The organism is Brevibacterium sp. RIT 803 (assembly GCF_016892625.1).
Classification (GTDB): domain Bacteria; phylum Actinomycetota; class Actinomycetes; order Actinomycetales; family Brevibacteriaceae; genus Brevibacterium.
The window spans coordinates 399,882-455,376 of sequence record NZ_JAFEMW010000004.1 but is presented as its reverse complement, the minus strand read 5'-3'; the positions used below and the strand labels follow the sequence as shown (position 1 = coordinate 455,376).

Annotated in this window: 56 protein-coding genes and 3 tRNA genes (2 of these 59 only partly in view); 27 read left to right on the top strand and 32 right to left on the bottom strand. The window is 64.2% G+C overall.

Annotated elements, in window-relative coordinates; translation table 11 throughout:
* A protein-coding gene (locus tag JTF07_RS15215; protein WP_353843985.1) for an ABC transporter transmembrane domain-containing protein crosses the window boundary here: on the top strand, nt 1-1,196 show its 3' portion. It extends 547 nt beyond the left edge of the window; 1,196 of the gene's 1,743 nt are visible here — the last part of the coding sequence; the start codon falls outside the window, past its left edge; its stop codon occupies nt 1,194-1,196.
* Nucleotides 1,193-3,004 carry an ABC transporter ATP-binding protein gene (locus JTF07_RS15210; RefSeq protein ID WP_204235044.1) on the top strand — a complete coding sequence of 604 codons (1,812 nt, stop codon included), beginning with the start codon at nt 1,193-1,195 and terminating at the stop codon, nt 3,002-3,004. Before JTF07_RS15215 ends, JTF07_RS15210 begins: the two co-directional genes overlap by 4 nt.
* A gap of 28 nt (nt 3,005-3,032) precedes the next feature.
* Here JTF07_RS15210 and mgtE read toward each other — a convergent pair whose 3' ends face one another.
* The gene (gene mgtE, locus JTF07_RS15205; RefSeq protein ID WP_204235043.1) at nt 3,033-4,400 is read right to left on the bottom strand and encodes a magnesium transporter; all 1,368 of its coding nucleotides are present in this window, start codon (nt 4,398-4,400) and stop codon (nt 3,033-3,035) included.
* Between the two features lie 105 nt (nt 4,401-4,505).
* Here mgtE and JTF07_RS15200 point away from each other — a divergent pair, with 105 nt between their 5' ends.
* Both JTF07_RS15200 and JTF07_RS15195 read left to right on the top strand, forming a co-directional pair.
* Nucleotides 4,506-5,216, top strand: a complete 711-nt coding sequence (locus JTF07_RS15200; protein ID WP_204235042.1) for an ArsR/SmtB family transcription factor — start codon at nt 4,506-4,508, stop codon at nt 5,214-5,216.
* On the top strand, nt 5,213-6,061 hold the full coding sequence (locus tag JTF07_RS15195; protein ID WP_204235041.1) for an isocitrate lyase/PEP mutase family protein: 849 nt from the start codon (nt 5,213-5,215) through the stop codon (nt 6,059-6,061). The genes JTF07_RS15200 and JTF07_RS15195 overlap by 4 nt, the downstream gene beginning before the upstream one ends.
* On the opposite strand, the gene JTF07_RS15190 is transcribed toward JTF07_RS15195, so the two are convergent.
* The 3 genes from JTF07_RS15190 to JTF07_RS15180 all read right to left on the bottom strand — a co-directional run bounded on the left by JTF07_RS15190 (nt 6,056) and on the right by JTF07_RS15180 (nt 8,601).
* The gene (locus JTF07_RS15190) at nt 6,056-6,496 is read right to left on the bottom strand and encodes a hypothetical protein (protein ID WP_204235040.1); all 441 of its coding nucleotides are present in this window, start codon (nt 6,494-6,496) and stop codon (nt 6,056-6,058) included. The two genes, JTF07_RS15195 and JTF07_RS15190, sit on opposite strands and share 6 nt — an antisense overlap.
* Before the next feature lie 122 nt (nt 6,497-6,618).
* On the bottom strand, nt 6,619-7,602 hold the full coding sequence (locus tag JTF07_RS15185; protein ID WP_204235039.1) for a patatin-like phospholipase family protein: 984 nt from the start codon (nt 7,600-7,602) through the stop codon (nt 6,619-6,621).
* Nucleotides 7,603-7,716: 114 nt separating this feature from the next.
* Nucleotides 7,717-8,601 (bottom strand): SDR family oxidoreductase, encoded by an 885-nt coding sequence (locus tag JTF07_RS15180; protein WP_204235038.1) that lies wholly within the window; start codon nt 8,599-8,601, stop codon nt 7,717-7,719.
* 213 nt (nt 8,602-8,814) lie between these two features.
* On the opposite strand from JTF07_RS15180, the gene JTF07_RS20935 reads away from it, so the two are divergent.
* Nucleotides 8,815-9,657, top strand: coding sequence for a CPBP family intramembrane glutamic endopeptidase (locus JTF07_RS20935; protein WP_204235037.1), 843 nt, complete (start codon nt 8,815-8,817; stop codon nt 9,655-9,657).
* Between the two features lie 56 nt (nt 9,658-9,713).
* Here JTF07_RS20935 and JTF07_RS15170 read toward each other — a convergent pair.
* The 3 genes from JTF07_RS15170 to JTF07_RS15160 form a co-directional block, all read right to left on the bottom strand.
* Nucleotides 9,714-9,789 (bottom strand) — tRNA-Phe (locus tag JTF07_RS15170).
* A 68-nt stretch (nt 9,790-9,857) separates the two neighbouring features.
* Nucleotides 9,858-9,931 (bottom strand) — tRNA-Asp (locus JTF07_RS15165).
* A 48-nt stretch (nt 9,932-9,979) separates the two neighbouring features.
* A tRNA-Glu gene (locus tag JTF07_RS15160) sits at nt 9,980-10,052 on the bottom strand.
* A 173-nt stretch (nt 10,053-10,225) separates the two neighbouring features.
* Between JTF07_RS15160 and JTF07_RS15155 the strand changes: the two genes are divergently transcribed.
* Both JTF07_RS15155 and ybaK read left to right on the top strand, forming a co-directional pair.
* Nucleotides 10,226-10,573 carry a metallopeptidase family protein gene (locus JTF07_RS15155; RefSeq protein WP_204235036.1) on the top strand — a complete coding sequence of 116 codons (348 nt, stop codon included), beginning with the start codon at nt 10,226-10,228 and terminating at the stop codon, nt 10,571-10,573.
* Nucleotides 10,574-10,818: 245 nt separating this feature from the next.
* The gene (gene ybaK / locus JTF07_RS15150) at nt 10,819-11,319 is read left to right on the top strand and encodes a Cys-tRNA(Pro) deacylase (RefSeq protein WP_204235035.1); all 501 of its coding nucleotides are present in this window, start codon (nt 10,819-10,821) and stop codon (nt 11,317-11,319) included.
* A 30-nt stretch (nt 11,320-11,349) separates the two neighbouring features.
* Here ybaK and JTF07_RS15145 read toward each other — a convergent pair whose 3' ends face one another.
* Nucleotides 11,350-11,961, bottom strand: a complete 612-nt coding sequence (locus JTF07_RS15145; RefSeq protein WP_204235034.1) for a YigZ family protein — start codon at nt 11,959-11,961, stop codon at nt 11,350-11,352.
* 100 nt (nt 11,962-12,061) lie between these two features.
* Here JTF07_RS15145 and JTF07_RS15140 point away from each other — a divergent pair, with 100 nt between their 5' ends.
* Nucleotides 12,062-13,423, top strand: a complete 1,362-nt coding sequence (locus JTF07_RS15140; protein WP_204235033.1) for an aspartate aminotransferase family protein — start codon at nt 12,062-12,064, stop codon at nt 13,421-13,423.
* A gap of 60 nt (nt 13,424-13,483) precedes the next feature.
* Here the strand turns inward: JTF07_RS15140 and JTF07_RS15135 are convergent, their stop codons facing one another.
* Nucleotides 13,484-15,115 carry an amidohydrolase gene (locus JTF07_RS15135; protein ID WP_204235032.1) on the bottom strand — a complete coding sequence of 544 codons (1,632 nt, stop codon included), beginning with the start codon at nt 15,113-15,115 and terminating at the stop codon, nt 13,484-13,486.
* Nucleotides 15,116-15,347: 232 nt separating this feature from the next.
* The gene (locus JTF07_RS15130; protein ID WP_204235031.1) at nt 15,348-17,075 is read right to left on the bottom strand and encodes a thiamine pyrophosphate-dependent enzyme; all 1,728 of its coding nucleotides are present in this window, start codon (nt 17,073-17,075) and stop codon (nt 15,348-15,350) included.
* Between the two features lie 140 nt (nt 17,076-17,215).
* On the opposite strand from JTF07_RS15130, the gene JTF07_RS15125 reads away from it, so the two are divergent.
* Nucleotides 17,216-20,104 carry an aminotransferase class I/II-fold pyridoxal phosphate-dependent enzyme gene (locus JTF07_RS15125; RefSeq protein WP_204235030.1) on the top strand — a complete coding sequence of 963 codons (2,889 nt, stop codon included), beginning with the start codon at nt 17,216-17,218 and terminating at the stop codon, nt 20,102-20,104.
* A 6-nt stretch (nt 20,105-20,110) separates the two neighbouring features.
* Complete coding sequence (locus tag JTF07_RS15120; protein ID WP_204235152.1) at nt 20,111-21,109, top strand: proline racemase family protein; 999 nt, start codon at nt 20,111-20,113, stop codon at nt 21,107-21,109.
* A gap of 23 nt (nt 21,110-21,132) precedes the next feature.
* Here JTF07_RS15120 and JTF07_RS15115 read toward each other — a convergent pair whose 3' ends face one another.
* The 5 genes from JTF07_RS15115 to JTF07_RS15095 are packed head-to-tail and all read right to left on the bottom strand — an operon-like array spanning nt 21,133 to nt 26,951.
* Nucleotides 21,133-22,359 (bottom strand): acetyl-CoA C-acetyltransferase, encoded by a 1,227-nt coding sequence (locus JTF07_RS15115; protein WP_204235029.1) that lies wholly within the window; start codon nt 22,357-22,359, stop codon nt 21,133-21,135.
* Nucleotides 22,360-22,408: 49 nt separating this feature from the next.
* Complete coding sequence (locus JTF07_RS15110; protein ID WP_252199839.1) at nt 22,409-23,587, bottom strand: acyl-CoA dehydrogenase family protein; 1,179 nt, start codon at nt 23,585-23,587, stop codon at nt 22,409-22,411.
* 22 nt (nt 23,588-23,609) lie between these two features.
* Nucleotides 23,610-25,277 (bottom strand): AMP-binding protein, encoded by a 1,668-nt coding sequence (locus JTF07_RS15105; protein ID WP_204235028.1) that lies wholly within the window; start codon nt 25,275-25,277, stop codon nt 23,610-23,612.
* Complete coding sequence (locus JTF07_RS15100; protein WP_204235027.1) at nt 25,274-26,164, bottom strand: alpha/beta fold hydrolase; 891 nt, start codon at nt 26,162-26,164, stop codon at nt 25,274-25,276. Before JTF07_RS15100 ends, JTF07_RS15105 begins: the two co-directional genes overlap by 4 nt.
* A gap of 1 nt (nt 26,165) precedes the next feature.
* A complete protein-coding gene (locus tag JTF07_RS15095; protein ID WP_204235026.1) occupies nt 26,166-26,951 on the bottom strand; it encodes a hypothetical protein in 786 nt (261 codons plus the stop codon).
* 41 nt (nt 26,952-26,992) lie between these two features.
* Between JTF07_RS15095 and JTF07_RS15090 the strand changes: the two genes are divergently transcribed.
* Nucleotides 26,993-27,634, top strand: coding sequence for a TetR/AcrR family transcriptional regulator (locus JTF07_RS15090; RefSeq protein ID WP_204235025.1), 642 nt, complete (start codon nt 26,993-26,995; stop codon nt 27,632-27,634).
* A 13-nt stretch (nt 27,635-27,647) separates the two neighbouring features.
* On the opposite strand, the gene JTF07_RS15085 is transcribed toward JTF07_RS15090, so the two are convergent.
* Nucleotides 27,648-28,172, bottom strand: coding sequence for a nuclear transport factor 2 family protein (locus JTF07_RS15085; protein WP_204235024.1), 525 nt, complete (start codon nt 28,170-28,172; stop codon nt 27,648-27,650).
* Entirely contained in the window at nt 28,165-29,556 is a 1,392-nt protein-coding gene (locus tag JTF07_RS15080) for an MFS transporter (protein ID WP_204235023.1), read from the bottom strand. The genes JTF07_RS15085 and JTF07_RS15080 overlap by 8 nt, the downstream gene beginning before the upstream one ends.
* A 125-nt stretch (nt 29,557-29,681) precedes the next feature.
* Here JTF07_RS15080 and JTF07_RS15075 point away from each other — a divergent pair, with 125 nt between their 5' ends.
* A complete protein-coding gene (locus JTF07_RS15075) occupies nt 29,682-30,203 on the top strand; it encodes a MaoC/PaaZ C-terminal domain-containing protein (RefSeq protein ID WP_204235022.1) in 522 nt (173 codons plus the stop codon).
* A gap of 7 nt (nt 30,204-30,210) precedes the next feature.
* Here JTF07_RS15075 and JTF07_RS15070 read toward each other — a convergent pair whose 3' ends face one another.
* The 10 genes from JTF07_RS15070 to JTF07_RS15025 form a co-directional block, all read right to left on the bottom strand.
* On the bottom strand, nt 30,211-30,996 hold the full coding sequence (locus JTF07_RS15070) for an amino acid ABC transporter ATP-binding protein (protein ID WP_213018842.1): 786 nt from the start codon (nt 30,994-30,996) through the stop codon (nt 30,211-30,213).
* Nucleotides 30,996-31,790 (bottom strand): amino acid ABC transporter permease, encoded by a 795-nt coding sequence (locus tag JTF07_RS15065; protein ID WP_204235149.1) that lies wholly within the window; start codon nt 31,788-31,790, stop codon nt 30,996-30,998. The genes JTF07_RS15070 and JTF07_RS15065 overlap by 1 nt, the downstream gene beginning before the upstream one ends.
* A gap of 186 nt (nt 31,791-31,976) precedes the next feature.
* The gene (locus JTF07_RS15060; protein WP_252199838.1) at nt 31,977-32,774 is read right to left on the bottom strand and encodes a transporter substrate-binding domain-containing protein; all 798 of its coding nucleotides are present in this window, start codon (nt 32,772-32,774) and stop codon (nt 31,977-31,979) included.
* 326 nt (nt 32,775-33,100) lie between these two features.
* A complete protein-coding gene (locus JTF07_RS15055; protein WP_143922238.1) occupies nt 33,101-34,543 on the bottom strand; it encodes an MFS transporter in 1,443 nt (480 codons plus the stop codon).
* 223 nt (nt 34,544-34,766) lie between these two features.
* Complete coding sequence (locus tag JTF07_RS15050; RefSeq protein ID WP_204235021.1) at nt 34,767-35,969, bottom strand: MFS transporter; 1,203 nt, start codon at nt 35,967-35,969, stop codon at nt 34,767-34,769.
* Nucleotides 35,970-36,119: 150 nt separating this feature from the next.
* Nucleotides 36,120-37,421, bottom strand: coding sequence for a bifunctional 3-oxoadipate enol-lactonase/4-carboxymuconolactone decarboxylase PcaDC (gene pcaDC, locus JTF07_RS21045; protein ID WP_204235020.1), 1,302 nt, complete (start codon nt 37,419-37,421; stop codon nt 36,120-36,122).
* 6 nt (nt 37,422-37,427) lie between these two features.
* The gene (locus JTF07_RS15040; protein WP_204235019.1) at nt 37,428-38,813 is read right to left on the bottom strand and encodes a lyase family protein; all 1,386 of its coding nucleotides are present in this window, start codon (nt 38,811-38,813) and stop codon (nt 37,428-37,430) included.
* 51 nt (nt 38,814-38,864) lie between these two features.
* Entirely contained in the window at nt 38,865-39,437 is a 573-nt protein-coding gene (pcaG, locus tag JTF07_RS15035) for a protocatechuate 3,4-dioxygenase subunit alpha (protein ID WP_204235018.1), read from the bottom strand.
* Entirely contained in the window at nt 39,430-40,230 is an 801-nt protein-coding gene (gene pcaH, locus JTF07_RS15030; protein ID WP_204235017.1) for a protocatechuate 3,4-dioxygenase subunit beta, read from the bottom strand. Before pcaH ends, pcaG begins: the two co-directional genes overlap by 8 nt.
* A gap of 46 nt (nt 40,231-40,276) precedes the next feature.
* Nucleotides 40,277-41,461: a 4-hydroxybenzoate 3-monooxygenase gene (locus JTF07_RS15025; protein WP_204235016.1), complete on the bottom strand. Its 1,185-nt coding sequence runs from the start codon at nt 41,459-41,461 to the stop codon at nt 40,277-40,279.
* 281 nt (nt 41,462-41,742) lie between these two features.
* On the opposite strand from JTF07_RS15025, the gene JTF07_RS15020 reads away from it, so the two are divergent.
* From JTF07_RS15020 to JTF07_RS14995, 6 genes are all read left to right on the top strand, one after another.
* The gene (locus JTF07_RS15020) at nt 41,743-42,798 is read left to right on the top strand and encodes a YeeE/YedE family protein (RefSeq protein WP_204235015.1); all 1,056 of its coding nucleotides are present in this window, start codon (nt 41,743-41,745) and stop codon (nt 42,796-42,798) included.
* Nucleotides 42,795-43,019, top strand: a complete 225-nt coding sequence (locus JTF07_RS15015) for a sulfurtransferase TusA family protein (protein WP_101598479.1) — start codon at nt 42,795-42,797, stop codon at nt 43,017-43,019. Before JTF07_RS15020 ends, JTF07_RS15015 begins: the two co-directional genes overlap by 4 nt.
* 252 nt (nt 43,020-43,271) lie before the next feature.
* A complete protein-coding gene (locus tag JTF07_RS15010; RefSeq protein ID WP_204235014.1) occupies nt 43,272-43,877 on the top strand; it encodes a SipW-dependent-type signal peptide-containing protein in 606 nt (201 codons plus the stop codon).
* 14 nt (nt 43,878-43,891) lie between these two features.
* Nucleotides 43,892-44,611, top strand: coding sequence for a SipW-dependent-type signal peptide-containing protein (locus JTF07_RS15005; RefSeq protein ID WP_164513941.1), 720 nt, complete (start codon nt 43,892-43,894; stop codon nt 44,609-44,611).
* On the top strand, nt 44,608-46,002 hold the full coding sequence (locus tag JTF07_RS15000) for a signal peptidase I (protein WP_114384526.1): 1,395 nt from the start codon (nt 44,608-44,610) through the stop codon (nt 46,000-46,002). The genes JTF07_RS15005 and JTF07_RS15000 overlap by 4 nt, the downstream gene beginning before the upstream one ends.
* Nucleotides 45,999-46,547 carry a SipW-dependent-type signal peptide-containing protein gene (locus tag JTF07_RS14995; protein WP_204235013.1) on the top strand — a complete coding sequence of 183 codons (549 nt, stop codon included), beginning with the start codon at nt 45,999-46,001 and terminating at the stop codon, nt 46,545-46,547. The genes JTF07_RS15000 and JTF07_RS14995 overlap by 4 nt, the downstream gene beginning before the upstream one ends.
* On the opposite strand, the gene JTF07_RS14990 is transcribed toward JTF07_RS14995, so the two are convergent.
* Together JTF07_RS14990 and JTF07_RS20690 are read right to left on the bottom strand one after the other, a co-directional pair.
* On the bottom strand, nt 46,544-47,206 hold the full coding sequence (locus JTF07_RS14990; RefSeq protein WP_353843984.1) for a class II glutamine amidotransferase: 663 nt from the start codon (nt 47,204-47,206) through the stop codon (nt 46,544-46,546). The genes JTF07_RS14995 and JTF07_RS14990 overlap by 4 nt on opposite strands.
* Nucleotides 47,207-47,290: 84 nt before the next feature.
* A complete protein-coding gene (locus JTF07_RS20690; protein WP_258771912.1) occupies nt 47,291-47,422 on the bottom strand; it encodes a hypothetical protein in 132 nt (43 codons plus the stop codon).
* A gap of 150 nt (nt 47,423-47,572) precedes the next feature.
* Here JTF07_RS20690 and JTF07_RS14985 point away from each other — a divergent pair, with 150 nt between their 5' ends.
* From JTF07_RS14985 to JTF07_RS14965, 5 genes are read left to right on the top strand one after another with little or no spacing between them, the layout of a single operon-like run.
* Nucleotides 47,573-48,796, top strand: a complete 1,224-nt coding sequence (locus JTF07_RS14985) for a Fic family protein (protein ID WP_204235011.1) — start codon at nt 47,573-47,575, stop codon at nt 48,794-48,796.
* A gap of 13 nt (nt 48,797-48,809) precedes the next feature.
* On the top strand, nt 48,810-49,343 hold the full coding sequence (locus JTF07_RS14980) for an O-acetyl-ADP-ribose deacetylase (RefSeq protein WP_114384530.1): 534 nt from the start codon (nt 48,810-48,812) through the stop codon (nt 49,341-49,343).
* A 10-nt stretch (nt 49,344-49,353) separates the two neighbouring features.
* Nucleotides 49,354-49,722 (top strand): VOC family protein, encoded by a 369-nt coding sequence (locus tag JTF07_RS14975; protein WP_114384531.1) that lies wholly within the window; start codon nt 49,354-49,356, stop codon nt 49,720-49,722.
* 8 nt (nt 49,723-49,730) lie between these two features.
* Nucleotides 49,731-50,273 carry a thiamine pyrophosphate-binding protein gene (locus JTF07_RS14970; protein WP_114384532.1) on the top strand — a complete coding sequence of 181 codons (543 nt, stop codon included), beginning with the start codon at nt 49,731-49,733 and terminating at the stop codon, nt 50,271-50,273.
* Nucleotides 50,257-50,865: a thiamine pyrophosphate-dependent enzyme gene (locus JTF07_RS14965; protein ID WP_204235010.1), complete on the top strand. Its 609-nt coding sequence runs from the start codon at nt 50,257-50,259 to the stop codon at nt 50,863-50,865. The genes JTF07_RS14970 and JTF07_RS14965 overlap by 17 nt, the downstream gene beginning before the upstream one ends.
* On the opposite strand, the gene JTF07_RS14960 is transcribed toward JTF07_RS14965, so the two are convergent.
* Nucleotides 50,850-51,608 carry an SDR family NAD(P)-dependent oxidoreductase gene (locus tag JTF07_RS14960; protein WP_204235009.1) on the bottom strand — a complete coding sequence of 253 codons (759 nt, stop codon included), beginning with the start codon at nt 51,606-51,608 and terminating at the stop codon, nt 50,850-50,852. The two genes, JTF07_RS14965 and JTF07_RS14960, sit on opposite strands and share 16 nt — an antisense overlap.
* 192 nt (nt 51,609-51,800) lie before the next feature.
* Here JTF07_RS14960 and JTF07_RS14955 point away from each other — a divergent pair, with 192 nt between their 5' ends.
* A complete protein-coding gene (locus JTF07_RS14955) occupies nt 51,801-52,364 on the top strand; it encodes a dihydrofolate reductase family protein (protein WP_204235008.1) in 564 nt (187 codons plus the stop codon).
* Nucleotides 52,365-52,382: 18 nt separating this feature from the next.
* Here JTF07_RS14955 and JTF07_RS14950 read toward each other — a convergent pair whose 3' ends face one another.
* Nucleotides 52,383-53,126, bottom strand: a complete 744-nt coding sequence (locus JTF07_RS14950; protein ID WP_204235007.1) for a GTP pyrophosphokinase — start codon at nt 53,124-53,126, stop codon at nt 52,383-52,385.
* A gap of 110 nt (nt 53,127-53,236) precedes the next feature.
* Between JTF07_RS14950 and JTF07_RS14945 the strand changes: the two genes are divergently transcribed.
* Both JTF07_RS14945 and JTF07_RS14940 read left to right on the top strand, forming a co-directional pair.
* A complete protein-coding gene (locus tag JTF07_RS14945; RefSeq protein ID WP_204235006.1) occupies nt 53,237-53,500 on the top strand; it encodes a DUF2277 domain-containing protein in 264 nt (87 codons plus the stop codon).
* Complete coding sequence (locus tag JTF07_RS14940) at nt 53,497-53,883, top strand: DUF1304 domain-containing protein (RefSeq protein ID WP_204235005.1); 387 nt, start codon at nt 53,497-53,499, stop codon at nt 53,881-53,883. The genes JTF07_RS14945 and JTF07_RS14940 overlap by 4 nt, the downstream gene beginning before the upstream one ends.
* A 25-nt stretch (nt 53,884-53,908) precedes the next feature.
* Here JTF07_RS14940 and JTF07_RS14935 read toward each other — a convergent pair whose 3' ends face one another.
* Entirely contained in the window at nt 53,909-54,682 is a 774-nt protein-coding gene (locus JTF07_RS14935; RefSeq protein WP_204235004.1) for an IclR family transcriptional regulator, read from the bottom strand.
* A gap of 186 nt (nt 54,683-54,868) precedes the next feature.
* Here JTF07_RS14935 and JTF07_RS14930 point away from each other — a divergent pair, with 186 nt between their 5' ends.
* Nucleotides 54,869-55,495, top strand: the 5' end (the start) of a protein-coding gene (locus JTF07_RS14930; protein WP_204235003.1) for a benzaldehyde dehydrogenase. The gene runs 837 nt beyond the window's last position; only the first 627 of its 1,464 coding nucleotides appear in the window; the start codon lies at nt 54,869-54,871; the stop codon falls past the right edge of the window.

The following is a 55,495-nucleotide window of genomic DNA, read 5'->3' as shown; positions in this document are numbered from 1 at the left end:
TGTCCGCGAAGGCCGCAACCCAGCTCGAAGCAGTCGCCGGAGCCGGTCGTTCCGCATCCGACCTCATGCACGGACTGCGCGTGATCAAGGCCATGGGCGGTGAGCCCTGGGCCGTCCGCCGCTACGAGAAGACCTCCGACGAGGCCGCGACAGCCGGCATCGCCACCGGTGAGAGAACAGGCCGACTCGCAGGCCTGGGTGCTCTCGTGATGTCGATGGTGCTCGCGATCGTCCTCGTCGTTGCAAGCCTGCGGCTCGTCGAAGGGCAGATGAGCGTCGGCGCACTCATCGGCATCCTCGGTATGACCGCGTTCCTCACCGAACCGATGCGCGCGCTCGCCGACATCGTCGGCCTCTTCGCCCAATCGCACGGCGCGGCAGGCAGGATCGCCAGGCTCCTGACCGACATCGACTCCGCCGAGACTGTTCCCCCGGCCGCGGCACTCGCATCGACCGACGCAGACACTGAGACAGAATCCGACAACAGCGCCCCTCGCCGAGGCGGGAGGCCGATCAGGATCCACATCGGCGACACCGCGGTCGACGTCCGCGATTGGGCAGTCGGTGAGGACCGCAGCGTCGACTTCACAACCGAGTTCGGCTCACTGACGTGCATCGTCACCGAGAGCGCCGAGCCGACGACGGCACTCCTCGCGGCGTTGGCATCCCATGCCCGCGGAACGAGTCCCGACCAGATGATCGTCTCGCCTCACGCTGTCGACCTCTACGAAGGCACGATCCGCTCCAACATCACCATGGTCGTCGGCACGACCGACCACCCCGTCCCCGCCGAGGTGCTCCTCGCATCGGGGGTCGACGAACTCCTCGGACTCGTCGACGGGGGACTCGAGCACCGAATCCAGGAACTCGGCGGCAACCTCTCGGGCGGCCAACGGCAGCGCGTGGCCCTGGCCCGAGCGCTGAACGCCGATCCGAGCATCCTCGTCCTCCACGAACCCACCACGGCCGTCGATGCCGTCACCGAGGCACGCATCTCGGGCGGAGTCAGCGATCTGCGTCGAGCAAGCCGATCGGCTGCCACCGTCATCGTCACCACCTCTCCGGCATTCCTGGCAGCCGCTGACACGGTTGTCTTCGTCCCTGTGAACGGACAGGTTCTCATCGGCGGCCACACTGAACTCCTCGCCGGGGAGTCCGCGGCCGCAGAATCCTACCGTCAGGCGGTGACCCGATGACCGCATCCTCCGCGCCCGCTACTCTGTCGATCGCCTCGAGGCGACGCTCCTTCTCCCACCTGGCACCGCTGCTGCGGGCGCGAACCGGATGGCTGGTTCTACTCGCCGTCTCGGGGCTGGCCAACGCCGGTGCCGGGCTCGTCGGGCCCTGGGCGATCGGCCGCCTCGTCGACGAACTGCCCACCGGCGCCGGCTCGGACCTCGTATGGACCTGCGCGATCGCTGTTGCGGCCGCCGGCATCGTCATGGCACTAAGCACGTGGGTCAGCGCTTGGTCACTGGCCCATATCGCCATGCCCGTCGTCGCCGAGCTGCGCACTCAGGTCGTCGAGTCCGCACTCAGACTGGATTCCCAGCGCATCGAGAGGACTGGCACGGGCGACCTGGTCTCCCGCGTCGCCGACGACTCCCGCAAGATCAGCGAGGCCGCCGCCCAGGTGCTGCCTCTCGTCGTCGAATCGCTGCTCATCGTCATCGTCTCCGCCGCGGGCCTGGGCGCGATCGACTGGCGACTGGGCCTCGTGGGCCTGGTCGCACTGCCGATGTACTGGCTCACCCTGCGCTGGTATCTGCCCCGCTCTGAACCGATCTACAAGGAGGAGCGGGCGGCGTTCGGCAGGCGCGCAGGTCGGCTGCTGGGCGGGCTCACCGGAGCACAGACCCTCCGTGCCTACCGCGCCGAGGACGGCGAGCTGACCCGCATCGACTTAGCCTCCGGCGAGGCCCGCGATCTGTCGATCAATGTCTTCCGCTTCCTGACCCGCGCCTTCGGACGTAACAACCGTGCCGAGGCCGTTGTGCTCTCCCTGCTCCTCGTCGCGGGATTCGCTCTGGTCTTGACCGGTGAGACCACGGCCGGGGCAGTCACGACCGCTGCCTTGGTCTTCCACCGCTTGTTCAACCCCATCGGGGCGCTGGTCGGGCTCTTCGACCAGATCCAATCCGCCGGAGCTTCGCTCACGCGCATGGTCGGCGTCATCGATGAGGCGGCCGGTTCGCCGAGGCGGACGAGCGACGTCATCATGGATTCTCCGGCGCTCGTGCTCGAGGACCTGTGGTTCACCTACGACGAGGATCCGGAATCGAGCAACCACGTCCTCAAGGGCGTGAATCTGCGACTGGAGCCGGGCGAAGTCGTCGCCGTCGTCGGCACCACCGGGGCCGGGAAGTCCACGCTGGCACGGATCGCGGCCGGACTCTCAGCACCCACGCACGGATCGGCGCGACTCGAATCCGGCACTGTCACCTCGGCGAAAGAGCACACCGAAGATGAACAGTCGGCGGCTTTGACCGCGCTGCCCGAATTCGTGCTGCGCTCTCACATCTCGATGGTCGCCCAGGAGGTCCATACCTTCAACGGCACCCTGCGCGACAACGTCGCCCTGCCCGTCCCTGACGCATCGGACGAACAGGTCGCTGCGGCCTTGGACATGGTGGGAGCCGATTGGGTGAGCGAGCTGGCACACGGTTCCGACACCGAGGTCGGTGACGGCGGAACCCGTCTGAGCGCGGTGCAGGAGCAGACGATCGCCCTCGCACGTCTGGTGCTGGCGAATCCGGACTTCGCGATCCTCGACGAGGCCACCGCCGAGGCGGGATCTGCCGGAGCGCACACTCTCGAGCAATCGGCCAGGGCCGCACTCGCCGGGCGTGGAGCCCTCGTCGTCGCTCACCGCCTCAGCCAGGCCGAGACCGCTGATCGCGTGCTCGTCATGGAGCACGGACGGATCGTCGAAGAGGGCCCACACGAGGAACTCGTCGCCCAGGGCGGTCGCTACGCCCGGCTGTGGGAGGCGTGGTCGGCCTGAGCTCTCGGGCGCCAGCGAGGATTGCGAGTCAGCTCAGACCCAGCACCGCCGTCGCGATCGAGAAGTAGAGGATGAGGCCAGTGGCATCGCAGAACGTGGAGATGAAGGGGTTGGAGAACACCGCAGGGTCCGCGCCCACCTTCTTCGCGATGATCGGCATCAGTCCGCCCACGGTGGCCGCCATGATGCACACGGACAGCAGGGTGAGCCCGATGACCAGGCCGATCGCCCACCCGTAGACGAGGCCGGCGACGAGGAAGCCCAACAGGCCGAGCACGGCTCCCAGCAGTGCACCGACCCGCAGCTCCCTCCAGATGACCCGGCCGAGGTCGCGGACCCTCACCTCGCCGACGGCCAGCGCCCGGGTCACTGTCGTCGCGGCCTGGTTGCCGGTGTTACCGCCCGTGCCGGTCAGCAGGGGGATGAACAGGGCCAGGATGACGACCTGATCGAGCCGGTCCTCATACACTTCGAGGACCTGGACGGTGAGGATCGCGGAGACTGCGAGGACGAGCAGCCAGACGATGCGGCTCCTGACCAGGCGCACGATGGTGCTCGACAGGTAAGAACGGTCGAGGGGTTCGGAACCGCTGGACCGAGCGATGTCCTCCGCGTCCTCCTCGTCGACGATGTCGAGGACATCGTCCATCGTCAAGATGCCCACGAGCCGTTCCTCCTCGTCGACAACCGGCATCGCGATGAGCCGGTGCGAGAGGAACTGGCGGGATGCCTCCTCACGGTCGGTGAGCGCATGGGTGCTGATGGAATCGCGGACGATTTCACCGATGACCGTCGACTCGTCGGCGGCGATGAGATTGCGCAGCGACACGACACCGAGGAGCACACGGCCAGGTCCGACGACCGGCAGCAGGTAGACGGTTTCGGGTCCGTCGATGCGGGAGTGAACGACCTCCATCGCCTCGGCGGCCGTCCAATCCTCGTGGAGGCTGAGCACCTCAGGGGACATGTAGCGGCCGATCGCCGACTTCGGATACCCGAGAACGGCCGTCGTCATCTCCCGTTCCTCGGCGTCGAGTCCGCTCATGAGCCGTCGGGTGACATTGGCCGGAAGCTCACCGAAGAGTTCGGCACGGTCGTCGGGGTCCAGGCCCTCGACGATATCGGCGATCTCGGGTTCGCGGAGGTTCTGGATCAGGTCCGCCTGATAGCTCGGCGTCAGATTCTCGAACACCGCGAGGGCCCCGTCCTTGTCCAGTACTCGGAACAGGACCGCCGACTGCAGCGGGGTCGTCGTGTGGACGAGCCGGGTGAGCTCAGGGAGGGAGACCTGGTGTGCGAGATTTGCGACGGTGTCCATGGCCGACCGGTCGATTCGTCCCGACAGTGCGGATTCCAGGCGGTCTGCCGCCGAGTCGTCCACCGTCATGTCTGTCATGACTGCCCCCTCACATCCGCTGTCTCTGTCGTCGTTGTCCACCATATGCCACAGCGCGAGGTCACTTCGGCACTGCCCGAACCGTTGGAGTCCTAGCATGGAGGCATGAGCAGGGCACACCAGGAAGCGGCGCCGGACATCGCCGCACTCGCATCGGCCATCGCCGAGCCCACACGAGTGATGATCTGCACCTGCGTCCTCGACGGCAGAGCCTGGACGCTGACCGAGTTGTCCCGTGCACTCGGGCTGCCGATGTCGTCGACCTCGGAACATGTCAGCATCCTCATCGACCGCGGAGTCCTGGCGGAGCGCCGTCAGGGTCGGCACCGCTATGTCCAGCTCGCCTCGGCAGATATCGCCGATTGGCTCGAGCACACCGGAGCCCTGGCAGGCCAGCGGGTGGAATCGGCCTCGACTCTGGTTGCGAAGACTCGTGACCGTCACCTCCTCGAGGCGAGGACCTGTTACCGGCACATCGCAGGAAAGCTCGGCGTCCGATTGTTCGCAGCCCTGAGCGCATACGGGTGGATCGACGAAGCGGTGACCGTGACCGATTCCGGTCGGGAGGCAATCGCGGAGGCGTGGGGCATCGACGTGCCGACCACAGCGACATCTGCCCGTCCGGTCACACGCCGCTGCCTCGATTGGACGGAACGGCGGACCCACCTCGGCGGGTGGCTCGGAGACGAACTGTGCCGAGAATTTCTCGACCGCACGTGGATCACGCGCCGACCGAGCAGTCGAGCTCTCAAACTCACACCGGCCGGCCGGGAGAGTCTCGACTGGATCCTGATCGCAGAGGTGACACAGCTATGAGCACAGCGTCCGCACCGATCCCTACCTTCCACCGTCTGCACCGCCCGGGGGAGCCGTTCATTCTGCCCTGCGCTTGGGACGTGGCGAGTGCCCGCTTGTTCGCCGAGGCTGGTCACCCTGCCGTCGGCACGACCAGTCTCGGTGTGGCGGCCGGCATCGGTGCCGCCGATGAGGACCGCGAGACTCTGACTGCGATGGCCGCTCTCATCGCGAACATGCGGCGAGCACTGCCAGAGGGCCTGCTCACCTGCGACTTCGAAGATGGATACAGCGACGATCCGAAGGGCGTCGTCGATATTCTGCGAAGGAGGTTCCCGAGTCTGCCTGCCCCGGCGGTTGCACCGGGTGGACATCGCGCCTCACCTGAGGGTGCCCTCACCGTCGACGGCATCAACATCGAGGATTCCGCTCGGGGTCGACTCCTCCCCGCGATGGCGCTCGCTGGCAAGGTGAACGCGATCAAGGACGAATTTCCGGATCTGTTCGTCAATGCTCGGATCGACACCTATTGGACAGGGCTCGACAACCTCGGCGATACCCTTGAACGGATGCGGCGCTACGTTGATTCCGGAGCCGATGGGATCTTCGTTCCCGGCGATCTCGAACTGAACGTCATCGCCGGCATCGTCGATGCCTGCCCGCTGCCGGTCAACGTCCTCGCCAGTCCTCGCTTCTCACTTGAGCAGTTGGCCGACGTGGGCGTAGCGAGGATCAGCACGGGGTCACTGCTCTATCGCACTGCGGTGTCTATGGCTCTGCAGTCCTTGCAAGGCCTGGCTTCTGGCCGCCCGGCACAGACCGCGAACGTCCTGTCATATTTCGCGGTCTCGGACGTGGACTCATAGACCCCGTTGCTCGATCCCATCGTCGGCGAGTGCGTCGACATCGAGGTCATCACCGGAAAGTTCGGCTACCTCTGCATCGTCGTGGTCCTCGGAGACCATGTGATCGCTGCGCCGGTTCCCCTGTTCGGCCGCAGGTGAGGAATCGGTGGAGAATTCGTCCGGTATGTCGGGCGCTGCATTTCCCGATTCCATGTCTTTGGCATCCAACAGCTCGTTATCGGCGCCTTCGATGCCGGTTCCCTCCGGACCTTCGGCGCCGGGTTCGACAGGGGGAGCGGACGAAGCGTCGAGATCACTGTCGACGTCGAGGGCGTCGGCCTCAGCCGCGTTGAGCTCTGGGTCGTCCAAGTCATCAGCGGTGGGCTCGTCGAGCGTCGGGTCCTCGACCTCCAGCTGGTCCTGCCACTGCGTCGGTTCGTTGGGATTGTCGCTCATGATCTCTCCTTCGCGTGTGGTCGATCGGTATAACTCTCACGGACATTGTTGCACGCGAGCTCGGCCTTGCCGAGAGGGTCCATGGCGATACCTGTGGTGCGGCGGCTCAAAGGCCCCGCCGCTCATCGGCGCCCGTGGTGCTCTTTCCATTCAAGCCAGTCCCAGCGTTTGAGGAATGTTCGAGCCGCGTTCGCCCCCGAGTCGATGAGGTCGAGTTTGTCCCCCCGTGACAGGGCGAAATCGGTGCTGCTGTGGCGGTCGGTGTCGACGAAGATCGTCCGCTCGGTGGTCGAAGGTTCGTCGATGTGGCGTCGGTCGTGGGCATTGATCATGGTCGACAGGAGAGAAACGGCGTATTGGTAGGTGTTCGCATTCGGTCGCCATTGTGCGCCTGCCGTCGTCCTGGCTGACAGCATCACTCCCAGAGTCGGCCAGCGCGCTGGTCGCTGATCCTTTCGGTCGAAGAGGTCGACGGGGAAGTTCGACAGCAGGCCCCCGTCCGAGCCGAGCACCGATGAGCCGCCGGCGATGCGGCGATCGGCCGGCAGTGATCTGGGTCGGAAGTAGAACGGCATCGCCGCTGAGGCGCAGACAGCGTCCGCGACGGACTGCGAGTCCGGGTCGACGCCGAGCGCCGGGCGGTAGTCCCAGGGCAGACGCAGCATTCGACCACGGGAGACATCGGAGACGATGACGACCAGGCGGTACTGCCGTTCGGGAGGCAAGGCACTTTCCGGGTCATGCAGGCGGAGGTCTGCCCATGTGCGGATGCCCTGTGCGGTGAGGATGTCGTCGAGGAAGTCGTGGAGGGCAGTGCCGAGGTGCATTCCCTTGTGGAACAGCAGCCCCTGGACCTTTCCGAGCCATGGTGTGAATCGGAAGGCGGGGCTGAGGTCCTCGAAGTCGGTGAAGTCTTTGCCGAGGATCGTCTCGGTGAGGCGCTCAGGTGGAATGCCCGCGGTGGCCAACGCGCCCACGATCGCGCCGGCTGAGGTTCCCGCGATGCGGTGGATGGAGTAGTCGGCCGAGGTCAGCGCATTGACAGCGCCGACGAGCCCGGGAAGTTTTGCTCCTCCGCCTTCGAGGACCAGATCGGTGAGGGGCATAGCGTCCTCCTTCTCAGCGGCCTCAGTGCGCCTGTGAACTCCGAGTCGATGTTCCTCCTCTCATTGTCACCCAGGCTGGGTGCGGACAAGGAAAGGAGGAGCTCGTGTCCCTCGTCAGCCCCTGGCAGCGGCGGGGTCGGCAGAATTGAGCTCCGCAGCCGGCGAGGCAGTGTTGGGTTCCGCGGCCACGGGACGACGGCCGGTGAAGTGCTCCATGGTCTTGTTGACGCCGAGGAAGTCCAAGGTTCGGTCGAAGGCCCGTGTCGGCAGCAAACGCAGACTTGGCAGCAGACGGACCAGTGCGGGCATAATCAGCTGCTCACGTCCGGCTTCGATGGAGTCGATGACCTTGGTGGCGACGTAGTTCTCCTCGAGGATGGGCAGGAGGCGGGGGAACTTCGTCGTGACACCCTCGAACATGCCTGTGTTGATGTAGAAGGGACACACGACGAGAGTTCCGACGTTGCTGCCGTCGGTGCGCAGTTCGTTGCGCAGGGACTCGGTGAAGCCCAGAGCTGCGAACTTGCTGGCCGAGTAGTCGGTCTGCTTGGCCACACCGGTGAGGCCAGCGGCGCTGGCGATGGTGACCACGCTGCCGCGGTTCCGTTCGATCATTCCAGGCAGGAAGGCACGTGTCGTCCAATACAGGGCGAAGACATTGACGTCGTAGACGCGTCGAACTGCGTCCTCATCGGCTTCCAGCAGCTTCTTGCCGGTGACGATTCCCGCGCAGTTGATGAGGACGTCGATCGGTCCGGTTTCCTCTGCGGCCGCTGTGACCTGGCTGGAGTCGCCCACATTGACTGCAAACGAGCGGGCTTTCGCTCCGGTTGCCACGAGTTCATCGCGAACGGCCTGACCGGTCTCGGCAGAGAGGTCCCAGATGAGAATCTCTGCGGCTCCACGTGCCGCAGCGTCCAGAGCCATCAGGCGTCCGATGCCGCTGCCTGCACCGGTGATCAGTACTCGTGCACCTCTGATTTGGGTACCGCGGGTCATATGTCTGCTCCTTTGCATCGTGAGTCTGAGCGCATGGTTCGATTGGGAACCCAGTTGCAGACATCACATTACATGCCATGGTTACCGATACGTAACCAGTTGGTCGCATCCGTTTTCACTCGCAGGAGTGATGTCGGCCCGGACAGGTACCCTCTACCGTCGTGGATGGCCGAGGCAGACGCTTCCGGTCATCCTGCGAATGGAGTCAGAATCGTGCGTCTCATCAAACAGCTCATCGCCGTCGTGGCAGTCACCGTCCTCGGAAGCGTCGCCACAGATTTCGTCGGAGGGAATGGGGTGCTGGCCCTGGTGGCCGGGCTCATCACTGCGACCCTGACGCTCGTTGTCTATCGCGCAGTCGTTTCGCGCACGGAGAATCGCACTGTCACCGAGGTGTCCCACGCAGGCGCAGCCCGGTCGCTCGGCCTCGGAGCGCTCATCGGCATCGGCCTGTTCTCTCTCGTCATCGTGATCATTGCGCTCCTCGGCGGATACACCGTTGACGGCCTCGGATCCCCGGGGGCACTGCTGGGAATGCTCGGGTTCATGGCAGCAGTCGCGGTCACTGAGGAAGTGATCTTTCGAGGCGTCCTGTTCCGGGTCATCGAAGAGCGGACAGGCTCATGGATCGCCATGGCGGTCACCGGTCTGGTGTTCGGCCTCATGCACCTGCTCAACCCCAACGCCTCCTTCTTCGGTGCGATCGCCATCGCAGTCGAGGCCGGCTTCATGCTCACTGCCGCATACATGGCGACGAGACGACTGTGGGTGCCTATCGGTCTGCATTTCGGGTGGAACATGGCTGCCGGTGGAATCTTCAGCACTGAGGTATCCGGAGCCAACACGCCGCAGGGACTGTTGGATGCAACGATGTCTGGACCGGTGCTGATCACCGGGGGAGACTTCGGTCCCGAAGGCAGCGTGTTCTCCATTGCCCTCTGTACGCTTGCGGGTGCCATCTTCATCGTCACGGCTCATCGTCGCCGCAGAATACTTCCTCCGCGCCATCGGCAGCAGCTGCCCGGGGCCTCCCGGCCGGTGCTCGCAGAAGGCTGAGTCCGGAATAACAGAGAACCCCCGGATTTCTGAGGAAATCCGGGGGTTCTCTTGTGTGGTGGCTCCGACCGGCGTCGATCCGGTGACCTTTCGATTTTCAGTCGAACGCTCTACCAACTGAGCTACAGAGCCAGGCCGCAAACATACCGAAGTATGTTGAGAGAAACAAAGGCCCTTCCGAAGAAGAGCCTTGTGCTCCGCGACCCTGACCGGACTCGAACCGGCGACCTCCGCCGTGACAGGGCGGCGCGCTAACCAACTGCGCTACAGGGCCTTACTATGTTGCATCTGATCCGATGTCGGACTTTACAATCCTACACCGTACCCCCAACGGGATTCGAACCCGTGTCGCCGCCGTGAAAGGGCGGTGTCCTAGGCCTCTAGACGATGGGGGCCCAGGTTGACCTCGGATTCCCCGGGGCAACGACGTTAAGCTTATCCCAACCATTTCGCAGAGTGCAAACCGGCAACCCGTGTCCTCGGTCACACTGCTTCAGGGCTCCGCGAGAGGGCGATCGGCAGGGCGGTCCACAGTCCCTCCGGAGGTCGTCCCGTTAGGCTGGTGGGCATGGAAGACCTCAGTGAAGAAGAGTTCGAATCGATCCTTGGCGAGGCGCTCGACCAGCTTCCCGCTGGCGTGACGGACGAACTCGACAATGTCGCTCTCTTCGTCGAGGACCGGCCTGAGGATGGCAATACGCATCTGCTGGGGCTCTACGACGGAACGCCGGTGGGGGAGCGCGGCATCTCCGGACTCGAACTGCCGGACAATATCTTCCTCTACCGCGACAACCTCATCGCCTTTGCCGAGGACCGAGACCACCTGCGGAGCGAGATCGTCATCACCATCGTCCACGAGATCGCACACTTCTACGGAATAGATGACGATCGGCTCCACGAGATCGGCTGGGGCTGAGCTCTACAACCTCCGCAGTCGACCGCCAACACCGGCGTCACCCCAGGTCGTTGGTGGTATCTGACACTTCATCAACCGTCATTGATTGGCGCTTGAGCCGGGACTTCGCTTATTGTGGGCGGGTACCCATCAGCATTCGATACAACATTCCGTCCGTATCGACGCGGGAACACAGGGGCGAATGCCCTGGGCAGAATTGCTCCGCGTGTCCTCGCAGATTTACGGGCAGGAGGCACGACCCCTTTATGACAGTGGCATCCAAACCGACAAGCGCGGCTACCCCGGCCGTCCGTGTGCTCAACCTGGCAGGCATCGATTACACCCTGCACAGTTTTGATCACGATCCGAGCACACGCCGTTACGGAACCGAAGCAGCCGACAAGCTCGGCGTGGGCTCCGACCAGGTATTCAAGACCCTCATGATCCAGGTCGACGGCGAACCCGTCACCGCCCTGGTTCCCGTCTCCGGGCAGCTCGACCTCAAGGGCCTCGCCTCCGCACGCGGAGCGAAGAAAGCTCAGCTGGCAGGCGTGGCCGAGACTGAACGTCGCACCGGCTACCCGGTCGGCGGGGTCTCCCCGTTCGGGCAGCGCCATGCTGTGCCGGTCGTCATCGACCGCACCGCACTCGAGCACTCCTCGGTCTTCGTCTCCGCAGGTCGTCGCGGTCTCGAGATAGAGATCCGTCCCGAGGACCTCGTCATGCTGACCAATGCACAGGTCGGAAAGATCGCAGCCCTGGACTGATCAGTCCAGCACTGATCAGTCCAGCACTGATCACGCCCATTCGACGTCACCGACGGCGGGCTCTGCCTGCCCTGCGGTGAGGTCTGCGTACATTGCCAGGGCCGCGTCCACCTCGGCGACGGGGACCATCATGTCGATGTCCACGGCGGCACCGTAGCGCGACCGCGTCGCCCATCCTCTGTTCCCGGCCGCCCGATCCAGGGCGTTGGCCTGGGCATAGTCGACCTCGGCGCGCACAGGTACCAGCTCATGCTTCGTCACCACGCGTGCCGTCTCCAATGCCGCCGAGATGGCCTGGCCGTAGGCGCGTACGAGTCCTCCCGCACCCAGCAGAGTTCCCCCGAAGTACCTGGTCACGACCGCAACGACGAACGTCAGCTGGTGACCGGAGACGACATCGAGGATCGGTGCCCCTGCCGTTCCTGCCGGTTCGCCGTCATCGCTGAAGCGCTGCGTGCGCGAATCCGGATCGAGGACGAACGCGGTGCAGTGATGGCGCGCCTTCGGATGGGCGCTGCGGCGCTCGGCGATGACCTCCCTGGCCTCTGCCTCATCGGCGACCGGTGCGAGGAATCCGATGAAGCGTGACTTCTTGATCTCGATCTCGGCTTCGGACACGGCGGCGAGCGTGCGGTAAGGCATGCCGGTCACTCTACCGAAAACCACGGACGCGGACCGTTTCACCGGAATCTGATCTACGATGATCGGACGAACCTGAACAATGGTGAAAGGGTGATGCGTTGTGCAGCAGCTCAGCGAGGCAGACATCTCAGCGATCAAGGACGAATCCGCCAGGGCCTACGAACTCGATCGGGCGCACGTCTTCCACTCCTGGTCGGCGCAGGAGCTGCTTGAGCCGATGACCGTCTCCCGTGCGCAGGGATCGACCATCATCGACGGCCAGGGGCAGTCATTCCTCGACTTCTCCTCTCAGCTTGTCAACACCAACATCGGGCACCAGCATCCGAAGGTCGTCCAGGCCATCAAGGATCAGGCGGACCTGCTGTGCACGATCAGTCCCGCTCACGTCAACGCCGCTCGTTCGGAGGCCGCCCGCCTCATCACCGATCGCACCCCGGCCGGGCTCGACCATGTGTTCTTCACCAACGGCGGAGCCGACGCGAACGAGCACGCGATCCGCATGGCCCGGCTGCACACGGGCAAGCATAAGATCCTCTCCCGCTATCGCTCGTATCACGGCGGCACCGAGACCGCCGTCAACGTCACCGGCGACCCGCGTCGCTGGTCGAACGATCGCGGCGACTCAGGTGTCGTCCACTTCTTCGGGCCTTTCCTCTACCGGTCGGAGTTCTCTGCCGCCACAGAGGCGGAGGAGACCGAGCGGGCCCTGCGGCACCTCGAGCGCACCATCGAACTCGAGGGGCCGTCGACGATCGCCGCAATCATCCTCGAGACCATTCCGGGCACAGCAGGCATCATGCTCCCGGGCAGCGACTACATGCGCGGCGTCCGTGCGCTGTGCGACAAGCACGACATCATCTACATCGCCGACGAGGTGATGGCCGGGTTCGGCCGCACCGGCAGATGGTTCGCCTTCGAGCACTTCGACGTGGTGCCCGACATCATCACCTTCGCCAAGGGCGTGAACTCCGGCTACGTGCCCTTGGGCGGTGTGATCATGGACGATGCGATCTACAGCTCGTTCGCGCGCAGGGCCTACCCCGGCGGGCTCACCTACTCCGGCCACCCTCTGGCCTGCGCAGCAGCGGTGGCCACGATGAAGGCCATGGACGAAGAAGGCATGATGGAACACGCCGCACGCATCGGCGAGGAGATCATCGGGCCACGGCTGCGCCAGATAGCGGAGAACTCGAAGCACGTTGGCGAGGTCCGCGGAGTCGGCGCCTTCTGGGCGATCGAACTGGTCTGGGACAAGGAGTCCCGCGAACCGCTGGCGCCCTACGGTGGAGGCTCGCCCGAAGTCGCCTCGGTGGTTGCTGCACTCAAGGAACACGGCGTCGTCCCCTTCAACAACTACCACCGTCTTCACGTCGTCCCGCCGATCAACATCAGCGAAGAGGACCTCGAGACCGGCCTGGGCGTCTTCGAGAAGGTCCTCACCGACCTCGACTTCTCCCGCTAACCCTCCCCGACGTCACTAAACACCCCCGGCGCCGGGCGCTATTAGTGACGTCGGGGAGGGTTAGCGGGCGTCGTGGGTGAAATCTCCGCCGAGGACGGTGGCGCGGACCGTGATCTGTGAGATCTGCTCGGGTTCGACCTCGGCGGGGTGGGCATCGAGGGCCACGAAGTCCGCGAGCTTCCCGCGTGAGAGGGTTCCCTTGTCTGCCCCATGTCCGGAGGCCTCGGCCGCGACCGAGGTGTAGGCGGCGATCGCCTCATCGGCGCTCAGACATTCCTCGGCCGAGCCCATGATGTCGCCGTCGCGGGTCCTCCTGGTCACAAAGGCTTCGATGCCGCGCAGTGCATTGCCGTCGGCGCAGGGCCGATCCGAGCTGCCGGCCAGGAGCACACCGGCGTTGAGAAAGGACTTCGCGCGGTAGATCAGTGGGCGGCGTGCAGGTCCCAGTGAGGCGTTCATTCCGTCGCCGATCCCTTCGGCGAACGCTGACTGCGGGGTCACGACGATGCCGTTGTCGGCCAAGGTGGACAGGTGCTCATCATGGACGAGGGCAGCGTGCTCGATCCGGTTGGGAACGGCTCGGCGACCATACTCAGCCTGGGCGTCGACGATGTTGGCCACCGCAGCATCCACGGCCTCATCGCCGATCGCATGGACCGCGACGGACCACCCGGAGGCGTAGGTGTCCAGGATCTGCTTGCGCAGCACCTCGGCGTCATCCTGCAGATAGCCGGGATGGTCCTTGCCCTCGTAGTTCTCCCGGAGAGCAGCGGTCTCCCCGCTCAGCGCCCCGTCCATGAAGAACTTGACGGGTCCCAGCGAGACGAGGTCATCGCCGAGACCGGTGCGCACTCCCGCATCGAGTCCGATGCCGAAGCCGTCGGCGGAGTTCGCTGCGATCTCGTGGAGACCATCTGCCTGCGGCAGGAGCTGGGCGCGGGCACGCAGCTTGCCCTCTTCGCGAGCACGCAGGTAGGCGCTGACTTCGATGGGGGAGTGTCCGATCCACCCGTAGGCGACGCCGCAGTCACCGAAGGATGTGATGCCCTCCTTTGCGTAGTAGGCAGTCGCAAGGTCGATGGCCTCGACGATCGTGTCAAGTGAATAGGGGCGGATGAGGTCCTGGACGAGGCCCTGCGCGGTCTCTTCGACCAGACCTGTGGGGTGGCCCGCCGCATCGGTGACGACCTTGCCGCCGACGGGATCGCTGAAGCCGGGGTCGAGGATCCCCGCTCGCTTCATCGCCTCGGTGTTGACGATCGCGGCATGTCCGGAGGTCTGCCGCATGAACAGGGGCCGGTCGCCGGTGATCTCGTCGAGGCGGGAGAGGTCCGGGTACTGTCCGTCGTAGTCGCGGTGGGCGTAGCCGGTGGCGTTGATCCACTCGCCGGCCGGTGTCGTCGCTGCCGCTTTCTCGAGCGCAGCGTAGACATCGGGCAGACCGCCGGGCAGTGCTGTGACGTCGATGGATGCCAGGGTGAGTCCGAACCATGCGGTGTGGCAGTGGACGTCGTTGAAGCCAGGAAGCACGGTGGCCCCGCCCAGCGATTCGACCCGATCTGCGGTGACGCCGTCGAGTTCCTCGTCGAAGCCGATGATGCGGCCAGCGAAGACGCCGATCTTCTTCGCCCGTGGACGTGCCGGGTCGAGTGTGTGGGCATCAAGATCGGTGAAGATCGCGTCGATGTTCATGTCAGTCACCTTTGCAGCGTGAGAATCAGTTGGAGCGTGGGAATCGGCTACAGCGAGAGAGCGTGTGATTTCGCGGAGACCGAGGCCGCCGCGGTGTCGGAGATCTCGGAACGCGGTCCGAGCGCCCAACAGTTGGTCACTTCTGGTCGATCCGAAGCGAATTGTCGACGAGAAGTCACCAACCGTTGGGTCCGTGGCTGTGCAGCCGGCGGGATGGAGCGCATCGGCCCAATCACACCCGTGCACCGCGGATCGCGGGATCCGTGAGACAGCGGACGAGAGCCGGGCCCTCATGAGCCAGGGCCTTCTCGAAGGCGTCCCGGAAGTCCGCGGTGCGTTCGACCGTCAGCCCCATACCGCCGAAGGCGGTGGCTAGGGCCGCGAAGTCGGGACTAGACAGGGCAGTTCCCGTTGCGCGGCCCGGATACTCGCGGTCCTGGTGCCCGCGGATCGTGCCGTAGACCGAGTTGTCGTTGACGACGACGGTGAGGTTCACCCCGTACTGTGCGGCGGTGGCGAGCTCCTGGCCGTTCATGAGGAAGTCCCCGTCTCCGGCGATGCAGAACACGGGCCGCTCGGGATGGACGAGACCGGCGGCAACGGCGGCCGGGAGGCCGAAGCCCATCGAGCCGTTGCGCGGCCCCAGCGCCGAGGGGAACCCATGCGTGGGCAGGAACCTGGTGGCCCAGCCCGAGAAATTCCCGGCCCCGTAGGTGATGATCGCGTTGTCCGGCAGCAGCTCCCTGACATGGACGAATGCCTCATCCATGTCGACGAAGCCGTCACCGGCATCATCAGAGCCAGAACTCGCCGAGGTGGTGACCGGCACCCTCCATTCCTCGAGTTCTGCGCGGGCATCGCGGATCCAGTCCGGCAGCGGCACGGGCTCATCGTTGCCACTCAGGTGCTCATCGCCGACGGCGGGTTCATCGATGGACCCGTCCGAGGAGACCGAATAGGCGCGGGCACCGTCCTCGGTGAACAGGGCCTGGGCGAAGCGATTGACCGAGGTGACGATGTGCTGGTCGAGGCTGCCGAAGTGTCCATGGGCGTCCGGGTCGGGGCCGATGACGACAGTTTTGGCCTCGGTGCCGATCGTGAACGAATCGGTGGCCACATCGGTGCGGACACAGCCGAGGAAGATATGCAGGTCCGCGGAAGCGAAGGTTCTCTTGGCCACCGCGGAAGCGCCGAAGCCGAGCATGCCGAGGAAGTTGGGGCTGTCGTGGTCGATACCGTCATAGGCACGGAAGGTGCCGATCACGCCGAGGCCGCGATCGCGCGACCATTGGGCGATCCTGCGGGAGGTGGCCGGGGACCAGTCCTCGCCGCCGATGATGAGCACAGGAGAATCGGCCTGCAGGATGCGGGCCCGCAGCTCGGTGACATCGCCGGCATACGGTGCGGCGGAACCGTGTGTGCGCGGGGCCAGAACTTGACCGCCGCTGGTCTGGACGAGCACCTCCTCGGGCAGACCGACGACGACGGGACCCGGCCTGCCGGTCACGGCGGTGTGCATGGCATCGGCGACCACCTCGGCGGCCTGATCCGGGTCATCGAGGGTCAGGACCTTCTTGGTCGTCGTCGAGAACCAACCGCCCAGATCGAATTCCTGGAAGGACTCGCGACCTCGCTGGGCGGTGGGGATGAGGCCGACGAACACGACGAGCGGTGTCGCGTCCTGGTAGGCGGTGTGCACGGAGACCATGACGTTCGAGGCACCGGGACCGCGGGTGACCATGGCGATTCCGGGGATGCCGGTCATGCGTCCCTCGGCCACTGCCATGTAGCCGGCCCCGCCCTCTTGGCGGCAGACGATGGGGGCGATGGTCGAGTCGTGGAGGCCGTCGAGCACGTCGAGATAGGACTCGCCGGGGACCAGGTAGGCACGCTGGACGCCGTGGGCTTCGAGCTCCTTGACGAGGAGATGGCCGGCGGAAAGGGGCGCGGAGTTGTCCATGACTTCATGCTTATCATTCTTTTGTCTCATGTGGGTGGGCTGTTGAACATTCGGTCATGCAACGCCGTATGATCTTGGCACAACGGATTCCGCAGGGGATCGCTCGACATCGAGATACTTCATCGCCAGGAGGCTCAAGTATGACCGGCATCGACTCCGACGAACATTCGGGACAGGCAGCATTCATGCCTGGACCGGCAGCGGCCGGAGGGACGCCCCGGAAACGGCTGGACTCTGACTCGTCTGGGGGATCCACAGAGACGGGATTCCGGTCTCGGCCGAAGAAGTCGCAGCTCGAACGCGATCCGGGAATGCCTGCGAGCACCTGGCGTCTGCGCTCGGATGCCTGGGAGTACCTGAAGTTCGCGATCAAACGTCTGGCCATCAGCGGTGGGGACTTCTCGATGATCGCCGCCGACGGTGAGGTCTGGCGTTCGCTGCGGTCGCTGAAGACGATCGAACTGTACTGGGGCGGCTTCGGGCAGCGCTACGTCGAGGACATCGCCGAGCTGCTCTCCAACGGTGAGTTCGACAAGGCCCACGACATGATCACGCGTGCCGTCAACCGCCTGCGCGGAACCACGGTCCCCGATATCGCCGAGGATGACCTCACCGAGGACGAGCGTGCCGAGCACAAGGACCGTCAGGATTCGCGCCCCCGTTTCGAGGTCCTCATCGTCGATGAGACCACAGAGGGTGGCCGCGATGAGCTGCATACCGACCTGCTCAAGTTGCGCCACGCCTCAGACCAGTTCATCTACGACTACGTCATCGTCCCCACCGCAGACGATGCGGTCGCGGCGGCGCTGACGAACCCGAACCTGCTCGCCTGCGTCATCCGCCCCGGCTTCACCGACCGGACTCGGCAGGTGCTCAGCCGGGATCTGCGCAGCGCCGTAGAGCTGGCCCACCAGGGAACAACCGACTCGCCGACGATGCCGATGAGTCCGCTCAATTCGGTCCGTCGAGTGCTGCGTCTGGCAGACACGCTGGCCGGTCTGCGCCCGGAGCTCGACCTCTATCTCATGGCCGGTGCCCACATCGAGAGCCTGGCGGGTGCCCTGACCCATCGGTTCCGTCGTGTCTTCCGCCGTGAGGACCAGTTCGAGCTCCACCTGTCTCTGCTGCGCCGTGTCCAGCACCTCTATGACACTCCGTTCTTCACCGCGATCCGTGAGCACGCGCGCCGCCCGGCCGGTGTCTTCCACGCCCTGCCCGTCTCCCGTGGCGGCTCGGTCGTGGGATCGAAGTGGATCAGTGACTTCGTCGACTTCTACGGCCTCAACCTGCTGCTGGCAGAGACCAGTGCCACCTCGGGTGAGCTGGACTCCCTGCTGGCGCCGGTCGGCACGATCAAGAAGGCGCAGTCCCTGGCGGCCAGGGCCTTCGGTGCGAAGCGGACCTACTTCGTGACGAACGGGACCTCGACGGCGAACAAGATCGTCCACCAGGCCGTCGTCTCACCCGACGAGGTCGTCATGGTCGACCGCAACTGCCACAAGTCGCACCACCATGCGCTCATGCTCACGGGTGCGAGGACCGCCTACCTCGAGGCGTACCCGCTCAACGACGTCGCCTTCTACGGCGCGGTGCCGCTGAATCGGATCAAGCAGCTCCTGCTCGACTACCGGGCCGCCGGCCGCCTCGACGAGGTCCGGATGATCACCCTGACCAACTGCACCTTCGACGGGATCGTCTACGACCCGGAGAAGGTCATGGCCGAATGCCTGGCGATCAAGCCCGACCTCGTCTTCCTCTGGGACGAGGCGTGGTTCGCCTTCGCCCGGTTCCACCCGGTCACCCGCAAGCGCACCGCCATGGTCGCAGCCGAGCGGCTCGAAGCGATCCTCGACACCGACTCCCATGCCAGGGCGTATCGCGAGCAGCGTGAGCGTCTCTTCGATGCAGAGACCGGTGCGCCCGCACCCGACGAGGTGTGGCTGAACGAGTCGCTGCTGCCGCCCCCGGACGCGGTTCTGCGCGTGTATGCGACCCAGTCGACGCACAAGACGCTGACCTCGCTGCGGCAGGGTTCGATGATCCACGTCTACGACCAGGAGTTCTCCCACGGAGCGGAGGACTCGTTCCACGAGGCGTACATGACGCACACCTCGACCTCGCCGAACTACCAGATCCTCGCGTCCTTGGACTTGGGGCGCCGGCAGGTAGAGATGGAGGGCTTCGCCCTGGTGCAGAAGCAGCTGGATCTGGCGATGAGCTTGGCCTCTGCCGTCTCACGTCATCCTCTGCTGAAGAAGACCTTCCGCGTGCTCACCGCGGCCGACCTCATCCCCGAGGAGTACCGGCAGACCGAACGCACGATGCCTCTGCGCGATGGTCTGGCGACGTTCTGGCATGCGTGGTCGACCGACGAGTTCGTCGTCGATCCCAGCCGTATCACCATCGAGATCAGCGGCACCGGAGTCGACGGGGACACCTTCAAACACGACTTCCTCATGGACCGCTACGGCATCCAGGTCAACAAGACGAGCCGCAACACGGTGCTGTTTATGACGAACATCGGCACGTCTCGGTCGGCCGTGGCCTACCTCATCGAGGTCCTCGTCAAGATGGCCGAGAAGTTCAACGACCCGCACGAACTCCAGGCCGAATACTCCTTCGAGGAGCCGGCTGAGATCATGCCGCCGCTGCCGGACTTCAGCGCCTTCGCCCCGGAATACGCCGCCGAGGTACCGGCTGAGGATTCGTCGAAGCAGCTGCCCGATGGTGACCTGCGCACCGCTTACTACGCCGGGCTGCGCCGGTGGAACATCGAACACGTCCTCCCGGAGGAGTTGAGCCGTAGGATCGAGTCAGGAGATCAGCCGGTCTCTGCCGGGTTCGTCACACCCTACCCGCCGGGATTCCCGGTGCTCGTGCCCGGTCAGATCATCACCGCCGAGGTGCTCGACTTCATGTCCGCTCTCGACACCAGGGAGATCCACGGCTACGACGCCCGTCTGGGCTACCGTGTCATCCTGCCGAAGGATGCGCTCGAGGCCAAGCAGTCACAGAGCTCGAAGGGCTGAAGAACGATCCACACGAATCGGCTCATCCAGACCGTTGAGGCTCACACCGAGGGACTGCCGGTGCGGGTCGTCACCGGGGGAGTCGGGGCCTTACCCGGCGCCACGATGGCCGAGCGCCGGGGCTGGTTCATCGCCCATTCCGATGACCTGCGTACCTTCCTCATGTGCGAACCCCGCGGCAACGGCTGGCTCTCCGGGGCGATCCTGCAGCCTCCGACACGGTCCGATGCCGATTGGGGCGTGCTGTTCATCGAGGTCACCGGTGTGCTCCCGATGTGCGGTGCCGGCACCATCGCCGTGGCCACCGTCCTCGTGGAGACCGGAATGGTGATCGTGGAGGAACCGGTGACGCGCATCCGTTTGGACACGCCCATCGGGCTCATCATCGCCGAGGCGGCCGTCCGTGATGGTCGAGCTGAATCGGTGACCATCGTCAACGTTCCCTCCTACGCCCATGCGTTGGACCAGAGCGTCGATGTCCCCGGATACGGCTCAGTAGGCTGCGACATCGCTTTTGGTGGGAACTACTATGCGTTCGTAGAGGCCGAGGAGATCGGCATCCCCTTCGAACGCACCCGCGCCGAGGAATTCACCGGAGCCGGCCGAGCGATCATGGCCGCGGTCAACGAACAGATCGAACCTATCCACCCGGTCTCAGGGTTCCGCGGCTGCGAGCACGTTGTATTCCTGGCCCCAGGGTCGACCGCCGCGCACACCCGCCACATCCTCATCAATCATCCAGGCTGGGTGGATCGCTCGCCCGGCGGAACCGGGACGAGCGCACTCATGGCCGTCCATCATGCCCGCGGTGAGTTGGGGCTGAATGAGGAATTCGTCAACGATTCCTTCATCGGCACCTCGTTCACCGGCCGCCTCGTCGAGGAGACGGGCGTGGGCGAACACTCGGGCGTGGTCCCCACCATCACGGGTCGCTCCTGGCTGACCGGCACAGCGCAGTACACGCTCGATCCCACCGACCCGTTCCCCGCCGGCTTCACGATCTGAGGCGTCCCCGCGCCGACAGGCTCTCAGCGTGCGAGGTTCTCGAAGACTGCTGCCATGCCCTGGCCGCCGCCGATGCACATGGTCTCGATGCCATAGTGCGAATCGCGGCGCTTCAGCTCGTGGAGCATGGTGGCCAGAATCCGACCGCCGGTTGCGCCGACCGGGTGTCCCAGTGAGATTCCGGAGCCGTTGACGTTGAGGCGTTCAGCGAAGTCGGACTCACTCAGCTTCCACTCGCGGGTGCAGGCCAGCGCCTGGGCTGCGAAAGCCTCATTGAGTTCGATGAGGTCCATGTCGGCGAGACTCAGCTCGGCGCGTTCGAGTGCCTTGGCCACTGCCGGCACGGGACCGATTCCCATCGTCTTCGGCGGAACGCCTGCGACGGCCCAGCCGACCATCCGGGCGAAGATGCGCAGCCCGAGTTCACGAGCCTTCTCCTCGGTGGCGATGATGCACAATGCGGCTCCGTCGTTCTGACCGGAGGCGTTGCCAGCCGTCACGGTCGCCTCGGCGTCTGAGGACCCGAGGATCGGGCGCAGCTTGGCCAGCGATTCGACGTTCGCGTTCGGGCGGATATGCTCATCGCTCGTGATGACCTGCTCCGGGGTCTTCCGGGTCGCCGGGATCGTGATCGGTGCGATCTCGTCGTCGAAGCGGCCGGTGTCTCGGGCCGTGGCTGCCTTCTGGTGCGAGGAGACGGCGAATTCGTCCTGCTCCTGGCGGCTGATGCTGTATTCGGCGCGCAGGTTCTCTGCGGTCTCGATCATCCCGCCGGGGACCGGGTAGTTTGTGCCGCCGGCGGTGACCCGGCCACGGGCCAGGCTGTCTTTGAGGTCGATGCCGGAGCCCTTGACTCCCCAGCGGATCTCTTCGTTGAAGAAGGCACCTCGGCTCATGGTCTCGACGCCGCCGGCGATGACGACATCGGCGAATCCGGCGTTGATCATCGCATGTCCGTCGGCGATGGCCTGGAGGCCGGATCCGCAGCGACGGTCGATCTGACGGCCGGGTGTGGTGATCGGCAGTCCGGCGTTGAGAGCGACAACGCGGCCGATGGCCGGGGCCTCCATCGTGGGATAGCAGTTGCCGAGGATGACATCGTCGACGATGTCGACGTTCAGCCCGGACTTCGTGATGAGAGCCTCGAGGACCTGACGGCCAAGCTCCTCTGGTGGCAGATTCTTGAACTGGCCGCCGAATCCGCCGACGGCAGATCTCACGGGCTCACAGATGACGATGTTCTTCGACATTCTTCCTCCTTGGAAGGGTTGGTGGGTCTCAGCGTCGTGGAAGGGTGGCTCAGCGACCGAGCAGTTCATCGGAGATGATGCGCATCTGGATCTCAGACGAGCCCTCGAAGATCTTCGTCAACCTTGCATCTCGCCAGTGGCGCTCGACCGCGAAGTCCTTCGTGTACCCGGCACCACCATGGATCTGCACCGCCTCCGAGGTGACCTTCTCCGCCATCTCAGCCGCGAGGTACTTCACCATGGCAGCCTCCTTGTCACAGCGTGCACCGGAATCGATCTGCGTACACACGTGATACATGAGCGCCCTCGATGCCTCAATCTGGGCGGCCATGTCAGCGACCTTGAACCGCAGATGCTGGAAATCGGCCAAGGGGTGGCCGAACTGGACCCGCTGCTTGAGATACGCGATCGAGTCTTCCAGCGCCGCCTGCGCCAAACCGATCGAGCGAGCCGCTGTGTGAGCACGACCGACTTCAAGACCTGAGACGGCTTGGTAGAAGCCCCGATCTTCCTCCCCCAGCAGTGCTTCGGCTGGCAGGTGGAAGTCGTCGAAGGCCAGGTCCCAGGTCTTCCATCCGAAGTAGCCGATCTTCTTCACAGCAGTCCCGCTCATCCCTTCAGGGAAGGAACCGCGGTCCTTCTCCACGAGGAATGCTGAGATTCCGCGGTGGCGCTTGGCCTCATCGGTCGAGGTGCGCGCGAAGAGAATGATGTAATCGGCTTGATCGGCGAACGTGCACCACATCTTCGTGCCGTTGATGACCCACCCACCGTCCTCGGCGCGGGTGGCCTTGCACCGGATGTTGGCGACATCGGATCCGGCTTCTGCCTCGGACAGGGCGAAGGCACCGAGGTATTCACCGGTGGCGACCTTCGGCAACAATCGGGCTTCCTGTTCGGGTGAGAAGCCACCGCCCATCCCGTTGCCCCGAGCCAGCAGACCACCGACGGACATCCATGCTCTGGAGAGTTCTTCGGCGACGAGGCAGTACTCGAAGACACCGAGTCCCAGGCCCCCGTATTCCTCGGGGATGAGGATGCCGAAGAATCCCATGTCGGCCATCTGAGACACGAACCAATCGGGGAACTGGCCTTCGATGGGGTCGAGCTCATTGGCCAGCGGAAGGACGACATCGTGGGCGAACTCGCGGGCGAGCGCCTGGATCTCGAGGCGTTCCTCGGTCATGAAGTGCGGGGTGTTCGGCCTGGGCCTGGGCTTATGCGTCATGGAGTATCTCCTAGCTTTGAAGTCACTTCTGCGTCTCGAGCGGCTTGGCCGCCCATTCGCGCAGGACAGCTGCTTTGATCTTCGACCCGTTCGTTCCGGCGGTCACGGGCATGGTCTCGACGAGGCGAACCTCGGTGGGAATCTTGAAGCTGGCCAAGCGCTCCTTGCAGTACGCCCTGATCTCCGCCGGATCCGGATTCGTGCCCGGCACGGGCTGGACAAAGGCGACCACCTCAGGCGCTCCCGCTTCACTGTTGCGCCCGACGACCTTGACGATCTCGACCTCGGGGTGGGTGATGAGGTGGAGTTCGATCTCGGCCGGGTCGACGAGGAATCCGCGCAGACGGATGACGTCGCCCATGCGACACACGTATTCGAAGGAATCGGGTCCCTGAGCGCGGCCGAGGTCGCCGGTGGCGAACCAGTCGTCGGGTGTGAAGTTCTTGGCGCCTTCGCCCGTGTCGCCGAGGTATCTGTCGACGATGTTCGCTCCGCGCAGCTGTACTTCGCCCTCTGATCCTTCGGAGACGTCGAGGTTTGAGAGCGGATCGACGATGCGGTACTCGTATGCGGGATCGGTCAGTCGTCCACCACCGGAGTAGCGAAGTTCCTCGGCTGTGTCGACGGGCCAGAACGAGGTGAGGGCGAAGACTTCGGAGGATCCGTAGACGCCGACGGTCCGTGTTCCGAATTCTTCGGCGGCCCATTTCGCGATGTCTGCGGACATACCCTGGAAGTCGGCCACGCCTGCCCACTTCCACGAGCCGATGGTCGTGCCGGTCTTTTCGCATACACGGCGTACCCGCGAGAGCATGTCGTCGGCGCCGACGAAGTGCGAGCCGTTGAAGTGGTCCCAGGCCGACACGAGTTCCTGCTCGTCGAAGACGGGGTGGAGGAGGACTGCGGCACCGCCGAAGAGTGCACCCATGCCCGCCGAGTATCCGAAGACACCGGAGTAGGGCAGCGGCTCGACGAGGACGTCGCCGGGTTCGAATCCTACGCGCGAGGCCACGTGCTGCGAATGGGAGATGACAGCGGTCTCTTTGTGGGCGGCCAGCTTCGGCATGCCCGTCGACCCCGAGGTCGTGAACGCGACCGACAGCCGGTCCGCGCTGGGTTCGAGAGCCGACAAGTCCGGCGCCGAGGTGGTGGCACCGACCGCAGGTACGACCACTGCCCCTGAACCGAGGTCATAGTCGGCGGCAACAGGTTCCTCCGATGCCCCCGGCACGGCCCAGACGGCAACGGTGGGTGCGTCGTCCCGCGATTCGGCGACGGCCTTCGTCGCGGTGGCGAGGAAGTCGATGCCGCGGAATCCGTGAGCCATCACGAGGAGTTTGGGCTGTGCCTTCGACAGCACGTGGCCGACCTCGGCGACGTTGTAGCGGGTGTTGACGCCGATGACGTGGGCTCCGCGGGCCGAAGCCGCGAACTGCCAGGCGTAGGTGTCCGCCCAACTGGGCAGCCAGACGGCCACGCAGTCGCCTTCGCTGACTTCCTGCTCGGTGAGGAGAGTGACGAACTGGTTCGCGCGGGCCAGAAGGTCGGCAACGCTGACACGGATGTGTCCGTGGTCGAGGTCGCCGGTCTGAGCGCTGGCAGGTACCGGGTCGATGAGGGCCAGTCGCTGCGGGTCGGTCTCGACCCACGATTTCAGGTGGCCATGGAGAGTGCTCGGCTGTGCGGTCATGATCGGGTGGTCTCCGTTCCTTCGTCACTGGCTTCCAGGGTGCGCACCCATGCGTCGACCTGGCTGGCGAAATCAGTCATCTCCTCCATCGGATAATGCCCGATCCCGGGGAGGAACGTGAACGATCCTCGAGGGATGGACGCAGCGTCACGGCGGACCGCCTCGGCGTCGATCCAGAGATCATCCTCACCGGCGACGAGGATCGTGGGGCAGGCGATGTCGGGCAATCCTGCGGTGATATCGTGACGGCCCCAGCCGATGAGGTCCGAGTTCGAGATGATGGGATCTTCGCGGCAGTGCATGCGGGCGATGAGCGAACGACGTTCCTCGCTCACAGCGGAGCCGATGACGGCGCGTGTGCCCCAGTAGGTGCGGTCGCTGCGCGAGGGCGTCGAGATGTCGTTGAGTTCGCGGGTCAGCCCCCGGATGGAGACGTGACCGCCGCTGGCCCCGGCGGCCATCGCGACCGCGGCCCGGATGCGGGACCCTGCCCGCACAGCGAGGTCGATCGTGATCTTCCCGCCGATGGAACATCCGACGGCGACGAAGCGGTCGATGTCCAGCTGATCGAGGACGGTGAGTGCGAATCGGGCATATTCGCCGAGGTCGGTCACCGGTCCATGAGCGGCGGGTTCGCTGCGTCCGTGGCCGGGGAAGTCGGGGACGATGACGCGATAACCCAGGGCCGCGAGATCGGCGGCGACGTGGGCGTACTGGACGCCGCTCTGGCCTGCGGTATGCAGAGCCAGCAGCGGGGTCGCGTGGATGTCGCCCCAGTCTTCGACGAAGGCGAAGCGGCCGTCGATGACGAGCTGGTGCGCACGCAGCGTGGTCACTGCTGAGGCGGTGGGGCCGGTTGACTGTGTGGTTTCGGTCAGTGTCGTCATATCAGGCCACCTGCTGGGTCTCGATGGAAGTCGTGTGTGCGCCGACGTATCCGGCGGTGCCGGCGAGGGCACGGGCGTTGTCGATGATGCGGATGAGTGCGCTTGTCATACGCAGGTATTCGTAACCGGATCCTGCCGATCGCATCTTCCCCACCATGGCGGTCTCCATGAAGCTGTTGTCGCCCGAGGTCATGAGATCGACGAAGACCTCGCCAGGAATGTCGAGAACGAAATCGGCACCCTTGATCGCGCGGGCCACGACCTCGAGGACCTGGCCGCGGTAGCAGCGGATGTGTACGGGACGACCGCCGATCGAGATCCCTAACGTTCCGTCGTAGGACTCGATGAGACCGGCGAATGACTCGTCTTCGCTCAGCAGACGGTGGAGCTCGGCGTTCCACTCCCTGCTGCCGGGGCACAGCAGGCCGGAGTAGGGATCGGGACGGTCGAGGGCCCCGGCGTCGGGCACCGCGCCGGTGAAGGCCAACCGCAGGACGGCAGCGACCCCGGTGTCATCGTCGAGGTAGGCAGTCACCTCGGCGCGCACACCTGCGTCCCGATCGGGCAGGATGGCAGTGACGACCGCAGTCGGAGTCAGGGGCTCGGCGATAGGCCTCTTCAGCTCGAGGTGTGCCGACACCACGTCCGCTGAGACCAGGTCTGAGGAGTCGATGATCTCGGTGCGAAGCGCAGTCGCCACAGCGTCAGCCGAGGCCAATGTCGAACCCGGTGCGAGCGCGGGGGCGGCAGCGAGCAATCGCTGTCCGGGGGCGAGAGGCGGTGTCATGGAGATTCCTTCCGAAGGGGCTTATGAGAAGATTGGTGGCAATGGACGAGCATGTGGACAAGTCAGGCAGGCGGCGGGCCGCGCCACGTTTCATCGACCGTGAAACGGTCGTCGATGCGGCGCTCGAAGTGCTCGCAGCGAAGGGCTTCCACGGGGCGTCGACGCGTGAGATTGCGAAGGCAGCCGGGACCTCGCTGTCGAACCTCTACAACTACTTCGGTTCGAAGAGCGAGATCCTTGAGGTCGTCCTCGAGGACACGGCCCGCACGCTCGCCGACTCCCTCGAGGCGGCAGTGACTGCGGCCGGTGAAGCGCCGTTGGCCAGGCTTGATGCGGCGGTGCGGGCCTACGTCGATTTCATCGTGGAGAAGCCGCGCGCCTCGGTGGTGGGAATCACCGAGTTCCGTTACCTCGAAGGCGAGAACCGCGCCGAGGTGGTTACTCAGCGTGATCGGACGGAGAAGGTCTTCCGTACCGCCATCGCCGAGGGGCTCGATGCCGGGGTCTGTGATGTGCGCAACATCGGCTCGGCCACGCGTGGTGTTGTGACCCTGTGCAACTCGATGTCCACGTGGTACCGGCCAGACGGCAGACTTTCGCCCGGCGAACTCGCCGATCTCCAGGTCGACCTGGTGTTCGGCCTCGTGCGTGCCGCGAACCGACCGGACAGCGCCGGTCGGTAGTCCGACGCAGGCCTCAGACTGACTGACCACGATCGACTCGTTCCATGGTGCGCAGGTCGGCGGCCCCGCTGGCGGGAGGAAATGAGAACCGTGCTGCGTCCCATCCGGCTTCGAGCGAGGACCAGAAGAAGAACGACACTCTGCGTTCGGTGAAGCGCCACCCCGCGGTGGTGCGGACCATCGTGTCGTCGTAGCGCCCCGCGGCCAGCTGCGATTCGCCCTCGACGACGCAGGGCTGGAGCAGCCAGGTCGTGCCGGTGGCGAAGTCGCCGTCGAGGTCGACGGTTTCGTTCGAGCTGAAGTGCCACCACGAGGTCACGGTCGTCGAATTGAGCTTCGGGAAGAACTCGAGCATCTCCTCACGACCGCGGGCGGTCGAGAGTCCGACGAATGCCCCGTCTTCGGTGAATGTGTCGGCCAGAGCATTCCAGTGACCGTCATCGAGAGCCTGGCAGTAGCGGGCGCGCAGCTGTCCGATCGCCTGGATGTCCTCGAGGCGGGCGATGCGCCCCTCGAGTGATGTTCTGTGCTCAGACATGTTCGACACCTGCTGCTTCCGAAGCTTCGCGCTCCTCGATGTCACGAGTCGTCTCGTGCAGGTTGGCCTGGAAGCGCTCCTTGATCGTGTAGACGGCGATGAAGGTGATGATGGCCATGGCGATGATGTAGGCCGATACGCTCGCCGAGGTGCCTGTGAACTCGATGAGGGAGACCATGATCATGGGTGCGAGCCCACCGGCGAAGACACTGGCAAGCTGGAACCCGAGAGAGGCTCCGAAGTAGCGGATGTCTGCGGGGAACATCTCCGCGAACAGTGCCGCCTGCGGGCCGAACATCATTGCATGCAGTGTGAGGCCGACGATGAGAGACAGGCCGACGAGGACAGGATTGCCGGTGTCGACGAGCCAGAAGAACGGGAATGCCCAGACTGCCATGAGCACGGTGCCCACAAGGAAGATCTTTCGCCGGCCGTGGCGGTCCGACCAGGCCCCGAAGTAGGGGATCGTGAAGATCTGAGTGGCAACGGCCAGGCAGACGATCATGATCATCGTCGTCTGGGACAGACCGACGTTGGCCGTTCCGTAGGAGAGCATGCCGGAGATCATGACGTAGAAGGTGCCGTTGACGACGAAGAATGCTCCAGCTGCCTGGAGGATCTGACGCCAGTACCTGCGCACGGCACCCAGCAGAGACACCTTGGGCATCTCCTTGCCTGCAGTCTCGGCCTGGGCCTTGGCCTGCATCGATTTGAAGACAGGAGTCTCTTCGATCTTCATCTGGACGAAGATGCCGACCGCGACGAGGAGGAGTCCGGAGAGGAACGGCACACGCCAGCCCCATGCGATGAAGGCGTCTTCATCGACGAAGAGCAGGATGCAGAGGAAGAAGGCATTGCCGATGATGATGCCCGCGACGGTGCCGAGCTGAACGAGGGAGCCGTAGAAGCCGCGACGCCTGATGGGGGAGTGCTCGGTCAGCAGCAGTGTCGCGCCGCCCCACTGGGCACCGACTCCAAGTCCCTGGACCAGGCGTGCGGTGATGAGCAGGATGGGTGCCCAGATGCCGATGGTGTCGTACCCGGGCAGCATGCCGATGGAAGCCGTCGCAAGGCCCATGATGACCATCGAAGCGACAAGGGGTCCCTTGCGTCCGAAGCGATCGCCGAGGGCGCCGGCGATGATGCCGCCGACTGGGCGTGCGATGAAGCCCACGGCGAGGGTGCCGAACGAGGCGATGGTGCCCAGTGCGCCGTCGAGGGAGGGGAAGAAGATGTGCCCGAACACCAGCGCCGAGGCGGTGGAGTAGATGAGGAAGTCGAACCATTCGAGGGCTGTGGCGAGAACCGAGGCGCTCGCCAGCTTCGTCATCTTGCTCTCCTCCGGGAGATCAAAGTCGACGGGCGGTTCAATTGTTGAGGCCATTGCACTCTCCTTTGAGCAGGGAAGAACGTTCGTTCTTGTATGATGAGTATGGCAGATCACATGAGGGCTGGCAATAGGGGATCCGCAAGGGACCGTTCCGGCCCAGCAGAACGAAGGAGTCGGCAATGACGCAAGATCCCGCGCAGTTCGGAGCTTCCACGGGCAGGTTCATCTCCACCGATCACAGCCTCTACTTCGAGGACATGGACGTCGGTCAGATCTATCGATCCTCGTCACGGACTCTCTCGGAGACCGACCTCACACTGTTCTCCATGGTCTCCGGCGACTGGAACCAGGTGCATTCCGACGCCGAGTACATGGAGGCAGGCGGTGGTCGGCTGCTTCACGGAGTACTGGGGATCGCGGTGATCACCGGACTGATGGACAGAGCCGGCTGGTTCACCAGTTCCGCGATCGCGATGACCGGCATCGACGACTGGACGTTCAAGCGCCCGCTCTACATCGGCGACACGGTGACCATGGAGATGGAGATCCTCGGCAAGAGGCTGGTCTCGGCCGAGGACAAGGGATTCCTCGACCGGCAGTTCACCCTGTACAACCAGCATGGCGAGATCGCCCAACAGGGACGATGCGGCTTCCTCATCAAGCGTCGAGACGAGTCCGCAGTCAACGCGCAGGACTGGTGAGGCAGGGCTACCCCAGCTGCCCGGGATTGAGCACGCGGGAGAGGAAGTCCTTCGTCCGCTGCTCCTGCGGGTTGCCGATGACCTCCCTGGCGGGTCCGGACTCGACGACGTACCCACCGTCCATGAACAGGACACGGTCGGCGACCTGCCGGGCGAACTCCATCTCATGCGTGACGACGACCATCGTCATTCCCGCCTCGGCGAGGTTGCGCATGACCTGGAGGACATCGCCTACGGTCTCTGGATCGAGTGCCGAGGTGGGCTCGTCGAAGAGCATGACATCAGGGTCCATGCTCAGGGCCCTGGCAATTGCCACTCGCTGCTGCTGGCCACCGGACAGGGACGAGGGCTTGGCATTGATCTTCTCAGACAGCCCCACCTTCGCCAGGTTCGCCTCGGCGACGGTGTTCGCCTCAGCCTTCGAGCGCCCCAGAACCTTCGTCTGCGCGATGGTGAGGTTCTCGCGCACGGTGAGATGGGCGAAGAGATTGAAGGACTGGAAGACCATGCCGATGCGGGTGCGTGCGGCATCGATGTCGAGATCGAGGTCCATCATGTCCATGCCGTCGACGACGATCGAGCCGCCAGTCGGGGTCTCGAGCGTGTTGATGCAGCGCAGCATCGTCGACTTGCCGGATCCCGAGGGGCCGATGACGCAGACGACTTCGCCCTTGTCGACGTCGAGGTTGATGTCCGTGAGGACCTGATTGGACCCGAAGCTCTTCTTGAGGTTCCGAATCGCGATGATCGGAGACGCGGTCTCCCGCGCCGAGGTGGTGGCTGTTGAGGACATTACTTCGCTCCTGGCTCGGCGGAACCGTATTTGCGTTCGAGGACGCGTGAGAGATAGGACAGCGGGATCGTGATGATGAGATAGCAGACCGCGATGACGATGAACGGGGTGAGGTTGGCTGAGTTGACGATCTCTGCCCTGCCGAGTGCCGCAAGTTCGCGCCCGTCGACCGAGGACCCGAGGATGTAGGCCAGTGAGGAGTCCTTTGTGAGCAGGATGAGTTCATTGGTCAGCGGCGGGAGGATGATGCGCATCGCCTGGGGCAGCACGATTGTGATCATCGCTCGCGAGGATGACATGCCCAGTGAGCGTGCTGCCTCGACCTGTCCCTTGGGCACAGCTTGAATGCCGGCGCGGATGGTCTCCGCCATGTAGGCCGAGGACACGAGACCGAGGGCGATCATGATGATGACCAGCTGGGGGAGTCGGAAACCTGGGAAAGCGACGGGAAGCCCGAAGCCCATGACGAGGAAGACGACGAGAGCCGGCAGCCCGCGGAAGAATTCGATGTAGATCGTCGCGAGCCAGCGATAGACGCCGACCGAGGACAGTCGCATGAGGGCGACGACGAGAGCGATGGCCAGCCCGAGGACGAACCCGAGGGCGGTGAATATGACGGTGTTCTTCAGAGCACCGGTGATGACTTCAGGAAACATGTCGACTGCGATGTCGACCCGGCCGAAGGAATCGATGAGCGTCGGCCAGTCGGCTACGAGCGCGATGACGACGGCGATGAGGATGAGGATCGCGTACTGGATGCCACGGGAGAGCTTGGCCTTCTGGCGTTTGCTCATCTTGGCCTTGGGGGTGGCAGTGGCGAGAGGGATTGCGGGGCCGGTCTGACCGCCGCGTCCGGTCTCGGATGTTGGTGACATGGGTGAGTCCTTCAACGATGGTGGCGTGGTGTGCCGAGTCTGCTCAGGTCAACGGGCGGCCGGCCCAGACATGAGAGTCGAGGCCGACCGCCCGATCAGCGATCTCTATTTGGGAGCTTCGCCGAACCACTTCTTGTAGATCTTGTCGTACTCGCCGTTGTCCTTGATCTCCTTGAGAGTGTCGTCGACGGCCTTCTTCATCTGGGTGTTGCCCTTTTTCATGCTGATGCCGTAGTGCTCATCGGTCTTGATATCGAAGCCGATCGCGAAGCCCTTGTTCTCGGTGTTGTAGTTGTAGAGCACGCCGTTGTCGTTGATCACGGCGTCGACTTGTCCGGTTTTGAGCGCTTCGAGGGACAGTGGCAGGTCCTCGTAGGTGATGACTTCCGAGTCCTTGAAGTTCTCAGTTGCGTACTCGAGTCCCGTGGTGCCGGCCTGAGCTGCGATCTTGAAGCCCTTGAGCGCTGCCTCGTCCTTGGCCGTCTTGTCGCCCTTGGTCAGAATCGCCTGGTTGGCCGCGAAGTACCCCTCGGAGAAGTCGGTGGCCTCCTGACGCTCGGGCGTGATCGTCGTCGCCGCTGCCGCGACATCGCACTTCTGCTGGTTGAATTCCGCGCCCGAAGTGATCGTCTCGAACGAGGTGTTGATGATCTCCTGCTCCACGCCGAGCTTCTTCGCTACGGCATCGACGATGTCGACGTCGAATCCGACCACCTCGCTGTCCTTCTCGAACTGGAAGGGCTGGTAGGACAGGTGGGTGCAGGTCGTCAGCTTGCCCTCTTTGACCAGAGGGACTCCACCTTCACCGGTCGCTGCCGGCTCTGATTCGCCTCCGCCGCCGCACGCGGACAGAGCGAGCATGGCGCCGACGGCCACCGTGGCCAGAGTCAAGCGTCGTTTCATAGTTCCTCCAGGAGAGTCAGTGACATCGATGTCATAGAAAGGTGTCGCTCGCGCGGGAATGGCCTGAGCAACGTCTGAAAGGAATCGTACCGTGTCCTGCATCACACGCATGACGAACGGAGCCTCGCCGAGGCGGTCGTTGCCAAATCGTAGTGTTGAAGTTCCGTATCAGCCTCTGATTCTTCGTCAGTCGGTAGGTTCGAGCGGTTGCTTCACGAGCTTCGCCGAGGCGGCCACGAGGCCAGTTCGGCGAAGTCCGGTCGATCGTGCCATGGTCGTCTTCCCCAGGGTCGGTTGCCGTCGTCGCGATCTTGGGGCATGAGTGCTCAGCTCAGTTGAGCTTCCATGTCGAGGTCAGAAGTGTCCTTGGCCAGGAACAGGGCGATGAGCGTGAGGATCGCCGCCCCGATGATGTAGAGGCCACAGTAGAAGATCGTTCCACCTTCGGCCTGCCACAGGGCCACCATGACGAACGGCGCCGGACCCGCACCGATGACGCTGGACATGTTGTAGGAGATCGCTGAGCCCGTGTAGCGCACATTGGCAGGGAACAGCTCCGGCAAGTACGCGGCCATCGGACCGAATGTCAGTCCCATGAGGATGAAGCCGACGATCAGGGCGATGATGACGCCCGGGGTTCCTGCATTGAAGAGGACGTTGACGACGAGGCCATAGGCGGCGATGAGAACCGTGACCCCCATGAGCATCGTGCGTCGTCCCAGCTTTTCGGCCAGCGGTCCGGAGACCACGGTGAAGATGCCGAAGAACACGACTCCGATGATGAGGTAGGTGAGGAACTCACTCTTCGTGTATCCCAGCCCAGCGACGAATCCGGCGGGATCGAAGCTCGTACCGGCAGCCTCGGCGGCGGTCTTTGCCTGACCGGTGGTGGCAGGTGAGGTGCCGTAGGTGAGGGTGAACGCGGTCATGAAGTAGAAGATCACGTAGGTCGCGAACATGATGAAGGTGCCGAGGATCAGCGGCTTCCAGCTGGTCTTGAAGACGGCAGCGAGCGGGGCCTTGGAGATCTGCTGCTTCTGGGCGACCAACTGGAAGGCGGGAGTCTCCATGAGGGACATGCGAACGTAGAGGCCGACGGCCACGAGGAGCGCCGAGAGCAGAAAGGGGATGCGCCAGCCCCAGGCGAGGAACGCCTCGGGGGAGGTCCATTTGTTGAGGCCGACGAAGAGAAGGTTGGCGATGATGAAGCCGACAGGGGCGCCCAGCTGCGGGAAGGTTCCCCAGATGGCACGTTTGCCCTTCGGAGCGTTCTCGGTGGCCAGCAGTGCCGCACCCGACCATTCGCCGCCGAGTCCGACTCCCTGGCAGAAACGCAGGAGGACGAGGAGCAGCGGGGCCAGGACGATCCAGCCCGGAGTGCTCGCGGTCGGGAGGAGGCCGATGAGGAAGGTGCCGATGCCCATGATGAGCAGGGACGCGATGAGTGTCTTCTTGCGGCCGATGCGATCGCCGAAATGGCCGAAGATGATCGAACCCAGTGGTCGGGCGACGAAGGCGACGCCGAAGATCGCGAAGGAGCTCAGCAGCTGGGTCGTCGACGTCTGGTTGGGGAAGAAGAGGGCCGGGAACACCAGCGACGAGGCGGTCGCATAGGCATAGAAGTCGAAGAATTCGATCGTGGTGCCGACCATCGAGGCGGTGAGAACCTTGCCCCGGGTGTTGTTCTTCCGCGTCGCTGCGATGACGTCGGATTCGGACTCCGGGCCCGGCTGAGCGCTCGGGTTTCCCGGCTGTGTATCGGTGGACATGTTCTGTTGTGCTCCGCTGTTGTCGAGAGACGAAGGCACGGGCGGGCTGGTGCTCGTGTCAGATGAAAGTCGCCGGACACGGGTGTGAAAGGCGACTGCTCGACACTACTCCTGTCTCACACAGTGCGACCGGGAGGTATCAGGAGTTGAGATTACTTGTACGTCCGAGTGATCTGCACGACTCAGACGCCACGTCACGCCAGGACGCCGAGCCCCATGAGCCTCAGAGCTCGAGAGTCGAGCGGTTCGTCGTGCCGCCTCGGCGGAGGGAGATTGCGATGATGAGGACGATGAGCCCGAGCAGGCACAGGCCCACACCCACCCAGGCCGGGGCGCGGTAGCCCAGGCCGGCGGTGATGACGATGCCGCCGAGCCAGGCACCGAGGGCGTTGGCGAGGTTGAACGCGGCATGGTTCATGGCAGCCGACAGGCTCGGGGCGTCGTGGGAGTCGCGCAGCAGGCGCATCTGCAGCGCGGTCGTGATCATCGAGCCGGCGATGCCGATGAGGAAGAGAGCAATGATCGCGACGGCCGGGATCTGGGTGAAGGCGCCGAACGCGGAGAGCACGATGGCGGAGAGGATCATGCCGCCGATGCCAGAGCGTTCGATGGACTTGTCGACGAGGGGCCCGGCGATGAGGGAGCCGGCGGTCATACCGAGTCCGTAGACGGCGAGAACCCAGGGGATCGCGACCTCGGGGACGCCGGCGACGTCGGTCATGGTCGGGGCGATGTAGGTGTAGACGGCGAACATGCCGCCGAAGCCGACGGAGCCGGCCACGAGGGTGAGGATGATCTGCGGTCGGGCCAGGGCCTTCATCTCACCGCGGGCCGAGGGCACGCCGCGAAGCTTCACGCGGGGGACGCCGACGGCGACCATGATGACTGTGAGGATGCCGAGAGCGGCGACGAGGGCGTAGGCACTGCGCCAGCCGAGCATGTTGCCCAGGGCCGTGGCGATGGGGACGCCGACGATGTTCGCGATCGTCAGACCCAACATCACGCGTGCCATCGCTCGCCCGCGGCGGTTCGGGGCGACGAGCGAGGAGGCGACGATGGCGCCGATGCCCAGATAGGCGCCGTGGGGCAGTCCGCTGGCGAAGCGCGCAATGTTGAACAGGGTCGCGTCGGGGGCGAGCATGGAGGCGACATTGCCGAGGGCGAAGAGGCCCATGAGGCCCAGCAGCAGGTTCTTGCGGTCCATGTGCGCAGCGATCGTGGTGATCAGGGGCGCCCCGACGACGACGCCGATGGCGTAGAACGACACGGCGTGGCCGGCCTGGGGCACGGTGATGCCGAGTTCGCGAGCGATATGGGGCAACAGGCCCATCGTGGCGAACTCGGTCACACCGATGGCAAACGCGCCGATCGCTAAGGCGAAGACGGCGAACTTGTAGACCCGGCGTGGGTACGGCGCGTCGCTCATGGAGTTCCTTCGGGCGAAGTGAATGATTGGGACCGCGGTGACGCCCGAGGTCGGAGACTCAATCGGGCGATTCACTGCAACCGAACAAGCCTATTGCCCATCGACGGCCACCGACAGCCCCGCGGACGCAATGTGACGATTCGAACAGCGTCAGCCTTCTTCGTCCATCTCTGCCAGTGCCTGCGAAGCCACGGAGAATGCGGTGTTCGCGCTGGGCACGGAGCAGTAGATGGCGGATTGGAGGAGGACTTCCTTGATCTCGTCGCGGCTGAGCCCATTGCGCACGGCGGCCTTGACGTGCATCGCGAGCTCAGCCTCGTGGCCGCCGGCGATCATCGCGGTCAGCGTGATCGCTGATCGCATGCGCTTCTCGAGGCCCGGGCGGGTCCAGATCTCGCCCCAAGCGTAGCGGGTGATGAGGTCCTGGAAGTCGGCGGTGAAATCATCGACCTTCGCATTCGCGCGGTCGACGTGAGTGTCGGAGAGGACCTGGCGGCGCACGGTCATTCCGGCCTCGCGCACCTCGTCCCGGCTGGCTTCACGTGGACCGGAGGCAGTGGGCAGGTCCGCCGAGGCGGCGTCTGAGCTCTGTGGGCTCGCAGTGTTCCCGCCCGTGCTGTTTCCACCCAGGAAGTCGTGGAGCAGACCCGCGACGACCGCCGGAGCTTCGGCAGGCACGAGGTGGGCGGCACCCTCGATGACCTCGAGGAGGGCACCGGAGATGCCATTGGCGATCTCGGCGAGTTTGGTCGGTGGGGTCGGCTGATCCTCGGACCCGGCGACGGCGAGAACCGGCAGGGTGATCTCCGATAGGCGTGAGCGGACGTCGAAGGAGGCCAGTGCGTGGCAGAGCGCGGCATAGGAGAAGCGGTCCGCGTCCTGCAGCGAGTGCAGCAGGGCAGCCGAAGCATCGGGCTCGCGATCCATGAAGCCCTCACCGAACCAGCGCTGGGCCGAACCGATGACCTGTGTGGGTGTGCCCGAGGTGGCGACGACCTCCGCGCGTTCCTCCCAACCGCTGGCCTCTCCGATCTTGGCTCCGGTGCAGAACACGGCGGCACGATCGAAGCGATCACCGTGGTCGAGGGCCAGCTGCAGGGTGATCGCGCCGCCGATCGAATCACCGGCCAGGCTGATGCGGGGCGCAGCAGAACCGGCCACGTCGGGAAGGACACGGTCGATGGTGGTCAGGACCGCCTCGGCGAGGGCGCTCATCGTCAGTCTGGGCACCTCGGACGTGCCCGCGGGGACGTCGACCGGCGTCGAGCGGCCGTGGCCGGGCAGGTCGATGCCGATGACCGTCGTCGCAGGATCCGCGCCGCCGAGGTGGGTGGCAGCTGACTGCCACAGCGCGCTCACCGAGGTGCCCAGTGAGGGCAGGACGACGAGGACGCGCGGGTTCGCTGTGGCAGGGGCGGTCGGTGCGGCAAGGACAGTTGCGGTGAGTTCCACGTCAGGTCACTTTCTTGAGGCGAAGGGGAGGAGCCCCGGCGATACGGGCTCGGGTCCGTTGATGGTGGCAATGATGGACTGTCGGATGTCTTCGGCGTCGCCGAGGTAGTTGTCCGGAGAGAAGTAGCTCTCCAGATCGTCGTCGGCCTGACCCAGGGCTTCTTTGAGCGCGGCCACAGGATCACCACCAGGGGCGATGACGTCCTGAACCTGAGCCTTCGTCAGCCGGTCGCCGAAGGCGATGTTGAGGCGTTCGGCATAGATGCCGGGGCTGGCGGCGTCCACGTTCTTCCGCATCGCATCAGGCCTGACGCTCAGTCCTTCGACCATCGTCTGGAGCATGAAGAGAGAGGACACGGCCAGGCCCATGAGCTCGGACAGGGCAGGCCATTCGGCGTGCCAGGCTCCGTCGGAGCGCTCCTCGATCGCCTCGGCCGCGGTCGAGGTCAGTGTGGCCATGAGCCCGGGAGCGCGCATGCCGTTGCGGTGCAGGAGGACCGCCGAGGTGGGGTTGAGCTTCTGCGGCATCGCCGAGGACCCACCGGTCGCAGCCAAGCTCAGTTCGCCGACCTCCGGGCGGGTGCCGATGAGCACGTCTCGGGCGATTGAGGCCCCGACCGTCACACATTGGGTGAGGTGAGAGGCCCAGTTGAGGACCCGGACTCGGTCGGTGTGCCAGGGCACGGGAATGCTGGTGAGCGCGGCGTCGGGTCCGCGCAGCTGCACATGGAATTCGCGCAGCAGCGCCTCGGTCTGGGTTCCCGCGAACTCGCGGATCGCGGCTCGTGTGCCCGCAGCACCTCCGACCTGCACATAGTCGATGCGCGGAGTCAGGCTCTGAACCTCGTGGACCTCGGCGGCCCAGGAGGCGATCTTGAGCCCGAAGGTCGTCGGCAGCGCCGGTTGGGTCAGGGTGCGAGCCAAGCACACGGTCGAGGCGTGATCCTCGGAGAGCCCGACGAGCACCTCGGCGATGACGTCGAGGCGTGCATGAGTCTGGCGAGCGACTCGGGCCATGAGCAGTCCTAGCGCCGAATCCATGACGTCCTGACTGGTCAGGCCCTTATGCAGGGCACGGGACGCATCCGGACCGAGTCGTGAGCGCACGGTCTTGAGGAACGGAATGACCGGGTTGCCGCCGGATTCGGCGTCAGCGGCCAGTGTCTCGAGCTCGGCGGAGTCGGAGAGCAGCGACCGTGTGGTGGCTTCGATGCCCGCCACCGCTTCGGCACGGTCATCGGAGGAGATCAGCCCGGCATGTGCCTGAGCATTGATCCAAGCCGACTCCACATCGCCGAGTGCAGACACGAGGGCGACATCGTCGATGGCCTCGGCGCCTCGCAGGTCGCCCGGGGCGAACAGGAGGCGCGTATGGGCAGCGGTGTCAGTCATTGTGTGTCCTCTCCGGTGGCGGCAGCGGTGACTCGGTCTTCGTGAGTCCTGTCAGTCTTCGTGACTGGGGAACCGCAGGAATGGGGTCTCGCTCTCACCCTGCAACCGTATGTCGAAACGCAGTGATCCGTCAGCCCCGCGAGTTGCGATGAGACGGTCTCGCTCTGTCGCCTCGAGGGAGGACAGCAGCGGGTCGGCCGCCAGAGCCTCGGTGTCCTCGGGGAGGTAGATCCGGGTGAACAGCCTGTTCAGCAGCCCGCGGGCGAAGATGACGACGCTGATGAATGGTGCCTTGCCTGCCTCGGTCGGCCCTGGATTGAGGGTGGAGAAGACGTATCGGCCCTCCGGGTCGACCTCGTTGCGGCCGAAGCCGGTGAAGGTGAATCCGTCACGGCGCAGCGATCCCGAATTGCGGGAGACCTTGCCGTCCTCATCGGGCTGCCAGATCTCGAGGATCGCATCGGGGACGGGAGCTCCCGCCCCGTCGTAGACATAGCCGTGGAGCTGGACTGCTCCGGCTTTGGCTGGGGGAACGAGTTCATTGTCGCCGGGCCACGGCATGGCGTAGCCGTAGAACGGGCCGACCGTCTGGCCGGGTGTCGCGGTGAGCTTCTGGTCAGTCATCGTCCTCTTCTTCCATCCAGGTGCGGTTGCCTCCGGTGAGCACGATGTCCCAGTTGTAGCCCATGAGGAATTCGTGCTCGGTGATGGTGTGATCGTAGGTGGCGACGAGGCGGTCGCGGGCCTTCTGGTCGGTGATCGACTGGTAGATCGGGTCGAGGGCGAACAGCGGATCGCTGGGGAAGTACATCTGAGTGATCATGCGCTGAGTGAACTCGGAGCCGAAGAGCGAGAAATGGATGTGGGCCGGCCGCCACGCATTGTGGTGGTTCTTCCACGGGTAGGGTCCCGGCTTGATCGTCGTGAACGAGTAGGAGCCGTCGTCACCGGTCAGGGTGCGGCCGACGCCGGTGAAGTTCGGGTCGATCGGGGCCGGGTGCTGGTCGCGCTTGTGGATGTAACGTCCGGCGGAGTTGGCCTGCCAGATCTCAACGAGCTGGTTTCGGACGGGGCGGCCGTTGCCGTCGAGGATGCGACCGGTGACCTTGATGCGTTCGCCGATCGGCTCCCCGCCGGCCTGAATTGTGAGGTCGGATTCGAGGTTCGCTAAGTCGCGGTGGCCGAATGCGGGGGAGAAGAGCTCGATGGTCTCCGGATCCGTGTGCCGAGGGTCCTTCGTCGGGTGCCGCAGAAGCGAGGACCGGTACGGCGGGTAGTCCAGGCGCGGCTGTGTCTGGGCCGGTGTGCCGGCGGCGACTGCGTTCCTATGCTCGGTCTCGATGGCTTCGATCTCGGCAGACAGCGTCTGCTGTGACTCGGCCGCGTCGTCCGGGCCGGAGAGTTTCTGTGCTCCCATGTCGAACCTTTCTTCTCGGTGTGGGGGTTCTTTGTGCTGAGCCTGCTCAGCCCTTGGGCCAGCCCGTGTAGCACTCGGCGAGGTAGCGCCGGCCATGCTCGGATTCGAGGATCGAATTGAGTTCGCCGAGGCTGCGCTTCGTTTCGAACGCATCCTGGCTGGGGTCGGAGTGGAGCATCCGGGTCATCTGGTAGGAGAAGTTCTGAGCCTTCCACACACGTTTCGTTGCGGTCTGCGAATACCCGGCCAGAGCCTCGGCGTCGGAGTTCTTGAGCGCTGAGATCAGCGCCGGGGCAAGCACGGACACATCGGCGAAGGCGAGGTTGAGGCCCTTGGCCCCGGTGGGAGGAACGGTGTGGGCGCTGTCGCCGGCGAGGAACAGGGAACCATGCTGCATCGGCTCGGTCACGGCCGATCGGAAGGGCAGGATGTTCTTGTCGATGATCGCACCCGTTTTGAGCTGGAAGCCGTCGGGTCCCTCGACTCGGGACTGCAGCTCTGACCAGATGCGGTCATCGGACCAATCGGCCACCTCGGTGTCGGGGGAGGTTTGGAAGTACATGCGCTGTACGGACTCGCTGCGCTGGGAGATCAGGGCGAAGCCGCGTTCGGAACGGGAGTAGATGAGGACCTCGTGGCTGGCCGGTGCCTCGCAGAGGATCCCGAACCAGGCGAACGGGTATTCGTGGAAGAAGCGCTGCTTGGTGTCTGCTGGGATCATCGCCCGGCAGGGCCCGCGGGAGCCGTCGGTGCCGATGACGTAACGCGCATTGATCGTCAGTTCCTCGCCATCCTCGGTCCGCGCACTCACCCACGGCTGCTCGGTCTCGATATCGCCGATCGCGGTGTCGGTGACCGAGTAGAAGATGGGGCGTCCGGTGCGTTCGCGGGCGGCGGAGAGATCGACGAAGATCTCGTTCTGCGGGTAGAGCCACACGGATTCGCCGACGAGGCTCGGGAAGTCGAAGGAGTGGCTGACGCCGTCGACGCGGATGTCGATGCCGTCGTGGCGGTGGCCGGAGGTGTGCACGCGGGACTCGATGCCTTGGGCCTCGAGCATCCGCACGGACCCGGCCTCGAGGATGCCTGCCCGGTGAGTGTGGGCGATGTCGTCGCGGCTGCGGTTGTCGATGACGACCGAGTCGATTCCTGCATTGTGCAGCGTGTGGGCGAGCAGCAGCCCGGCCGGACCTGCTCCGACGATGGCGACGTCGGTCTGAAATTCTGGCACCTGGGCCTCCTTGCCGTATTTGTCCTCTCAGTGTGCGCCCAGTCACTGACACAAGGCGAGGAAGTTTTCAATGAATGAGAAGAATACCTGTGCCGACTCCAGTATCGGCGGGGATTCGGGCTGTGATGTTGACGAATGGTCAGATTGTTGAGCAGAATTGAGGGCGTTGTGTTCGCGAGGTGAGGTCTGAGCGTTTTTCTCAACCAGACTCGTCGGCAGATAGCTCAACACATGCATGTATCGTCACGGCAGCCAGCTGCCGACAAGCAGAAAGCTCATGAATGATCATCACCGGACTGATCGTCGGCTTGGCACTCGGGTTCGTCCTCCAGCGGGGACGTTTCTGTGTGACCGGAGCCTTCCGCGATCTCACGCTGACGGGAAACACGCGATGGTTCTCGGCGCTCATCCTCCTCATCGCCGTGCACTCGATCGGGTTGTTCCTGCTCAACGCACTTGGCGTCATCACCTTGGAGGCCTCGCCGTTCCCCTGGTTGGCGTCGATCATCGGAGGCCTCATCTTCGGCTTCGCCATGGTGCTGGCCGGCGGATGTGCCACCGGCACCTATTACCGTGCCGGTGAAGGTTTGGTCGGCAGCTGGTTCGCACTGATCTTCTACGCGCTCGTCTCCGCGGTGATGAAGAACGGTCCGCTCGCCTCGGTGACGGAGGGGCTGCGCTCGATCACGATCGAGAGCGGCACGCTCCAGGCATCGACGGGGCTGAGCCCGTGGGTCTTCGTTGCGATCATCTCCGCCGTGGCCATTGCCATCACCGTCCACCACAACAAGAAGACCGCCGCACCCGTTGCGACCCTGCCGCCGCTGAAGAAGGGCCTGGCTCATATCCTCACGGAGAAGCGCTGGAACCCGTTCGTCACGGCCGTCGTCATCGGCATCATCGCCACGGTCGCCTGGCCGCTCTCGGCTGCGACCGGACGCAACTCGGGACTGGGAATCACGACCCCCTCGGCGAATCTCACGACGTTCCTGGGCACGGGCGACTCCTCGCTCGTCGACTGGGGCGTCATGCTCGTCATCGGCATCCTCCTCGGATCGTTCATCGCGGCGAAGGCCTCAGGCGAGTTCCGGATTCGCGTTCCCGATCAGTCGACCGTGGTCAAGTCCATCCTCGGTGGAATCGGTATGGGCGTCGGTGCCGCGATCGCCGGCGGCTGCACCGTCGGCAACGCCATGGTCTCGACCGCACAGTTCGAATATCAGGGCTGGGTCGCGACCTTCTTCATGATCGTCGGCGCTGGAGTCGCCGCGAAATTCACCATCAGATCAGGAGCGCGGACAGGTGCCGCGCAGCCCGTAGAGAGCAGGAGCGTATGAAACAGGTATTGGAGACAAACGGTCTTGTCTGCCCCTTCCCCTTGGTTGAGGCCAAGGATGCAATCGGTGGAATGGACAACGGAGATGAGCTCGTCATCAACTTCGACTGCACTCAGGCCACCGAGGCGATTCCTCAGTGGGCGGCCGAGAACGGCTACCCCGTGACCCACTTCGATCGCACCGGCGACGCCAGTTGGACGATCACCGTGCAGAAGGCCTGACCGGCCACAGATCTCTTCTCAGTCACACGACCATCCCCATTGTCGAGGCGGCTCTGCGAAATTCGCAGGGCCGCCTCTGCTTCTGCGTAGTTTGGATTTCTCTTAACCCTACAGATGCCGCAGCGTCTCTGCCTTCTGTGCTGGAAAGCACAGATGTGATAAATGGCTATAATTGGAAAGTAACTATACGATAATAGTCAAGTCACCACTTCTGGTGTTTTGTGCACATATGTGCTTTTTCAAGGAGTCAGAATGACGCAGTCCACGACGCGTTCTCGCAAGTTCAAGGCCATCCTCGCGGGTGGCATCGTTCTGGGTGTCGGAGCTGCGGTGACGCTGGCCGCCTGGACGGACAACGAATGGGCCGAAGGGACCTTCGGTGCCGGTTCGTTCAACGTGCAGGGAAGTACCAATGGAACCGACTTCACCGATCACGAGAGCTCAGCGGGCGCCGCGGATCTCACCTTCGACCTCGACGGCGGCGATAATCTCACTCCCGGGGACACCGTGGCAGCTCCGTTCGTTCTCCGTCTCGATGATGCGACGACATACAACGCTAGCGTTGTCCTCGAGTCCGCTGCGGGCAGCGGTGCTAACGAAGCGAACCTGAGCTACGGGATCGTCGCGGTCGACGATGCCGCGTCGTGTACTGAAGGTGCAACGGGCACCACGGTCGTTCCGGCCGGTACAGCCTTGGATGCGACCATTGGCGCCCAAGGGTTTGACTTGACGGCAGGTGCAGGCAGCACGGCAGGCGCCCCCGTCGCTCTGTGCTTCCAGGTCACTGCCGGCGACGACCTGACCGAGGGTGACGCTGCCAGCGCCCAGTGGCAGTTCACCGCAACTTCTGCTGAATAACTCCAGCGGAATTCGTGCAGTTTCCGACGGATGCCTCTGGCGATCCGACCCCGTCTGAGCGGGTCTCGAACGAGACCCGCTCAGAGAGTCGACGCCGGAAACGGGAGCGTGAGCAGATCCGACGCCGACTGTACAACCGCCGGATCAAGGCGGTCCTCGCCGGAGGATTGGTCTTCGGCATCGGTGCGGCAGCGACATTGGCGGCGTGGACCGACACCGAGGAAGCGACCGGGTCGTTCAAAGCGGGCACGTTCAGCATTGATTTGTCGGTCGACGCCTCGAACTGGAACAACACGTCGACGATGACCTTCAACGCCACCGGGATGTACCCCGGATCGAAGGTCTACGCCCCGGTGTTCATCCGCACTACACCGGACACGACTATTGACGGTGAGCTGAAGATCTTGAGCGGAGGAACTGGCAGCACCAGCGGCATCGCCGGGGCACTGGTCTATCGTGCAGTGACGTCCTCCTATTCAACAGGTGGGTACACGTGCAGTGCCTCGACATTCACAGCATCGGCGGACTATGTCTACGGCGGCACTTCAGCTACGACGAATCTGTCAGAGAAAGACCGCCAAGGTGCAGGCTCGCAGTTGGTCGGAAAAGCCAGCAGTTCGGTGCGAGCCTACTGCTTCGAGGTCACCCTTCCGACGGACACTCCGAGCGTTGCCCAGGGCACGAGCGCGTCGAATACTTGGACATTTACTGCCAATTCGAAGACTCCGTCGTGACACATTCTCACGACCGTTCCCGGAGAAGGAGCTCGTCATCGTGGCTCGGCGGAGCACTGCTCAACGTCCTCGCCGCACTGGGTGTCGTGTGCATCGTCCTCGTCATTCTCAGCTTCGTCTTCAACGTGTCGATCATGATGTTCAAGACCGGGTCGATGAGTCCAACGATCACCGCTGGATCTATCGCGTTCGTCCACGAGATCCCCGCCGAGGAGATGGAAGTTGGAGACATCGTCACCGCCGACCGTGGTGAGAAGGTCCTGCCCGTGACCCACCGCGTGACGTCGATCCTAGAGACGGAATCCACATCCGGCACCGTCACGTTCGAGATGAAGGGCGACGCCAACGAGGCGAAGGACCCCGAGCCGTACACTGCGGACACCGTCCGCAAGGTCATGTTCTCGATCCCGGGGATCGCACCGGCGATCCAGAAGCTGCGCAATCCCTATGCTCTTGGCGGCATCACGATCGCAGCGTCCCTGCTCGTCGTCTGGGCGTTCTGGCCTCGACGCGAGGACGAGGACGACGCTGCCGACCGCGTTGACGTCGTCGAGGCACCCGCAAGGTCGGCCACGCACTCCGAACCGCAGTCAGCCGTAACCCGATCACCCAAGCACGCAGTGGCGCTTCCCGCCGTCGCGGCCATCGTCGCCGCCGGAACAGGAATGTTCGGGCCCTTACCGCAGGAACTCGCCGCAATCCCAGCCCCTGAGCCGGCATCGGCTGCTTCCGGTGCGGAGACCACTACCCCCGCCGAGGTGCACGGACAGTACCTGCGAATTCGGGCAACCGGAGACGAATCGACAATGCTCAGCCTCAGTCCCGGTGATTCGGCTGATTGGACGGTCGACGTGTGGGCCGATGCTCCCGACCCTGGAAAAGTGGAACTGGAGATCGGCTCCGGCCAGTTGTCGGAGGCCCTCGCGTCACAACTACTCGTTGACGTTCGCACATGTTCCCAGATCGTGCCGATGGATGAGTGCCCCGGCGGCGCGGCAGAGCCGGTCAGCGGCGTGGCACTGACCGACCTCGGTGCCGCGCCCGACTATGACCGGCGACTGCTCGAAATGCCCAGTGATGAGAAGCGCCGAGTTCAGGTGACAGTCACCATGAACAAGAACGCCGACGCCGAGGCGGTGGCAGGTCACCGCAGTGGAGTGCGCCTGACCGCCATCGGCCAAGGAGAAGAAGTCTCGCTCGGCCCCGGAGACCCGGGTGAACCCGGGCCACCAGGCAAGCCTGACCCCGGCGACTCCGACAACCCAGTCAACCCCGGCGACCTCCCGCGCACCGGCATCGAAGGATGGCTCTGGATCCTCCTTGCTGCCGGGGTGCTCATCGCAACAGGTTCAGCAGTTGTGCACAGAACACGCAGCAGGAGGAGACTGTGAGCAACCGCAGGCAATCGCTATTCCGGAACCGCCGAGTCCAAGCTCTCATCGCCGCCCTTGCCTTGGTCATGCTCGTCCTCGGCTTGTCTGGTGTGCGTTCGACGATGGCCGCTTGGACCGATTCGGAGAGGGCCAACGGGTCGTTTACGGCCGCGAAGGTTCCTGCTCCGACCTTAACGAAGTCCTGCGAGTACAGCCCCGGTGTTCTGGGTCTCGGGGCCAAGATCGAAGTCTATTGGAAGCTGCCAGCGGGCTACCAACTTAGTGACGTCGTCGTCGAAGCCTCCACTAGCGGCTTGGGATCAGTTCTGGCTCCGATTACAGGGTTCAGTCTCACCGGGAATACCACTTCCACCGGCGGCGGGACGTATACGACAGACGTCCCCGTCAATCTCCTCGGCGGACTGCTGGGCCTCGGGAGCGAACTGGAGATCGCGTTCTTCGCCAAGCACGCAAGTGGTTGGCGTTCTCAACCTGCTGCGGTTGCCAGCAACGCGGGACTCCTCGCAGGTCTGGGCGGCACCTGCCGCAACCTTACGGCCTAAACCCCCACCACAGTCTCCGAACCATCCGCCACGGTCAGCCGCATCGCCGTGTTCTGCTCAACGAGACTCCAGCCCCTATGGTCAAGGCCCGAGGACGACACGATCATCGCTCCGTGGTCGAAGCGCAGCCAGCTCATCCGGTAGTAGTGATCCTTGTGATCGAGCGACAGTTCACCACCGGTGCCGGAAGTGTCGAAGTTCTTATATGGAATCGGTGTTCCCGAAGTCGCATGGACGACGATCATCTCCTCGGCATTGAGGACGAGCAGATTGATCCCCGGATGGTCGAAGTCTGCCCGCAGCATCCGGACGGTCGCGATGGTGGCGTCGAACAGGGTGTCGCCCTGGCCCACGCGTCGCAAAATGAGGGCGAACATGATTGCAGTGTCCGTAGTTCCGTCGATGCGCTCGGCCTCGGCAGTCGTGACGTATTCGCGTAGGCGTTCGATCGGATGGATGGACCCGTTGTGCGCCAGGGCGATATTGTCGGCGAGGAACGGGTGCGAATTCTCGGTGAGGTCGACAGTCCCGTGCGTGGCCATGCGCAAGTGAGTGATCCGCGCGACCGTCGGACGGACGGTGAGGACTTCCGTGAGATGAGGGTCGTCTGCTCCCTCGTGCGGGGTGCGATACCTTTCAGGACGTCCTCCCCGAGACACGGTGTCCTGCACGTCGGAGCCGGGGTCGAAGGTGCCCGAGGTGGTTCCCTGCGGACGGGCCGATTCGGCTGAATCAGATTCCGGTCAGATCCACGCGGTGCCCCAGCCATCGACATGGAGTCGGCCCAAGTTCTGCCACTGACGACATTCCTCGGCACCGATGAGATCCGCTGCGCTCGCCGGAGTGGGGGAGATGTAGCCGAGAAGTCTGCACATGGTTCGTCGTTTCCTTCCGCAGGCCGTCTGCCTCGCCGAGGCGGCTGTGTCGTGTCCGCCTACGCCGGTGGATCTATCGACTGACAAGTGTGAATGAGTTAGACTCTAATTAACGGATACACGTTTAAGTGTTAATAAGGAGTTCGCGTCATGACGGATCTCAAGGTACCGATATCGTCGATGGGCAGTGAGGAACTGAACTGGTCACCGGTCAATCCGGACATGCTCAGCCGTCGGGAGGTTCAGCGCCAGACTGGGGCCTATCGTGCTGCCCTGGTGCCGGAGATCGCGCAGTGGGAGGGACGTCTGCCGGCTGAAGTACATGCTGACGTCGACGATGCCACCGGCGCTTTGGCTCGGGTCGACGGGTTCGCGTCCGGACGACTCGGCCCGAACGCTCGTATGGGCGGTCCGATGCCGACCATACTGCTGCGGACCGAGAGTGCATCAAGCTCACAGATTGAACAGCTGACAACATCTGCTCTGCAGTTGGCGCTGGCGTCCATAGATGAGACGGCGAAGGCCAATGCCACAACAGTTCTGGGCAACGTGCATGCCATGGAGACCGCGATCGGGATGTCGGGTCAGATGTCCCTCGAGTCGATTCTCGACATGCACCGTGCTCTGCTGGAAGGCGATCGAATGATGGCTTCCGAGGCCGGAGCACTCCGCGAGCAGCAGGTATGGATCGGGCCGGGAGGAAGTGGGCCGTTGCTCGCTGATTTTGTACCGCCGGCGCACCACCGAGTTCCTCCAGCGATGGACGATCTCGTCGCATTCATCGCGCGGGAGGATCTTCCCGTGTTGGTTCAAGCCGCCGTCGCACACGCGCAGTTCGAGACCATACACCCGTTCGCCGACGGGAACGGCAGGACTGGTCGCGCTCTGATCCACGCAATTCTCAAGGAGAAGGGCCTTGTCACCACCTCGGTAATACCGATTTCGGCAGGGTTGCTCACCGACATCGGAGCGTACTTCGCCGCCCTCGGTGCATTTCGCTCGGGTGATGCCGGACCCATCATTGTTCAGTTCACTCGTGCCGCTCGTTTCGCCAGCCATTCGGGCAGGCAGCTCATGGACGAGTTGCTCACCGTGCTCAATGAGATGGAGCACGCGCTGGCAGGGGTGAGGCGCGACTCGTCAGCATGGACTTTGCTGCCCATGCTGATTGCGCAACCAGCAGTGAATCTCAGTTTCGTCGCCGTTGCCCTCGGCACCAATCAGATGACGGCGATGCGTGCGGTCGACACGTTGGTCGATCGTGGCATTCTGCGCGAGGCGACCGGACGTAGAAGGAATCGCATCTGGCAGCAGCCCGGCGTACTGAGCGTTCTCGACGCATTCGCTGACGGCGCACGAAGAGGAGGGCTATGACTAGACTCGAACCATGAAGATCACGGTACTCGAGGGAGACATCACCGAGGCGTCCGTGGACGCGATCGTCAATGCCGCCAACTCAAGTCTGCTCGGCGGAGGCGGCGTCGACGGCGCCATCCACAGTGCCGCCGGACCCGAACTGCTCGAGGCCTGCCGGGAGGTACGCCGAACCAGCCACCCGCGCGGACTTCCCGCAGGTCAGGCCGTCGCCACGACCGCTGGTGCGCTCAAGGCCAAGTGGGTCATCCACACAGTCGGTCCCAACCGGAACCAGGGCGAGGCCGACCCCGAGGTGCTTGAGTCCTGTTTCGAATCCAGCCTCAACGCAGCCGAGGACCTCGGCGCCACCTCGGTGGCGTTCCCCGCCATTGGTGGGGGAGTCTACGGCTGGTCTGCCAGGGGCGTTGCCGAGGCGGCCCACGCCGTCATCGTCGACGGCCGCGAACGCGGGCGCTGGGAGTCCATCGCCGAGGTGGTCTTCGTCCTCTTCAGCGACTCGATGACGAGCGTGTTCTGCCAGGTATTCGACCACGACCAATGGTGAGGAAGATCCAATGAAGGTCCACGACGTCATCCCCGACATTCCGGTATCCGACATCGACGCCGCCCGAGGGTTCTACGAGGACTTCCTCGGTCTGGGCACCGAAGAGTTCAACCTCGGCTGGGTGGCCCGGTTCACCTCGGCGGAGACCGGAGCTCACGTCCAGCTCGTCACGAAGGACGCCACCGCTCCCATCACCCCGGTGCTTTCGCTCAAGGTCGATGACATCGAAGCCGCCTTCGCCGAGGCGGTTGATCGTGGCCTCGACATCGTCCATCCGCTCACCACCGAGGAATGGGGCGTGACACGCTTCTTCGTGCGCGATCCTGACGGCAACGTCATCAACATCACCCAACACCGAGTCACCGAAGACAGGGAATGAGGAAAACCGTGACAACGAAGTCATATACGCAGGCCGTCGCCGACGGGATCTGGGGCGCAGGTGCCGACCTCATCGGCTACATTCCCTCCGTCACCATCGCTCCTGTCATCGAGCATCTGGTCACCGCTGACGGCGGGACCGCTGGACGCGCGGAGCGAGTGAAGCCGCTCTCCCGTGAAGAGGAGGCAATCGGAGTCCTCGGTGCGCTGCCGCTGGCAGGGAAGTTCGGGGCCGTCATCATGCAGGACAACGGCTTCGGCAACAGCCTCACGGCGCTGACGACATTCTCGATGTCCTATCACCTGCCGCTGCTCATCTTCGCCAATACCCGTGGCGGCCCGGGTGAGTACAACTCGATGATCCACTCGATCAGCCAGCCCATGCCGAGGATTCTGCGCACGGCAGGACTCCAGGTTCTCGAGCTCGACCGGCGATCTTCGGCTGATGACTGGGAGCAGACCGTCGCCGAGGCGGGTGTTCACGCCCGTATGACCTACCGACCGGTCGTCGTCCTCGGCTCATTCTGGAGCACCGATGGGAAGGTGGCCTGAGACGAAACGCATCGAAGCACTCGACGTCCTCAACGAACTGACCGCAGAACTGCCCGTCGTCGTGACCTGTGCCGCGACCAGCCGTGAGCTGGCGTCCGTGGAGAACCGGGACAACCATTTCTACGTCCTCGACTCGATGGGCCTCGTCGGCTCCATCACCACCGGCCTCGCCCTGGCGGCCAAGGACTCGGACCTGCCCAAAGTCATCGGTCTCGAAGGCGACGGATCCTTGCTGATGAACCCGAACGTGCTGCCCACCGGCGGATTCCTCGGTGCCGAAAAGCTGTTCCTCATCCTCCTCGATAACCAGGTGTACGGATCGACCGCAGGGCTGCCGACCTACTCCTCACGCGTCGACCTCGGCGCACTCGCCCAAGCCGCGGGCTGGACGGTCGGCCGAGCCGCGGACGAATCTCAGCTGCGCGGCGAATTCGCTCGTCTGCTGACGACGACAGGGCCGACGCTGCTGCATGCGAGCATCGAAGCAGGCAATGCCGCCGACATTCCCAAGCTCCTTGTCGACCCGGTGGTCCTCGCCCACCGTTTCCAGACATGGCTGACAGTGAGAATGGGACCTCACACAGCCGTATAGCCGCCGTCGATGAGGTAGTAGGCGCCGGTGACGAACGACGCGTCATCGGAGAGCAGGAAGTTCACGACCTTGGCGACCTCCTCGGCGGTGCCCAAGCGGCCGAGGGGGTGCTTGGCCTTCAGTCCTTCGAGACTCTCCGAGTCGAGACTGCTCTCGACCAGCGGCGTGGTGATGTAGCCGGGTCCGACGGAGTTGATCCGCAGACCCTGTGCGCCATATTCTGCAGCGGCGTTCTTCGTGATCCCGACGACGCCGTGCTTCGCGGCGGTGTAGGCGCCGCTGTTGATCGCCGCGACCGAACCGTGGATCGAGGCCATGTTGACGATGGCACTGTCCTTGGCGCCGGCCTTGAGCATCGCGGGGATCTGGTAGCGCATGCCGTAGAGCACGCCGTTGAGGTTGATGCCGATGACCTTGTCCCAGTCATCGAGGTCAGTCTCCCCTGCGGGCGCGGGCGCTCCGCCGATGCCGGCATTATTCACGGCATAGTTGAGGCCGCCGTATGTGTCGACGGCGAATCTGACGACCTTCTCAGAGTCTTCCTTCGCAGCCGTGTCCTGCTTGATCGCCGAGGCGGTTCCACCGCTCTCGGTGATCTCATCGACGACTCGCCGGGCTGCCTCGAGATCGATGTCGGTGACGACGACCTTCGCGCCCTTGGCTGCGAGTTCTTTGCTGATGGCCTCGCCGAGTCCGGATCCTCCGCCGGTGACGAGCGCGACCTTGTTCGTGAAATCTGCCATTGCGATGACCTTCTTCCATTCTTCGATGAACCATGCTCTGTGGCTCTCACCTGGTCCAACGAAGCTCAAGGTGCCGAAATTCCGTCTGCTCGGTCACGTCGTCTGCGCCTTCCCTTGCCACTGCCGATCGCCAGTGGTTCAATGGTGAGAAAGTGATTGTCAAACGCAATCACTTCTGCTCAAGGAGGAGCGATGGCAAGAGTCACGTGGGGTTTCACGAGTTCACTCGACGGGTTCATCACCGGCCCGAATCATGACATGTCCTGGATGGCCGGACTCGGGTCGCTCTCAGACGGCACCGTCGAGGACCTCGCATCACAGGTCGCCGTCATCATCTCCGGTCGTCGCGGCTACGACGCGGCCAAGGCACAAGCGGCCGAGCGCGACGAACTGACTTCCGAAGCCTATGGCGGAGCGTGGGAAGGCACCGAGTTCATCCTCACCCATCGCCCCGAGGAGCTCGCCGAGGACTCGACGATCACAGCCGTGAATTGCTCAATCGCCGAGGTGGTCGATCGGGCCCGGGCCATCGCCGGAGATCGTGACATCCAGATCATCAGCGCCGACATCGGTCGGCAGGCGCTCGAGGTCGACCTCATCGACGAGATGCAGGTCTTCGTTGCGCCCATCTTCCTCGGCGACGGCACACGTATCTTCGACGTCCCAGGCGGCAGGCGCGTCTATTGGGAACTCATCGCAGAGGACGAATCCAACAAGGACGCGTGGTTTCGCAGATTTCGCCCGAAGCAGCCGTAGGCCTCGGGGCGTCAGGCCTCAGGCCTCGCGCCTGCTCAGCTCCCACAGAGTGCGCATCGCCTCGTCATCGAAGTCCTCGCTGGACGAGCCGTCGGGTTCAGAGTCGTGGACCTCGGTGTGCAGCTGTTCCATCTTGCGATCAAGCTGGCCGGCCACCTCGGCGGCCCGAGTGAGTTCCTCGACGAGCCGATCGGGAACTTCGCCTGCGAACTTGTAGTGGATCTTGTGTTCCAGACTGGCCCAGAAGTCCATGGCGATGGTGCGGATCTGGACCTCGCAGATCACCGGGGTCGGGCCGCCGCTGAGGAACACGGGCACCTCGAGGATCGCATGCAGGCTCTTATAGCCGTTGGGCTTGGGGTGGGCGATGTAGTCCTTGATCTCCACGACCCGAACATCATTCTGCGAGGTCAGCATGTCGAGCACATGATAGGTGTCGGCGATGAAGGTGCAGGTGATACGGATGCCCGCGATGTCGGTGATCTTCGTGCGGATGACATCGAGGTCGAGGGGAAGCTCACGGCGATTGACCTTCTCGAGCAGACTCCGAGGTGATTTCACTCTCGAGGTGATGTGTTCGATCGGGTTGTAGCTGTGCGTGTGGGAGGACTCTTCGCTGAGGATTGAGATCTTGGTCAGCAGCTCGTCGATGACGAAGCGGTGTTCCATGAGCAGTCTGGAGAAGTCGCGCCGCAGGGCTCGCACGCTCGAGACTTGGCCAGGAGTCAGCGCCATGCTCGAGGGTGGGATTCGATCAGTCATCGTTCTCCATGGCTGGGCTGTTGAGGGAGCTGGGCTGTTGAGGGGCGCCCGATCAGTCTATCGGGGGCAGACCCCTATCCTGTGTCAGTCCCGCGGCGTACCTTTGGAACATGTGCAGGAACATCAGAACCCTTCATAACTTCGAACCCCATGCGACCTCGGACGAAGTGCACGCCGCAGCGCTGCAGTACGTGCGCAAGATCGCGGGCACGACGAAGCCCTCCCACGCCAATGCGGAGGCCTTCGAAGCGGCCGTCGACGAGATCGCTCACACGACTCAGCATCTCCTCGACGCATTGGTGACCACTGCTCCGCCGAAGAACCGTGAGGTCGAGGCCGAGAAGCGACGAGCCAGATTTGAGGCGCGCACATGACGGCGCTCGGGCTCATCCTCGCCGGTCTTGCTGCGGCTCTGCACGTCTTCATCTTCTATCTGGAATCGATTGCCTGGATGAGTCCGCGTGCTCGCGCGACGTTCGGCACCAGCGTGGAGGAAGCCGGGGCCACGAAGTCGATGGCCTTCAACCAGGGCTTCTACAATCTCTTCCTCGCCCTTGCAGTATTCATCGGCATCATCGTCTGCCTCGCTGGCGCACCGGTCATCGGCCTGACTCTCGTGTTCACCGGCGTCGCCTCGATGCTGGCGGCGGCATTGGTGCTCGTGTCCTCGTCACCGAGCCTCGCTGCTTCGGCGATCAAGCAGGGGCTCCTGCCTCTGTTGGCGGTGGCGAGCCTCGCCATCGGCATCGCAGTCTGAGCCGGTGCTCAGGAGCTGGCCCTGATCAGTCCACCACTGATTTGCCCTGAGCCTCGAGATCCTTCGTGATCCCCGCCGAGGCGGTGCGCAGGGCCTGCATGATCGCCGGTCCACCCACATGGTGCTCGGAGTCGACGACGACGCCGATGCCGGCGATCGTCAGCCCATGGCTGTCGAAGACGGGCACCGCTATACCGGTGGTGCCGTCATCGATATGTCCGGCAAGCTCTGCGAAGTGATAGGTCCGGATCGTGGCCAGCATCTTCCGCAGCACAGCCGGATCGGTCGTCGTCTTCGCGGTGATTGCGGCCAGCGGTCCGCGCAGGTAGGCCTCCCGCACGTGCTTGGGGGCGTGGGCGAGCAGCACCAGCCCACACGAGGACGCATGCGCAGGGAGTCTCCCCGCTGTCTTCGAGCGGTGGATGACCGCGGTCGGCTTGGACATCCGCTCGATGATGAGGACCTCGCGTTCGCGCAGGATCCCCAGCTGGGTGTTCTCGCCGACGAAATCGTGGACGGCCATCATGTGCGGTCTGGCCACGGTCGCCAGATCGACGGCGTCGGAGGCGCGGTTCGACAGCTCCCACATTCCCACTCCGATTCGCAGCCGCCCGCCGGGGTCGCGCTGCAGCAGATTGTGCCGCATCATGTCGTTGATCAGCCGATAGGCCGTGGACTTCGGCAATTCCGCTCGTGCGGAGAGCTCGTCGGTGCTTAGACTCTGATGATCGGGGTCGAACGAGCCGAGGACTCGAACCAGCCGATCGATCATGGAATCGCCCGATTGAGAGTTCGCCATGTCCGCAATCGTATCCCCAGATCACCTGTATTCTCAATCAATGGACCACCGATGGCTCCCCGTGGTCCGCATCACTATTGTGGCCGATAAGCGTGGCTGTCACGTGGATCACCTGTGCCCGAAATGGCCGACCTCGAACGTCAACACAGTCACAACCCGACCAGAGCAGGAATAGGGGAGAACGACATGAGCGAGAACAGTTTCCTAGGTACCCAGTGGCACGGCAAGATCTTCACCGGCGCGTGGACGAACGGCGCAGACGCATCCTATGACGTCATCGAACCCGCCACAGGCCAGACCTTGGGGCGCGTGGGCGCTGCGAACGCCGATGACGTGAACGCGGCCGCCACCCGCGCGGCCGCGGCACAGAAGGAGTGGGCGAAGACGCCACCTGCCGAGCGTGCCGCTGTCCTTCGCCGGGCTGGCGCACTGTGGGCTGAGCACGCGGAGGAGATCTCCGGCTGGATCATCCGCGAATCAGGTGGGATCCCAGCCAAGGCCGGGCTGGAAGTCAGCTCCGCCGAGCAGATCTGCTACGAATCCTCCGCCCTTCCCAGTCACCCCAAGGGGCAGGTCCTGACCTCGAACGAACCCCGCTGGTCGTTCTCCCGCCGGGTGCCCGCCGGGGTCGTCTCGGTCATCGCACCGTTCAACTTCCCACTCATCCTCTCCATCCGCTCGGTCGCCCCGGCGCTGGCCCTGGGGAATGCGGTCCTGCTCAAGCCGGACCCGCGCACCGCGGTCTGCGGCGGCGTGAGCCTGGCCCGGATCTTCGCCGAGGCGGGGCTTCCCGAGGGACTCCTGCAGGTGCTG

Coding starts and splice junctions, on each gene's coding strand:
- JTF07_RS15210 (WP_204235044.1), top strand. CDS start 1,193: ATGACCGCATCCTCCGCGCCCGCTACTCTGTCGATCGCCTCGAGGCGA.
- mgtE (WP_204235043.1), bottom strand. CDS start 4,400: ATGACAGACATGACGGTGGACGACTCGGCGGCAGACCGCCTGGAATCC.
- JTF07_RS15200 (WP_204235042.1), top strand. CDS start 4,506: ATGAGCAGGGCACACCAGGAAGCGGCGCCGGACATCGCCGCACTCGCA.
- JTF07_RS15195 (WP_204235041.1), top strand. CDS start 5,213: ATGAGCACAGCGTCCGCACCGATCCCTACCTTCCACCGTCTGCACCGC.
- JTF07_RS15190 (WP_204235040.1), bottom strand. CDS start 6,496: ATGAGCGACAATCCCAACGAACCGACGCAGTGGCAGGACCAGCTGGAG.
- JTF07_RS15185 (WP_204235039.1), bottom strand. CDS start 7,602: ATGCCCCTCACCGATCTGGTCCTCGAAGGCGGAGGAGCAAAACTTCCC.
- JTF07_RS15180 (WP_204235038.1), bottom strand. CDS start 8,601: ATGACCCGCGGTACCCAAATCAGAGGTGCACGAGTACTGATCACCGGT.
- JTF07_RS15155 (WP_204235036.1), top strand. CDS start 10,226: ATGGAAGACCTCAGTGAAGAAGAGTTCGAATCGATCCTTGGCGAGGCG.
- ybaK (WP_204235035.1), top strand. CDS start 10,819: ATGACAGTGGCATCCAAACCGACAAGCGCGGCTACCCCGGCCGTCCGT.
- JTF07_RS15145 (WP_204235034.1), bottom strand. CDS start 11,961: ATGCCTTACCGCACGCTCGCCGCCGTGTCCGAAGCCGAGATCGAGATC.
- JTF07_RS15135 (WP_204235032.1), bottom strand. CDS start 15,115: ATGAACATCGACGCGATCTTCACCGATCTTGATGCCCACACACTCGAC.
- JTF07_RS15130 (WP_204235031.1), bottom strand. CDS start 17,075: ATGGACAACTCCGCGCCCCTTTCCGCCGGCCATCTCCTCGTCAAGGAG.
- JTF07_RS15125 (WP_204235030.1), top strand. CDS start 17,216: ATGACCGGCATCGACTCCGACGAACATTCGGGACAGGCAGCATTCATG.
- JTF07_RS15115 (WP_204235029.1), bottom strand. CDS start 22,359: ATGTCGAAGAACATCGTCATCTGTGAGCCCGTGAGATCTGCCGTCGGC.
- JTF07_RS15110 (WP_252199839.1), bottom strand. CDS start 23,587: ATGACGCATAAGCCCAGGCCCAGGCCGAACACCCCGCACTTCATGACC.
- JTF07_RS15105 (WP_204235028.1), bottom strand. CDS start 25,277: ATGACCGCACAGCCGAGCACTCTCCATGGCCACCTGAAATCGTGGGTC.
- JTF07_RS15100 (WP_204235027.1), bottom strand. CDS start 26,164: ATGACGACACTGACCGAAACCACACAGTCAACCGGCCCCACCGCCTCA.
- JTF07_RS15095 (WP_204235026.1), bottom strand. CDS start 26,951: ATGACACCGCCTCTCGCCCCCGGACAGCGATTGCTCGCTGCCGCCCCC.
- JTF07_RS15090 (WP_204235025.1), top strand. CDS start 26,993: ATGGACGAGCATGTGGACAAGTCAGGCAGGCGGCGGGCCGCGCCACGT.
- JTF07_RS15085 (WP_204235024.1), bottom strand. CDS start 28,172: ATGTCTGAGCACAGAACATCACTCGAGGGGCGCATCGCCCGCCTCGAG.
- JTF07_RS15080 (WP_204235023.1), bottom strand. CDS start 29,556: ATGGCCTCAACAATTGAACCGCCCGTCGACTTTGATCTCCCGGAGGAG.
- JTF07_RS15075 (WP_204235022.1), top strand. CDS start 29,682: ATGACGCAAGATCCCGCGCAGTTCGGAGCTTCCACGGGCAGGTTCATC.
- JTF07_RS15070 (WP_213018842.1), bottom strand. CDS start 30,996: ATGTCCTCAACAGCCACCACCTCGGCGCGGGAGACCGCGTCTCCGATC.
- JTF07_RS15065 (WP_204235149.1), bottom strand. CDS start 31,790: ATGAGCAAACGCCAGAAGGCCAAGCTCTCCCGTGGCATCCAGTACGCG.
- JTF07_RS15060 (WP_252199838.1), bottom strand. CDS start 32,774: ATGAAACGACGCTTGACTCTGGCCACGGTGGCCGTCGGCGCCATGCTC.
- JTF07_RS15055 (WP_143922238.1), bottom strand. CDS start 34,543: ATGTCCACCGATACACAGCCGGGAAACCCGAGCGCTCAGCCGGGCCCG.
- JTF07_RS15050 (WP_204235021.1), bottom strand. CDS start 35,969: ATGAGCGACGCGCCGTACCCACGCCGGGTCTACAAGTTCGCCGTCTTC.
- JTF07_RS15040 (WP_204235019.1), bottom strand. CDS start 38,813: ATGACTGACACCGCTGCCCATACGCGCCTCCTGTTCGCCCCGGGCGAC.
- pcaG (WP_204235018.1), bottom strand. CDS start 39,437: ATGACTGACCAGAAGCTCACCGCGACACCCGGCCAGACGGTCGGCCCG.
- pcaH (WP_204235017.1), bottom strand. CDS start 40,230: ATGGGAGCACAGAAACTCTCCGGCCCGGACGACGCGGCCGAGTCACAG.
- JTF07_RS15020 (WP_204235015.1), top strand. CDS start 41,743: ATGATCATCACCGGACTGATCGTCGGCTTGGCACTCGGGTTCGTCCTC.
- JTF07_RS15015 (WP_101598479.1), top strand. CDS start 42,795: ATGAAACAGGTATTGGAGACAAACGGTCTTGTCTGCCCCTTCCCCTTG.
- JTF07_RS15010 (WP_204235014.1), top strand. CDS start 43,272: ATGACGCAGTCCACGACGCGTTCTCGCAAGTTCAAGGCCATCCTCGCG.
- JTF07_RS20690 (WP_258771912.1), bottom strand. CDS start 47,422: ATGTGCAGACTTCTCGGCTACATCTCCCCCACTCCGGCGAGCGCAGCG.
- JTF07_RS14985 (WP_204235011.1), top strand. CDS start 47,573: ATGACGGATCTCAAGGTACCGATATCGTCGATGGGCAGTGAGGAACTG.
- JTF07_RS14980 (WP_114384530.1), top strand. CDS start 48,810: ATGAAGATCACGGTACTCGAGGGAGACATCACCGAGGCGTCCGTGGAC.
- JTF07_RS14975 (WP_114384531.1), top strand. CDS start 49,354: ATGAAGGTCCACGACGTCATCCCCGACATTCCGGTATCCGACATCGAC.
- JTF07_RS14965 (WP_204235010.1), top strand. CDS start 50,257: ATGGGAAGGTGGCCTGAGACGAAACGCATCGAAGCACTCGACGTCCTC.
- JTF07_RS14960 (WP_204235009.1), bottom strand. CDS start 51,608: ATGGCAGATTTCACGAACAAGGTCGCGCTCGTCACCGGCGGAGGATCC.
- JTF07_RS14955 (WP_204235008.1), top strand. CDS start 51,801: ATGGCAAGAGTCACGTGGGGTTTCACGAGTTCACTCGACGGGTTCATC.
- JTF07_RS14950 (WP_204235007.1), bottom strand. CDS start 53,126: ATGACTGATCGAATCCCACCCTCGAGCATGGCGCTGACTCCTGGCCAA.
- JTF07_RS14945 (WP_204235006.1), top strand. CDS start 53,237: ATGTGCAGGAACATCAGAACCCTTCATAACTTCGAACCCCATGCGACC.
- JTF07_RS14940 (WP_204235005.1), top strand. CDS start 53,497: ATGACGGCGCTCGGGCTCATCCTCGCCGGTCTTGCTGCGGCTCTGCAC.
- JTF07_RS14935 (WP_204235004.1), bottom strand. CDS start 54,682: ATGGCGAACTCTCAATCGGGCGATTCCATGATCGATCGGCTGGTTCGA.